This is a genomic window from Desulfovibrio sp. (genome assembly GCF_009712225.1).
Taxonomy (GTDB): domain Bacteria; phylum Desulfobacterota; class Desulfovibrionia; order Desulfovibrionales; family Desulfovibrionaceae; genus Desulfovibrio.
This window is the reverse complement of the sequence record NZ_WASP01000006.1, coordinates 702,944-760,614: the sequence shown is the minus strand read 5'-3', so window position 1 is coordinate 760,614 and position 57,671 is coordinate 702,944. Positions and strand designations below refer to the sequence as shown.

Genomic DNA, 57,671 nt, shown 5'->3' with positions numbered 1-57,671 from the left:
GGCCACCAGCCAGCGCGCAATCTTACCTGTTTTCATGGTGAGGCCCCATTTGGGCATCTGCACTTCGTAGGCCATCCGCTACCTCCTTGCGCCAGAGTGGCGCACGCGTTTGTGTCTACTAGATTGCAACTCTGATACCACTTTATAACAGGCGATAATAAATGAATAATTTAAAAAATACTGTATGTGTGTATTTGATAGTGTTCGATAATCGAACATAATGATGTTCCGTAAGGCCAGTTATGATACACTACAATATATAAAAAATTCATGGAGTTGTTTTTTAGAGCATAATATGAATGTAGCTATGCGCAAAGAGCTATTCCATTTTTTTACGGACAGTGCTATTGCTTTAAATAAAGCTGCGGGGTCGCATTATTCAGAAGTGGGGCAGATGGCCTTTTCGGAGTGGAAAAGGCCAGCGAACCGGCATGCTTGTTGAAAGGCCGTGCGCGTCCGGGAGATAAGTCATGTATGTTCTGCAAAGAAATGGCGATGTCTTTGAAATGCGGCAGGAACCCCTGATGGCGGAAGGCGTCAACCGTACAGGGTTTTTGTTCAACAGCTATAGCGGCGCACCAAGAGCGAACCGACGGGAAACGTGGGAATCCTTTATAAGAACCGGCAAGATTGTTGACGACAGCCTGCCCCGGCCCATAGCGGCTTCGTGGATGCGCTGCCGCGATCTGGGGGTGGATCCCCTGTTGCCCAAGTGCGCGGAATTTACGCCCATGAGCCAGATCAACGCGCAGGCCGAAATATATGCGGAACTTGCGGCTGGTGTGGAGCGGCAGGTGTATGAGCAGATTAAGGAAAAAGGCCTGCTCATGACGGTCTCCGAGGCCAATGGCCGGTTGCTGCGCACCTGCGGCAACAAGGATGTATTGCTCCAGGCAGACCAGCTCTACTTTGGACCCGGCGCTGTATGGTCTGAAAAAAGCGTGGGCACCAACGCCATAAGTCTGGCTCTTTCTGACGGCATGCCCGCGCAGGTTATGGGCGAAGAGCATTTTTGCAGCAGCCATCAGGCTTGGGGCTGTTCTGCCGCGCCCATTTTCACGCCTTTTGGACAATTGTGGGGCTGTTTTGACATTTCCGGGCCAACCAGCGCCGACCACCGTCAGGCATTATGGCTGGCTGTTGGCGCAGCACGCGAGATAGAGCGCCTGCTACTCAACGCTTCGCTGAGCAGCATGGAGAACAAATCCCGCGCACTGCTCAGCACGCTCTTTAGTTCCATGCCCATTGGCGTGCTGATGGTGGATGAGAGCGGCATCATTACCTATGCCAACGCCCAGGCAGAGCGTCTGCTTGGCTTTAGCGGAGAGGTGCGGGGCGGTCGCGCCGAGGCCTTTTTTGATTACGGCCTGTATGCCCGCCAGCAGGTGGAAAACAGATGCCAGCCCGAGGGGGTGCCGCTGCGCTGCCTGACCAACTCTGCCCTCACAGCCTGCGCCATGCCTTTTATGACGGGCAGGTCAGACTCGCACTATGCCCTCGTGACCCTGCAAGCAGGGGTTGAGCCCCGCCCAGCGCCCATTGCCCCGGTGCCGCATGTTCCGCGCCGCGAAGGAACGCGCCCCTTTGGCGACATTGTTTATCGCAGCGAAAAAATGACCCGCACGGTGGAGCAGGCGCGGCATATGGCCCAAAGCCCCGCGGCTGTTTTGCTGCTTGGCGAAACAGGCACGGGCAAGGAGCTTTTTGCGCGGGCCATCCACATGGCCAGCCGATGTTCCGAAGGGCCATTTGTGGCGGTAAATTGCGGGGCCTTGCCACGCGAGCTTATCCAGAGTGAACTTTTTGGCTACGAGCGGGGGGCATTTACCGGAGCCGTGGAAAAGGGCCGCCCCGGCAAGTTTGAACTGGCCGACAAGGGAACCCTGTTTCTGGATGAAATCTCAGAAATGCCGCTGGAAATGCAGGTCAACCTGCTGCGGCCGCTGGAAGACCGCTGCGTTACGCGGGTGGGCGGAAAGCAGACCAGAATGGTCGATTTCAGGCTGGTCACCGCCACCAACCGCAACCTTGATGAACTGATGGCTTCGGGCGCATTTCGCGAAGACCTGTTTTACCGCATCCATGTACTTGCTCTGGAAATTCCCCCCCTGCGTGAACGGAGGGAGGATATTGCCGTTATTGCGGAATACCATTGCAGGCGTCTGTGCCGTACCTACGGGCATCCTTTTGGCGGATTTTCTGCCGAGGCTCTGCGCGTCATGGAAGATTACGACTGGCCTGGTAATGTGCGCCAGCTTGTGCACAGTGTGGAATTTGCCGTCAACATGGCCCAGGGTAACTGTATTTTGCCAGCACATCTGCCCATGCATATGCAATCCGCAGGCGTAAGAGAGGTGGTCGGCGGGCAGTCGGGTGGGGATGCCGTGGCGGCCTTGCCGGGAATGACCGATTTCAATCTGGACAATCAGGAGGCCAAGGTTATCCGCTGTGCCTTAAAGCATTATAACGGCAACATGTTGCAGGCCGCCAAGGCACTGGGCATAGGGCGTAATACCCTGTACGCCAAGCTGCGCAAGATTGTTCCCGAGGGCTAGTCGTTCAAGGCAATTTTTAGAACACGAACCACTTGGCCTGCTCTGAACCGTAAACCTCATCTGTGGGTGCACCGGTTTGGAGCAGGCTTTTTTGCGTCAGCCCATTTTGGCAGTCAGGTTCGTAGTCAGGCCCCTGTTTATACTGCCCAAGTGTGTTGGCTGATCCATCTGTTCGACTTCCGCCCAGCGAAACGGTGATTTGTTCCACTTCAGAACAGTAAAAGAGGTGTCGGTATACCTGTCTGTATGTGCAAATTTTCTCGAACAAGTGGGGCCAAGGCTTGCCGGGCATGTCCGCTCATCCGCTGCTGACGCGGATTTTACGGCATGACCTGTGCAAAGAGGAGGTATCGGGATTCAACATTTAACAAGCGAGGCAGTTATGGCGGAAACCATGCAGGCGGCGGTTTGGCACGGCAAAAAAGACATCCGCGTTGAGACTGTACCCGTTCCCCCCGCACCCGCCCCCGGCTGGGTTCAGATCAAGGTTGATTGGTGCGGCATTTGCGGCTCGGATCTGCACGAATACCTGGCTGGCCCCATATTCATTCCCACCGAGGCCCCGCATCCGCTCACGGGCAAGCAGGGGAGCGTCATTCTCGGGCATGAGTTCAGTGGCAAGGTTGTGGCGGTGGGCAGCGGCGTTACCAACGTAAAGGTGGGCGACATGGTTGCGCCCGATGCCTGCCAGCACTGCGGCGAGTGTCAGCCTTGCCGCGAAGGGCGCTACAATGTTTGCGAAAAGCTTGCCTTTACGGGCCTGCACAATGACGGCGCATTCGCCCCTTATGTTAATGTGCCTGCGGAGTTGTGCTTTATCATGCCCGAAGGTGTTTCGCCCGAGGCCGGAGCAGTCATGGAACCCCTTGCCACGGGCTTTAAGGCCGTGCGTATGGCAGGCAGTATTCTGGGCCTTAATGTGGTGGTGCTCGGCGCAGGAACAATCGGCCTCGGCACCATTATGGCTGCCAAAGCCGCTGGCGCGGGCAAGGTCATTGTGCTTGAAATGTCCCGTGCGCGCACTGCCAAAGCCAAGGAATGCGGGGCGGATATTGTGGTGAACCCCAAGGAATGCGACCCGGTTGCAAAGGTGAAAGAACTGACCGGCGGCTCGGGGGCGGATGTTTCCTTTGAGTGCATCGGCAACAAGCACACAGGGCCGCTGGCCATCGATGTGCTGCGCAACACCGGCACGGCCATTATTGTGGGCATTTTTGAAGAACCCAGTTCCTTCAACTTTTTTAGCCTCAGCGGAACAGATAAAAAGGTGATGGGTACGCTGGCCTACACCATTGGGGATTTCAAAGGGCTTGCCGCGCTCATGGCCAAGGGCGTCATCAAGGCAGAAAATCTCATTACCGGCAAAATCGAGCTGAAAGACATCATGGAAAAAGGTTTTCTTGAACTGATCAACAACAAGGACGAAAATATCAAGATTCTTGTGCGTCCTTAATCAGGTTAGTGGCCTGGATTGAGATCCATTGTCCGGTTACATGGCTATCTGCATGCGCAAGCATGAACTATGAAAAAGGGGTTGCAGTGTTGTCTGCAACCCCTGAGTTTTGCTAGTGCAATTCGCATTTTTATTTGATGATTCGATCACTGGGGAAAATATTACAACAATAAAAAGCGCTTTAGGTTATGTCTGATGGGTAAGATTTGCGAAATGTTTCTGGATAAGTACATAAAGCAGAATATACAATCTTTACATAATGTCCGCAGAATAGTTGTACCCTGCCGTCAAGTCTCAACCGCTCTAGGGCATTCACTGGGAAAGAAACACGTTCTGATTGAAACACTCATCCCGGAATTTTCCGTTAAAGCTTTCAATTAAATTCTGGGCCGTTATCAACCTTGATACGCTACGGCAACCTTCCTTGAAGGTTTGGTCAGGAAATAAAGGTTGCTCTGGTGGTCATACTGGCTTTGTTTATGCACATTTTTTGTTGTGGTTCTATGTCCCCGGCTTTGAGGTAGAGCCTTTTGGGGACGGGGGGCACTGCGTTGCAGGCAACCATTTTGTGTTTTTCAAAAATGCATAAAAAGGCATTTGCTGCGCTTAGTTTTATTCAGAAACAACGTGGATAAGTCTGAGAAATGTATCTATAGGCGGATTTGCGGTATTTTGTTGGCCTTGTGACGGCAATGGTCTTCAAGAACAACAATATAACCAACACAGGTGGTTGCTTGCGGAAGTAAATGAAATAAAAAACCGCTCCAATCTCAAGGACTGGAGCGGTTTTTTAAACTTAATGAATTTTGTGGAATTCATCAAAAGTGTTTTCATGGTGCCGAGGGCGGGATTTGTTTTTGACGAAAAAAGTCAAATATTCAAGCGTGTATTCGAATGTATGACGCTCCAGAACTAACATAAAGACCAACACAATACATCACTGGATTTAAGCTCAATTATTCTATTTAGATCAAATTATTTTAATTATATCATATTAGATGATACTGTAATCTGTGGGTCCGTGGAATATTTCTTTTGACCTTACCCTCACTACACATACCGTATGTACGCTAATGGTCCACCATAGATTGCAGGTAATGTTCACTGATCAAAATTCTATCAGTGCTAGCCTGCCCAATGAACTGTGAGGTGGCCGCTGGTTGTATGTAATATCGCCAAAGATCAACCGTATTGCTTGCATGTTACAGGTAAAAATTACGTTCAGATTTAAATACTAGTCCCGTAATTTTTCTTAAAATCTAGCAATGTCCACATTTTGGGGGGAATATACGATTCGTCAGGAATTAGTGTTAAGAATGTTGATTTTCATGTCTTAGAGGAAGGAAACATTTTCTTATGGGGAAAATCTGTTTCAGAGCTGAAAATTGGCCAGATGAAAATCATGTTACTTAGCTCAATAAAAAATGAAACGAATAGGATGATAGCCCGAGATGAACAACTATGAAGCGGACTAACCCGCGCGATTTACTATGATTACACCAAGCTTGCACATGTCTCTTTTTTTGTTATCAATAATATTACAAATAACTATATGCTAGTTAACGCAGAGCGTGATGCTACTTTTCACATTAAAAATGAATATGAAGCGCACATATAAAAAGATTATAAATGAGCGATGCCCTTTCGAGCCTAAAGGCTAATGAATTAAGAAAGTTGATGATCTTGCTATATTTTAAGGAAGGTGCACATGACGAATTCTCAGAAAACCACTACGCCAGAACTATTGATGAGGGATTCTGTTATTAGTATGGCGGTTGAGTCTTGGCGTTTTGGTCGTGTCTTTGACAGACTTCTTGCAAAGCTTGATGCTGGAGAACAGCACAGATACATAAGTCAGTTTCGCTGGTTCATTAAAAAAGTTGAAGAAGCTTTAGAACTGGCAGAAATGAGGATTGTCAATATTGAGGGGCAGCCTTTCGACCCTGGCATGGCCGCTACACCTCTGAATATTGATGAATTTGACGTGAAAGACACCTTGATCGTGGACCAAATGCTTGAACCGATCATTATGGGGCACGAAGGTTTGGTCAGGACAGGAACTGTCATTTTAAAGAAGGTCGAACTATGAAAAACTTTGTTGGTATTGACCTGGGCACAACAAATAGCGCGGTGTGTTCTTATGATGGTTCAGAGACCAGACTATGGAAAAGCCCTGAACAAAACGATGTTACCCCATCTGCGATCTATATTGACAAACGTGGAAATAGATATGTTGGAAAACGTGCTTATGATTCTGCTCCCCACAGCCCAGATAACTCTGCCTTGTTATTTAAACGCCTCATGGGGACAAGTACGCCGATTCATCTTTCTGCACTGAATATCACCAAAACACCAGAAGAATGCTCTGCAGAGATACTAAAAGTTCTTTTTGGGTACTTGCCAGAAGAAATTAGAAATGGTCAAGATACAGGAACTGTGATCACAGTTCCTGCTGCGTTTAATCAAATGCAGAAGAATGCCACCATGCAGGCCGCCGATTTAGCTGGCCTCGGCAAGGTTGCACTAATGCAGGAGCCAGTTGCAGCAGTAATGAGCGTTATGCGCGTTCGCAATACTGATGGTATGTTTTTGATCTATGACTTGGGAGGGGGCACCCTGGATATTGCCATAGCTGAAAGCCTTAACGGACAGGTTAATCTACTTGCTCACGGTGGTATTTCAATGTGTGGCGGTAGGGATTTTGACCGTTCTCTAGTAGATAGTATTGTGCGCCCCTGGTTATTAGAACACTTTGATCTTCCAGAAAACTTTTCTGTCAATCCAAATTATAAATCACTTATTAGGCTTGCCGCGTGGGCTACAGAACGGGCAAAAATAGAACTCTCAGCCCAAGAAGATGTGGTAATCACCCTTTCGGAAACTGAAACTCGAGTTCGGGATCTCAATGGCAATGAAATTTATCTCGATATTCCTTTGCACCGTGACACCTATAATAAACTTATCGCTGAGCGTGTTGATGAATCAATCGCGGCAGCCCGTGAAACCCTCTCAAAAGCCTGCCTTTCTCCTCACGACTTAGAACGCATTGTATTTATCGGAGGGCCGACAAATTACAAACCGTTGCGGGATAAGGTCGCCTTTGAGCTGGGAGTTCCGGGCAGCACCGATGTTAACCCTATGACGGCTGTGGCTGAAGGGGCAAGTTTGTTTGCAGAATCTATTGACTGGTCTTCCCAAAGCCGAACGCGCAAAAGTACCCGAGGCCAAATATCCTCTGGTGGATCCCTGGCCTTGTCTTTCAACTACATTGCCCGCACTCCGAATTCGAGGACAAAGATTGCAGTACAACTGATCGGTCAAGTGGCCGAAGGCTCAGAATTCCAGGTAGATTGCATTGACACTGGTTGGACTTCAGGACGTTTGCCTCTCAAGCATGGCACAATAATAGATGTCACATTAGCAAAAAATGGAGACAACTCATTTAAAGCTTTTGTTTTTGATCCCTCGGGTGGCCCAATTACTCTGGAACAACACAGTATAATCATTACCAGAACCACGGCATCTGTAGATGCAATTCCAGCCTCACACTCAGTTGGTGTTGAGGTGTTGGAGAAGCTTGGAGGTAAGCCCATACTCGCGTTTTTGATTCGTGCTGGTGAATCTCTACCAAAGAAGGGGCAAACTACTTTCAAGGCTGCGGAATCCCTAAAATCTGGTGCAACTAGCTCACTTAACCTGAATATTTGGGAAGGTGAGATTCCAGACCCCATTTCGGACAATCGCTATATAGGTGTATTGAAAATTTCTGGTTCTGATTTTGACGATGGAGTGATTCCTGCAGGCGCAGACTTGGTGTGCGAATATGAAATCCTAGATTCTGGCACTATCAATATTGAGGTGTCGGTGCCTAGCATTGGTGGCACATTCCACTCGGGAAAGAATTTTTATTCCCGCATAGAGGGCCAGCCAAACTACATTGCAGACGCTGCCGTAGTAATACAGGAAGGAGAAAGGACTCTGGATCGTATTGATGAAGTCAGCGCGGTAGTTAACGACCCCAAACTTGAACAAGCACGTCAAAAACTTGAGCCCGCAATCTCCCTTGCCCCAGATGAAACAGAAACAGAAAAATCCCAGGATGCAATGGAAAAGGTTCTTGAAGCAAGAAAACTCCTTTCAGAGGTCAGGAAAGAGCATTTGAAAGAAATCAGACAGATTGATCTCAGTGGAGTGGTATCCTTCTTTACCACGCACATACGCCAATTTGCACGCCCCGCAGAAGCAACTGCTTTTGATAATCTGGCAAAGACAGCTGAACGATCAATCGAGAATAACGACAATGCCTTTGAATATCACCTTGAAGCCCTGAAAGGCAAAAATTTTGAAATACTTTGGCGGCAAGATTGGTTTGTAGTCGAGCGCTTTAAATATCTGATTAAAACACCTTCACAATTTGCCGACAAACATCGCTTTGAAGAACTCGCCCAGATTGGCACGCAGTACATGCGTTCTGATGATATCGAAAAACTTCGAGCGGTTGTCGCCCAACTTTCAATGATCCAACAAGGCGGAGTTTCTGATAATGAGATGTTAGACATCGTCAATATTATTAGGGGATAGCCTATGCAGTGCAATATGTGGCTGCCGAAGGGTTATGAACTGCCGCATGGATCTAGAACCTGCGCTTTGCTCCACTTTAGTGAAGATTGGCAGATTGTAGATACCAGTGGAGTTGATAACATGCTAATTTCGCGCCCCCAGATAGTGCGAAGGTGGAATCAGATCGGCTTTCTTGCTGAATCTCTCTTCACAGAAATTGTGTATGAAGGTCAAACACTCCAGTACATGCTTAGCAATAAAAAATATCGCCTTGCACCTGTTGTGAATGACAATCCTCCCGGAAGTAAAGTTGACGCGCTTGCCTTTGCGCTTGCCCTAAAAGCTTCCCGAGAGTTATCTACAGATATCTCCCTTCACGATGCCATTTATGTAGAGCAGTACTCCCGTCTTCTACCAACGTGGACACCAACACCTCCTATTGAAGATGACGTCATTTTAGGCACATGGTTAACAGGTGGCGTAGCTATCTCGACCTGTTCATTTAGGCGCTTGGTAAGCCTCACAAGCCGAATATCGGCAGGCGATGTGTTAGATGTTATAAAGACCGCAGGGTTTAGTGCCCCTACGGACGCAAATATACTAACGTTGCGTAAGCCAGTGCCTCAAACTAGGGTTGAAACGGATGTTATTTCTAAAAGAATAGCCCATTCCTGCGATCAACTTCAAGACTCAGATAAATCGAATGAGGCTAAAATATTCCGACTCCCTGGGCGTCCCCAAATTGAAAATTTTTTTAATGAGCATGTCATTGACATTATTTTCAACACACCAAAATACCAGGCGTTAGGGATTAATTTTCCGTCTGCAATAGTTTTGCATGGACCACCAGGCTGTGGAAAAACTTTCGCAGTAGAGCGCCTTGTTGAGTTTATAGATTGGCCAAATTATTCTATTGATTCTAACAGCATTGGTAGTCCCTATATTCATGAAACCAGCAAAAAGATTTCAGAAATTTTTGACAAGGCAATTGATAATGCCCCGTCTGTCATCATCATCGATGAAATGGAATCTTTTCTATCAGACAGACGGTCTGGAAGCGCGACGGGGCTCCACCATGTTGAGGAAGTTGCCGAATTCCTTCGGCGTATTCCCGAAGCTATCAAAAGCAGAGTGTTAATTATTGCTATGACCAATATGATCGAGTCAATCGATCCAGCTATACTGCGTAGAGGACGTTTTGACCACATTATCGAAGTGGGCATGCCATCGCGACAAGAGGTCGCTTCGCTTATCGAATCACTTCTAAGCCAATTGCCAAAGGAGTGCGACCTCAATGTAGGCCTAATTATTGATGCCTTAACGGGAAAAGCTCTTTCTGATTCAGCATTTGTTATTAGAGAGGCTGCAAGGCTTTCGGCCAAAGCTAGAAAATCAGCAATCGACCAAGAAAGCTTAATTGAAGCTTTAAATAGCCTCCCAGATACCCCGAAAAAAAGAAGTAACCGGATAGGTTTTTTTTCGGAAGACTAGTAACCGGAGAATGATATGGATCTTTTGCAAAATCCTTTTCATATCCTGACTGCGAGTCCTCGCGATAACCGCATGAGGATCTTGGAGCTTGCTGAAGAGCGCAGTCTTTTACAAGACTCAAGTGAGTGTATAAACGCTCGTTCTGAATTAACCACACCAAGAAAAAGACTTTCCGCTGAAATTGCATGGTTGCCTGGTGTTGGGCCCAAAAAATCTGACGAGGTATTGTCACTCCTTACGTCCGCACCAACAGTGGTGCTCGCTATCGAAAATATACCTGCTACTGCACGGGCGAATCTGCTTGCAGCGGGGCTGATACGTTTGCCAGACTGCAATGCCGCTGATGTTGCAACGTGGATTCTTGAAATAGCGAAAGCATTTGAGCATATAAAATTTACTGAATTATGCGCAAGTATCAACGAAGAACGAGTCGCAGCTGGTTTTCCCAAAGTATCGGATACTTCCACGATTGAAGCTGAAATTCAGATTCGGCGTGCCCACTATCGCAACACAATCAAATCTGCCCTCGACAATCTTCCCCCAAAAGAACTTGTAAAAACTGTCACTAACGTTATTGACGTAGCCACTCATAGTGGCCTGGAACATGGCCCGACATTAATAGACGACCTTGTTGATCTGTATGAGGTTGGAGCACAGGAGTTTTTTGAAAAAGAAGAATCTAACATAAAAATTCTTGTGGAAAAATTGCGAGAAGCTGTTGATGCAAAATGCCCTGACTCCATGTTAGCACCATTGGTAGACCAGCTAATATGCGTTGTTAAAAATTGGGATATTGTTGCCCAGCCAATTCAAGTCAGCACGAAAAGCCGTGGACTTGGCCACGAAGCGAGCCAGCGCATCGCCTATCTTGTCCGAGGGTTGGCAATCCATATGTTTAATGAGCACGACAAACTCGATTTTTCGCAGCAACTTACAAATATGCTTCAAGAGGTATTTGCTGAAGTTGGTGAAATTGCCGAACGTACCGCGCAGGATGCATGCACATTAAGTGCGTTGGCGGATCAGCAAGTCCGCACGCGAGAAAGTGCGAAAGATAAGGCTGAAGAATGGCGGCAAGAAATTAGCTATGAAGCTGAAGTTGGGGCAATATTTAAAGATAAGCTGCTCATTTCTCCAGAAGGAATCGAATGGAAAGGCTACCGCTGGAGCCTCGACTCAATCACAAAGATTCGCTGGGGTGGGACACGGCATTCAATTAACGGCATCCCCACAGGGACAACGTATAGTGTAGTTTTTGGGAATAATTCTGGCAATTCCACAGTTTCACTACGGAATAAAAATATCTACTCCAACTTTACAGATCGCCTGTGGCGTGCTGTTGGTGTGCGATTACTGATAGAGCTTTTTGAAGGGTTAAGTGATGGTAAACAGTATAGGTTTGGATCCGCAGTATTGAGTGATCACGGGATGGAACTAGAACGGAAAAGTTTTTTTTCCAACACAGAGCATATTTTTTGCCGTTGGAGCGAGCTCGCAATTTGGAATGGTCCGGGAGTTTTTTGCATAGGAAAACGTGAGGATAAAGGATTGTCTATGGGGTTTTCTTACATCGAGGAAGATAATATCCACGTTTTAGAAGCAGCAATTCGAACGCTTTGGAAAAAAGGTGGGGACCGGCTGAGCTGTATCTTTACTAAATAGCTTGTTTTAATGAATGCATAGCTACACGGCACCTATGTATTGATTTGTCAAAAAGATATAATAACAATATAGTAAATTGTTTAGATAATCCATTTGCGTTAGTAATATTCGCATTGCGTTGAAGATTTACGCTCACATAAAAGGGGCGGCAGGATGGTTATAAGCAAAACTGAAGGAAGCAACATCCATGTCTGGTTCTAATGATACCCCTAAGGGATTTTCTGCTCTTTCAGGCTTGGCGTCTGAATTGCATGGTCTTGATGCGATCATAATACCAGAATCAAGAAATTCAACTCCTCCCCTAGCCACCACAGCAAGCCAAAACCAGGCTGAGACAGCATCTACAGCTGGTGCAAAACCTGGCAACGCTTCCCAATCAATTGCAGTAAGTTCTAGTACTGGCAATGAATGGACTGGTGGCAAATGGGTAGTTATTGCTATTGCTATTGTCCTTCTAATCTGTCTCTTAAACAGCAAGAGCAATAAGTCCCCCTCATACAGTCCGCAAACCCCTTCGCCAAGCTATAGCTCTCCTCAGCCGTCTCCGGCTCCCCCAGGCAAACCGCAAAATGCACCCTCAACCGCAGCACTAGAATATACTAAGCCATCATCAGGTACCAATAATGTGCTGTCCGTAACAGAAATCCGTTGGTGCATTAAGCACTCAATTCGTATTGAAGCAATGCGGAGTGGCATATCATCTAATGATGGAATTGAAAAATTTAATTCTATCGTGCAAGATTATAATAGCCGCTGTGGAAGCTACCAATATCGTAAGGAATCACGGTCGCAAGCAGAACGAGAAGTTGAAGTTTACCGAGCACAGATTGTTGCTGAGGCCATTCGTGAAGCTAGGCAGATGGATAGCCGTTCTAACCAATCCTCATCAGCAGGACAGTCCAACAATCTTACGCGAAATAAGGGCGCAGCCCAGCAGATTAAAGAGGCTCAACGGCTACTTACAGAATTAGGATATGATCCTGGGCCCGTGGATGGTGGTTATGGACGCAGGACAGCAGATGCCGTGAAGACATTCCAGCGCGACATAGGAAGTGTGCAAAATGGAGAAATTAACGAAGAACTGCTTATCCTTATGCGTAAAGCCAGCATCGCATACAGATCTCTGTTGGGATCGCAACCAAAAAGGCAATAGGACTAAAGACGAATGCGTTAAATACATTAGCCCTGATTTAGACCGAACACTTCTCTAACTAGTCCTAGTGGTGGCAGAGACATGGAATTGCCCATTTTAGACTTGCAGTTGACTAGTCCGCAAAAGTACCCCGCTTCTGTGGCAGCCTGCAGCACAAAACAAATCAATCCTGTATGTAAAGAATTTCTATATAATTAGGGCTTGGCGTATTCCGCTGCCCACTGGCAAGGTTGTCCGCCCTAAATTTTATCTTCGTACATATGGCGCTGAAAGCCCACAAAAAGGCCTTTGATCTGTTGCATGCTGCCAAGGTGGGGCAGGGCATCGGGTAGGCCGCCATAACGCAGACGAAGCAGAGCTGGCAGCTTTTCCAAATCCAGCTCGTCTACGCCTTCTTTTACATACTGCGAAAGCACAAATTCGAGAAATGCCTGCTGCCTGTCGCTATAGTGGGCCTTAATTTCTGGCTGAGCCTTGTCTGAGCGCTCCTGCCGGGTATAGCGGCGCAAGGCAAAGGCTACATAGGCCAGTACATCAAAAAGGTCGCTGCTTTCGGCGTCAATAACCTTTTGCATTTCAGCCAGTTCGCCCTTGCCAAAGCCCTTGTCGGCAAGGCCCAGCAGCAGCGTCTTGCGTGAATCGGGCTGGCTCCAAATGGCCCGCAGCTCGTCCTCGTCCTTAAAAAATTCTGGCAGAGCGCCGTACAGACTTTCCAGAAACTGCGCAGCAGACATGGGCTTGCCGTCTGGGCTCCAGAAGGTGGTGGCGGCCATGTACTGCAACTGGCGCTCCTTGCCGTCGGCCAGTTTTATTTTGAGGCGCACAGGGCGATCTGGGCCAGGATCGCCATCTGGGTTGGGGTTGCCATCTGGCTTGGTGGGCTTATCCCAGCCTGCATCCTCCGGTTTTGGCAGAGGTGCTACCGGTTCTTCTGGTTCGCCGTCCCATCCCGGATCGCTAAAATGGTGGTGGGCTTTCACAAAATCGTAAATGGTAAAGTAATCCTTGCCGTCAAAAAGCCGCGTGCCGCGCCCGATGATCTGCTTGAACTCGATCATGGAGTTGACCGGCCTCATCAGAATAATATTGCGCACGTTACGCGCATCCACGCCGGTAGAGAGCTTTTGCGAGGTGGTAAGTATGGTGGGAATGGTTTTGTCGTTATCCTGAAACTCACGCAAAAACTGGTCGCCCGCCGGGCCATCATTGGCGGTCACGCGCACACAGTAATCGGGATCTTTGCTGGTTTTTTTTTGGTTAACGAGGTCGCGCACCATGAGTGCGTGTTCCTGGGTGGCGCAGAACACCAGCGATTTTTCCTGCTGGTTGATGCTGTCCATAAAAAGCCCCACCCTGTAACGTTCGCGTTCGGGAATGATGATGCTCTTATTAAACTCGTTTTCGGTATAGCGCTTGCCTTCCACCACCTCGCCTTCAACAATCTGGTCGTCCGGGGTGTAGGTGTAGTCGTCAATGGTGGTGGCAATTTGCCTGACCTTGAAGGGCGTAAGGAAGCCATCGTTAATGCCTTCCTTAAGCGAATACACATACACGGGATCGCCAAAGTAGGCGTAAGTATCTGCATTGCCCTTGCGCTTGGGCGTGGCGGTAAGGCCAAGCTGAACGGCAGGGGCAAAGTAATTGAGTATGCTGCGCCACTGGCTTTCATCAGTCGCGCCGCCCCGGTGGCATTCGTCAATAATGATAAGATCAAAGAAATCTGGCGGATATTCGCCAAAATAGGGGCTGTCGTTTGGCCCGCACATGAATGTTTGAAAAATGGTAAAAAAGATGCTGCCGTTTTTTGGCACTTTGCCCTTTTTGCGAATGCTCTCTGGGTCGATGCGCAGCAACGCACCGGGGGTGGAATCCTCAAAGGCGGAAAAGGCATTGTAGGCTTGATCGGCCAGAATGTTGCGGTCGGCCAAAAACAGGATGCGCGGGCGGCGGGCGGGTTCGCCCTCGCTGTGCCAGTCCACAAGGTTCCAGCGGCTATGAAAAAGCTTCCACGCAAGCTGAAAGGCAATAAACGTTTTGCCCGTACCAGTGGCAAGTGTGAGCAATATGCGCCGGTTGTCCTCGCCAATGGCCTCCAGCACATGGTTGATGGCGATATCCTGGTAATAGCGCGCGCCAAAGTAGCCGCCTTTGTCCTCAAAAGGAATCTGGGCAAAGCGGTTGCGCCAGATATTTTGCCGGGCAAAGGTTTTGTTCCACAGTTCTTCCGGGCCGGGAAAGGCGGGCACATCACCCTCTTCCCCGGTTTCCATGTCCATGCCGTAAATGGCTTGCCCGTTGGTGGAGTAGGCAAAGCGCACTGCCAGCTTTTGCGCGTAGCGCTTGGCCTGGGCCACGCCCTCGGTGTAGGGCAGGCTCCATTTTTTGGCCTCTATGACCGCCAGCTTGCGGTTGCGGTAAAGCAGCACATAATCTGCAATTTCTGGTTTGGTGCGCATGCCCGCGCCCTGCAACCTGCCAGGCGTGATATTATGCTCGCGGTACACACGGCTGCCCTCAACCACGCCCCAGCCAGCGGCCTTGAGGGCAGGGTCTATATGCTCGGCGCGGGTTTCGGCTTCGTTCATGCGCAGGCTCCTATAATTCGCCAGAAAAGGCCTTGTGCAGCAGCGATTTTTTCAGTTCATCCAGCGCGGCGATCTTGCGCTGATAGATGGATTCGAGGCGCTGGGTTTCGGCGCTGAGCTCATCAAGCTGTCTCGCAATTATATTTTGTGCAGCAAGCTTAGGGAAAAAGAATATTTCATTCTCAAAAGTTCCAAGATTGATATTATCTTGAGCACTACCTTTTCCCTTGGCCTTCAAAACAGTTTTCGTAGCTTGTAGTAGATATTCTAAAAAAACATTATTGCTCTGATTTTCATCGACAATTATGCCAATTACACTGTCTGGAAAGCAAGCATCAAAATTTAAAATTCCAGTTTCAGCTATATTTGCTGCAATGGTTATGCAAAGTGTTCCTTTTGGCCAAAGCTTGCTTTGCGATAAGCCAACCTCACTGTATGTTTGGGTAAATTCTGTGATCATATGTTCAGAATTGCGAACATCTCCAGTTTGTATAAATGGATATGGGCCACCGTAAAGTCTGGGGTCATTGCGAGGTCTATGTTTTGATTTGCCGCGTCCAAAATCGACCGCAATTTGGCGAAGTGTTTTCCCTATCCACCCCTCGCCGCGCTGCGAAAACACTGCCTGCAAGTGGCTCTCGAACACTTCCCGCGCATTCTTGAGATTTTGCTCCGCGTTGGCCTTGGCCTTGGCAATGCCCTCAAAGGCTTCATCGAGGATGGCAACTATGCGCTGTTGTTCTGGTAGGGGGGGGAGGGGGACTTGAATGTCCTTGATTTTCGTAAGATTCAAATTTTTTTGACGAACCCCACGCCTCTGGCATAAAATGTAATCACGGTTGAGTGTGATTGCTTGCAGAACAAACAATAGATCAATATGTTTGCTCGGTTTAATGCCACATATTGCTTGGTTAAATGCTGCATCCCTATCAAGAATGGACATCTTCAACGCAGCAGTATCATACATGCCAATCAGGAGTGACCCTTTAGGAAAAAGTTTGGCGTTGGAGTTCTCTAATCCAGATTTTGTGATATATTTATTTGATTCATTCGTAAAAGTTGTGTTCAATTCTCCAGATGAATACCAGGGTATATCGCCCCCCCAGTACTGACTCTCTGTGACTTGCGGAGTTCCTCCACTCTGCACATCTGCCACATCCCCAAGTCTTACTGTCTGCCAATTCCTTTCTCTCACAGCAACCCCCGAATATTCGCCAGCACTTCCGCGCTTTCCGCATCCAGCGCGGCAATTTCGTCCATAATTTCCTGCGGGCTGCGCATCTGCACGGCATCATTGCTGTTGGGGTTTTTTACAGAGAGGTCAAAGCTGGTCTGGTCAATGCTTGTCGCATCCACAGACCACGATTGCGGGCTGTCGGCAAAGGTTAACTGTTGGGTTACAAAATCGGCAAGGTCGTCATCGTTCAGCGGGTTGGTCTTGCCCAGGTTGCGGCCAAGGTTGAGCTGATAATACCATATGTTGCGCGTGGGCGCGCCCTTCTCAAAAAAGAGCACCACGGTTTTTACGCCCGCACCCTGAAACGTGCCGCCCGGCATATCCAACACCGTGTGCAGGTTGCAGCTCTCTAGCAGCATCTTGCGCAGGCTTACCGAGGCATTGTCTGTATTGGACAGAAAGGTGTTTTTAATAACAATGCCAGCGCGGCCCCCGGCTTTAAGAATTTTGATAAAGTGCTGCAGAAACAGAAAGGCGGTTTCCTTGCTTTTGACGGGAAAATTCTGTTGCACCTCTTTGCGCTCGCCGCCGCCAAAGGGGGGATTGGCCAGCACAATGTTGTAGCGGTTCTTCTCCTGAATATCGGCAAGGTTTTCTGACAGGGTATTAGTGTGAATGATGTTGGGTGCTTCAATGCCGTGCAGAATCATGTTCATAATGCCAATAACGTAGGCGAGGCTCTTTTTCTCTTTGGCAAAAAAGGTGCGGCTTTGAAGTGTTTGCAGATCTGCCGCCTTGCTGGCCCGTGGGCGCAGATATTCGTAGGCCTCGCACAAAAAGCCCGCCGAACCCGCAGCGCCGTCATAGATGCTCTCGCCAATCTTGGGCTGCACAACCTTGATAATGGCGCGGATGAGCGGTCGCGGCGTGTAGTATTCGCCGCCGTTGCGCCCGGCATTGCCCGTGCGCTTGATTTTTTCTTCGTACAGTACGGAAAGTTCGTGCTTCTCTGCTTGAGAGCGAAAACGCAGGCCGTCAATTTCTTCCACCATTTCGCGCAGGTTGTAGCCGCTCTGTATCTTGTTTTTGATTTCGCTGAAAATTTCGCCAATCTTGTATTCAATGGTGTGCGGACCGCTGGCGCGCAGCTTGAAACCCCGCAGGTAGGGAAAAAGCTTGTGCTCTACAAAATCGCGCAGGTCATCGCCAGTCATGGCGGTGTTGTGGTCGATCTCGCCTGCGGCGTTTTTGGGCGAGGCCCATGCCTCCCAACGGTAGGGGGCATCAAGAATGAAACTGTAGGGTTTGCTGTACAGCTCGGCTTCCAGAGATTTTTCGTGTTCAAGGTCATCAAGGTATTTGAGAAAAAGCAGCCATGAGGTCTGCTCTGTGTAGTCCAGTTCTGTGGAGCATCCCGCCTCGTTGCGAAGCAGATTATCTATGTTATTAAAGGCTTGCTGAAACATTTTTGTGGTATCCTTTAGGCATATGCTTGCCCCGCATGCTATTGTGCGGGCAGCGTGAATCATATCTAGCTGTTGGGTGTGCTTCTGTCAAAACTGGAGGGGTTTGGCTTAGGGGATTCGCGATACTGTCTGGTAAGGAACCCCGCTATCTGGGGTAGTGGGTATATCGATTTTTCTTTACACGGGTTTGTGATTAAAATAAAAACCATAAATGTTTTGCAAATACTCAGTGTTTGAGAATTCTGGGGCCGCAAAATGCTTTTATGGCCTTGCTGGAAATATTAAGTAAGGGGCTGTCGAAATGAATGATTTTTCAGAGCAATATGCACTTTGGGATGAATTTCTTAGTATTTGGCCCATTTCGCGACTGGCAACCATGACGCTGGATGAGTACATCAAGGCAGGATCGACCGAGACTTTTACCTACTGGATTGAGGCCCGTCTGGATTAGATGGGCAGCATTTGGGGGGGAATGCATTCAAATTTGGCGTGTACTCCCGCAAAGACACCAAGGAAATCAAATCTGATGCAACGTATAGCTTCTCTGACGCCTATGGCTGGTACACGTCATTGGGTACAACGCCAGAGCAGGCCTTTGAAAAGGTGCGGGATTATGTTGTTCAGATTGCAACGTGGGCCGCTCTGGGCGATCTGGATTCCATAGACACCTACAAGCAGCCTCTCTGGGAATGCTTTAAGTGGAAAATTGCCTTTCATTATCAGGATCGACAGCAGCCTAAAATAGTAAATATTTTTAAAAAATCAATGTTGGCTGTCCATCTGGGTGAAAGTGAAAAGCTGAGCATGGGCGCACTGCAAAAGGCTACGCTTGCCAAAATGCCTGCTGGTATGGGTATTCTGGAATACGGATATAAGGTGTGGGAGGACTGGAGCCATAAGAATCTGGTGATCTGGAAGCTCTTGCATTCTGACTCAAGCATGACTGCTGATGAACTGCGTCTGTATCGAGATGAAAACTTGGCAGTGTTAGTCCGTGCTGGAACTGATGACCAAATCGAGGCTTTTAGCAATACTCCAAACGGAACATTATTTTTTCTTTGTCACGGCGATTACCCTGTGCGTATCGGGCAATTTACATCGGGTGCGTCGCCCCGCACCAATGAAAAAGAAGGTTGGCAGCGCCGTTACCGTGTTTTTAAGGAAGCTGTGAAAACTGAGCTCTATACTAAAAACAGCAAGAAGTGGATGCCAGGAGCCCAGTCTACCTTCAAGCAAGTGGGGGCTGGTGATCTGGCATTTTTTGAAGGAAACTTGCTCAAGCCTTATTTTGAAACGGATCTGGCGGAGCTGGCCGTGTGGGCTGACGAGTTTAACAAATCAGAGTGTGAAGAGGCAACGCCAACGCCTGCTGACAATGGAGCTGAGATAAACAAGAACAGCAAACCTACAGCACTCGGTTTTAACCGCATCTATTACGGCCCCCCAGGTACAGGCAAAACCTATACCTTGATGCGTCTGCTTGAGAGTGATTATGGGGCAGACGTGGTGTCTGCTCCTGCCGATGGAATCGCGCTTGTTGATGCTGGCCCAGCCGCTGACGCCACCGTGCAGCGGTACAGTATTGTGACCTTTCATCAGTCATACGGCTACGAAGAATTTGTTGAAGGCCTGCGCCCTGTATTGAACGGCGATGGCGAAACAGATGATGTTGCGTATGAAATTCGTGCCGGGGTGTTCAAGGAGCTGTGCCACAAGGCGCGGCAGGCCCCTGACCTGCGCTTTGCCATGGTGATTGACGAAATCAACCGGGGCAATATCAGCAAAATTTTCGGTGAACTTATCACGCTGATCGAGCCAGACAAGCGCGACCCCTTAAAGGGAAATGCGCCCCCGCTGGAGCTTGCCCTGGCCTATTCTGGCGAAAAATTTTCCGTTCCTGCAAACGTGGATATCATCGGCACAATGAACACCGCAGACCGGTCGCTGGCCCTGCTTGATACAGCCCTGCGCCGTCGATTTGAATTTGTGCCGCTGCTGCCCGATGTGCGTGCGGTGAAAGATGCTGGAGAATTAAATGATCCGCCGCTTGCGGGCCTGATTGTAAAGACAAGTGCAGGAGATATTGATGTGCGCCAGATGCTGATGCGCATTAATGAACGCATCGAAGTGCTCTACGACAGAGATCACTGCATTGGCCACGCATATTTTACACTGCTGAAAAAAGAGCAAAATGAGGATAAACACTTTGACATGCTGGCTGGTATATTCCGCAACCGTATTATGCCGCTGCTGGAAGAATATTTCTTTGAAGACTGGCGAAAAATTCGCCTTGTGCTGGGCGACAATCAAAAAAATGATGTGAATGCCCGGTTTATTGCTGAAAGTGATGCTCTCCAAGACCTGAGCTCCCTGTTTGGCAGCGATCATGGGCTGGAAAGCTACACCACAAAGAGGCGTTATACAGTGCAGCCCGCAGCTTTTGCCAATCCGCAGGCATATATCGGCATTTATAAGCCTTTGGCTTGACGGGCAGCGAATGACAAGATGCACGGTTTATGAATTTGACGCATTGGTAGCCGAGCGGCCCGGCGATGTTGCGATTGCCGGGCTGCAACCTGTGCCGGAAAAGGTGTTTGACTGGCTGGCAGGCGAGGCGTTGCGCTTTGCCGAGCTGGGCGGGGCTACTTGGCTGCGTCTTGCTCAGGCGCACGGGCGGCCTGCGGTAAAGGTCAACAGCTTTGTTGGCGTTGTTTGCGCCCCTTGCGGGTATCAGATTGAGGTGCTGCCCAAGGTCGCCAAGGCCATGGGCGGCGATGCCGAGGCCCGCACCCTGCTTATCGACATGCTGAGTTGCCTTGGGGAGTTTCGTCATATCCAGACTGCCAGCGCCCATCTGGCCCTCACCAACATGCCCCTGCTGGAGATATTTATTGGCGAATTTTTGCACGCTGTTGAGCGCATTGTAAAACGCGGTTTGCAGAGCGATTACAGGCAGGAGCAGGAGAACCGCTTTGCCTTGCGGGGCAAGCTGCAAATGGCTTCGCACTTGCGCCAGAATCTGTGTCGGCGCGACCGTTTTTTTACTGAGGCAGACGGATTTTCTTCCAACCGGCCTGAAAACCGCTTGCTGCATGCCGCGCTTCGGCGGGTTCTCGTCTGGACAACCTCGCAGAGTAATCATCAGCTGGCGCGGGAGCTGGGTTTTGTTTTTGCCGAAGTGCCAGCATCCGTTGATCCTGTGGTGGATTTTACCCTTGTGCGACACGATCGCTGCATGGTGCATTACGAGGCGGCTCTGGCCTGGGCGCGTTTGATCTTGCGCGAAGAATCCCCGCTTACGGGCGATGGTCAACATCGTGCACCGTCTTTGCTATTCCCCATGGAAAAGGTGTTTGAAGCATTTGTTGCCATGCATCTTGCCGTGCAGCTCAAGCCTGCCTTTCATTTGCGAGAACAGGTGCAGAATCAGCATCTGGTCAGGCATCTTGAACAGGGTTGGTTTCGGCTCAAACCTGATTTGCTCGTGCGGGAATCAAAGAAAAATCGTCTGGTTTTAGATACAAAGTGGAAGCTGATTGATTCTAGTCAGGGGAACAGTGATAAAAAATACGGTTTGGCTCAGTCTGATTTTTATCAGCCAAACGCCTATGGTCAGAATTATCTGGAAGGCCAGGGCAGTGTGGTGCTGATTTATCCAAAGACGGATGCGCTTGATCAGGCACTGCCAAAGTTTGAGTTTATCAATCCGACTGGCCTGTGCCTTTGGGTTTTGCCCTTTTGCCTGGAGAAGAAGCGCTTGCTGCTGCCTCCATGCGGCAGCCTTAATGAGTTCTTTTCACTAGGCACACTGGAGGAGTGACACTCCTGAAAAGTTGTTCTCTTGTGTGAATCATCGAAATTTCAGTTTATGTGTCAATGTAAATACAACTTCTGCGTGTCGGTCAGTTGAAGTGCTGACCGGCCTTCATTTTGATCGTGTTCTTTGTATCAATCATGCCCATTGCTCTTTTTTTCCTACATGAAGATGACCCCCTTGCCTCTGGCCTTACCCCAATACGTTTGTTACATCCGTCAAACAATCGAAAGTGGGCTATTCGACAAAATGCCTCTGCGGAGGCAAGAGTAAGTTTGCCTTCATTAATTAAGGCTTTGAGGTCATTTTCTGTTTCGATCCATTGTTGATCAAGTTGTCCTTCTTTCCCCTTGCTTTTTTTAATACACGAACAGGTACGTGTTGTACTTTGTTTTATTCAGAAGGGATGTAGACAAGTCTGAAAAATGTGTCTTGGTGTTGTTTTGCGGTCTTTTGTTGGTCTTGTGTCAGTACTAGTGTCTCAAGACCAACAATATAACCAACACAGGTGGTTGCTTGCGGAAGTAAATGAAATAAAAAACCGCTCCAATCTCAAGGACTGGAGCGGTTTTTTAAACTTAATGAATTTTGTGGAATTCATCAAAAGTGTTTTCATGGTGCGAGGGCGGGACTCAATAATATAATTTAACTATCTGTAATATATTATTATTAAAATTTATTTTTTTATTTATACCCCCAATTATACCCCCAAAATAATTTGATGGACAATCTGGGTTGGTGAGGACTGATGTTACATGGTCTCCCTTAAAGCTTGTTAGGGCAGGTGGACGGCAGACGGGTCGATTTGGAATTCAGCAATGGGATAGCCTGTTGATTCGGAAAGTGCCGAAATCGTTGTTCCAGTCCACTTTGGCCCCCATGTTCCGGGTACGAAAGATACTTCCATATATTCATACCCCAAGTTTAAACCCAGTGACGCATTGTAGTGCTCAACCCAAATCAACTCCTTAACCTTTCGAAGCCGTGCTATTTGTGACTCCCGGTACTCGAGTGCGAGTTTGATCGACTCTAGTGTAAATATCGTATGCGTTTTGCTCTCTTTCAGGCGAGTGATCAGATCGTCAAGGATTGTTGTGAGTTTCGATGTCTTGATGTAACGCTGGATGGCAGCGCACAACGGCAAACTGTCTTGTGCCAAGTACTCTTGGATCGATTTGGAAATAATTTCAGCCGCGTTTGTGACGGACGTGCCTGGCTTGTTTGCCATCTGAGAACAGATGACAACAAGGGGTTTATCTGCCTCATCAAGTATGCGAATCAGGCATCGGGATGGATATCCACCAAATCCACCGAAGCCATAAATAAAGTCTTGAGTAATTGCCATATGTCAATTACCAGCCCCGATGTGACGAGCTATTGTTAAATCCGCCGTGATTGTTCCCGCCAAGCTGATTGGTATTGCTGTTGTGGTTGAAGCTGTTTCCTGAATAGCTATTGTCAGGGTGGTGCGTCCCCTGCTGCCCGGTATACGGGTTTGTGTTTCCGTATGTGCTGTAATTATTGCTGGTAGTGTTGTCTGGGGCAGTTCTCATATGCGGTTGAACAAAGGTGCCATTGCTGCGAGTGTAGCCATTCACATGTACGTCATCGCCATACGCGAGGGCTGACACGGGGAAAAGAAGGAACGCGAGAATCAATAATTTCTTCATAGTCCACCTCCCATTTTCTCTGGCCTATCACTCCATAAATTCAGCTTCAACCCAGCACCGGAATAGGGGAAAGCCTCTACTCTGCGAACCTTAGTATACTCCTCGGCAAATTGCTCAATTGTGACATTTGAGCAAACATGATGGGAAAACGAGCTGTGAGGCAGTATGCGAGAAAAATTTATAATTGATGGTGCACGGTTTGACACCATTGAGGGCTTCTTCTGCGAGGTGGATGAGGTCTTCACAAAGGATCTTACTTTTAGGACAGGGCACAACTTGGATGCCTACAACGACATTCTGCGCGGTGGATTTGGTCGCCATGAACGGGGTGAGCCGATTGCAATCCTTTGGAAAAATGCAGCCAAAAGCCGCTCAGACTTCGGTTATCCAGCAACAGCAAAATACTGTGAAGATAAATTGAAGCGTTGCCATCCGTTGAATCGAGATATCGTAAAAAAGCAAATAATTGACGCACTGAATGAGATTGGCCCTACGCTCATGGACGAAATTATTGAAATTACCCTTTACGATAAAAGGTCAGGCCACGACTGCACTTTGGAATTCGAGGAATAATGGCTTTGTACATAAAAATTGGAGGAGTGTTATTGCTATGCACGAAGAAATTGAAAAAATAATGACCAACTATGCCAACCATTCTACTCGTTTTTTATTTGAAATATATAACAGTGACATGCTCCTTCCTGTTGGCAAAGAGGCTGTTGAAAAAATCCTCACTATCAGGGGCGTATCCATCGCATACCCCAACTATAAAACACTTGCATTTGGGGATGGAGAAATTGAGTTATTGGACGAGATGTTCAATGGCCCCAAACTTAATTTTCAACAAGATAAATATGAGAAAGAAAAAACACTCAATATCAACAATATATTTCGCTATGTCATACTAGCCGGAGATATAATAACTTTTATATTATTTAATTTTAACTTATTTGATAGACATACATCAGTTCATAATGATGAAATATTGTTAATAATTCTTGCCTGGATCCTTCTCGCTGGTAACATCTATATCCTTGGATTTGGAAATATAAACAAGCTATCCTTTCATTACCTATCTGACGTGTGGCCGTTTATTACAATAAAAAGAAAAACGCTCGAAGAGCGAGAAAGAATAAAAAGGATTACAAGCGGACAATGAACCACAAGGCGTAGCAAGCTGGCTGCTGTTATTTCTCAAAAATATTATCATACAAACTCGCCATCTGCCGCGTCGGGTCCAACCGCCGTCGTCTCGGACGTATGGCAGGGGGCGAGTTCGCAAGCATGGAATTAAAAAAGCCGCCCATTACTGAGCGGCCCGGCCTGACAAGTTCGCAGCAGGAACCTACGGATTCTTCGTTCCCTTCTTCCCGGTGTAGGGGTTAGTATTCCCTTTGGTCGAGTAGTTGTCGCTCTTCGTCTTGTTCGCAGCCGTGCGCTTGTGCGGGGCCACATAGGTGCCGCTCTTTTTGGTGTAGCCCTTTACGCTTGTTGACCCCTTGGCGCTGGCGTCAGTGGCAATCAGGCACGGGGCAAAGGCCAGAGAAAATGCAATCAGAGCAAAAATGATCCTTTTCATACTCCCTCCCATTAGCTTATTGATTGTCGAACATGCACTTCGTAAGTGATGTTTTCAACCTAGCATTGGGATAGAAAAGGATATGTTATGGATCTGAAAAAAATCGCACTCTCCCTTAGCTTGCTACTCCTTCTCCCGGCCCTCTCTCTTGCCGGGGGCAATACGACTAACGACAGTTTCTCGCACTCAAAGAAGATGTTGTCGCAGGTCTACGCCGACCACCGCGTTACATTTTATTGCGGCGCGACATACGACGCCCAGGGCAACGTGACGCTGCCGGACGGGTTCGTGACGCCCAAACATGAAAAGCGTGCGGACAAAATCGAATGGGAACACGCCCTACCAGCCGAAAATTTCGGTCAGACCTTTGCGGAATGGCGCGATGGCTCTCCCCAATGCGTGGACAACCGGGGCAAAGAGTTTCGTGGCCGCAAGTGCGCCGAAAAGGTCAACCCAGAATACCGCCTGATGCAGGCTGATATGTACAACCTGTATCCGGCCATTGGCGCCGTCAACGCCATGCGGTCAAATTTCAACTACGCCATGCTTGCCGGGGAGAAACCTACATTCGGGGCGTGCGACATGAAGATTAGCGGCAACAAGGCCGAGCCCCCGGCGCGCGCCCGTGGACAGATCGCCAGAACATATTTCTACATGCAGGATTCCTATTCGCGCTACCACATGAGCCGCCAGCAAGAGCAGCTAATGCAGGCATGGGATCGTCAGTACCCGGTGGACGCCTGGGAATGTACCCGCGTGAAACGCATTGAGAAGCTTCAGGGGAACGAGAACAAGTTTGTGAAGGGGCCCTGCCAGGCGGCGGGGCTGTGGTGATCTTGCCTAGCATGGCCACGGAGATGCACAGACACCGCTGCTTTTTGCGCGCACTATGAAGGAAAACAAATGCCACTTAAGGACTTGTTTACATTTATCAACGTGAGAAAAGAATTGAGGTTTTTTATACACAGATTGTTAATTGGAATAATTTTATCTTTCACATTTTCCGCAGATATTCAACGCATTACAAATGAAATTGAAGCAAAAAAGCTAGAACTTACGTTAATACTACTCGCAATCTGCATACCACTATTTGTAATACATCGGTTCAAACCGCGAAATAATACTTTAAAAAAAATCCACTCAGAAGGAATTTTAATTTGCCAATATTTAACTTCATTAATAAGAGGAATTTTAATATTCGGAATTTCTGCCCTTATATACAATATTATAATATGGGATAGTCCACTTACTGCTGTTGCTTACATACTTAATTTTCTTCTAGCCTTGGAAATTATTACTAGCGCACACTTTGGGCTTAAAGACTTTGAATATAGCAATGAAGAAATACATGATTGGATCACAATCATTGCAACGAATAAAAACAGCAATATTTTTACTACTAAAGATAAATAGCTACCGCATAAAAGACATCTAAAATTTTGAATATTCACAATCACGATCTTGCTGCTTTCTGGAAATACCACATGAAATGAAGTTGAAGCCAGTAGGAGAATGACCACGGATTGTCAAAGTACCCTGCTAAACGACAGGGATGTGGTAGAGTGAAGCCTAGTGACAATCGGATCGTTTTGATCCTCTATTGGATATCCTGCCTTGGCGCTGCAAACCACACAATGCCCATGGCCTTGCAAGGCTCAACCACCTTTCCCCACCTCGGCCAAAGCCCTTGCGTTTTGGGTGAACCCCACCGAAAAGCCTTATCGCGCCCCCCTTTTGGGAACTTATGCCCTTGCATTTGGTCTTGCGTTCCCTGCCATGAAACAGCAAAAGCCCCAGCCGTTGAAGATGGCCAGGGCTTTTCTTTAGTGCGCCAGATGTGCGCCTATTTCTGGGGGGGGATGCCCGTTTCTGAAATGTCGTTCAGGTAGTCCAGTAGGGCGGCGGCAGCGTAGTGAATCAAGTTGAAGCTCCCCGTGGCTGCCTTGCCTTCAACCGTATCCGAATCGGCTACTAAAAACTCTCCTGCGCCGAGGGCCATGTCCTTGATGCTTTGGGCCAAGGTGATGGCCCCGACATGGTCAAGAGCTGCATAGCCGGTGTTACTCATGACTTGCCCCCTTGCCGGGCTTCTGTGCCGCCTTCTCAAGCTCATTCTGGCACTGCTCCACATAATTGCCCAAGGTGTGCGCGGCATGGGCAATGAGGTTCAGCCCGGCGTACAACGCATGTTCGGCGGTTTTGTCGTTAACCATCTCCCCTTGGTCAAGAAACTCTTCCCGCAAGCTGAGCGCCATGAGCTCAATGGATTCAGACAGCATGATTGCATTGCCATGGTCTTTGATGGTCAGGGGCGCGCTATTCATGCTCGGCCTCCTTCGGCTTGGCACTAGGCGCAAGCCCTATGGCGTCAATGGTGATCTGTGAACAGTGCAGGAGAATGCGGCCAAGGCCTTTGCGGGCGCTGTCGTCCATGTTGAGGTCAATGTCGCTGCCGTTGCTGTGCTGCACAAGCGCGCTGAGGCAAGCAAGCACCTCGTGAGATTCCCACAGCAAATCTTTGAAGGTCGGCTCATTGCCGCCGGGCTGGTAGCCAGAAAGGGCGCGTTGGTTACTCATGGCCTTCACCCTCCAGCAGTGCATTCACAGTTTCAGGATCGCCATCAGCAGCAAGTACAAGCATGCGAGCAATATCCACCAGATACGTATCAACGGCTTGCAGACTGCATGCTGCTGCGTCTGTCATTGTTTGGAAGCTGCGCTTCTGGTTGAGGAAAACAACGCCCCATGCGCGTTCATTTCGTGCTGCGGGCATCTTACGGTACAAGGCGCTTAACTGAACGCTTGCTTCGCGCATAATGCCGTTGATTTCTGCAATGGACTTTTGGAGGGATTGGCGCAGCCCGTCCAGGGGCAGAATGAAGTTCATATCGACGCTGGAAACCGTTTCCGGCTTGGGGGCTGGCAGGGGCAACAGCTTGTCGTTGAGTTCGCCCAGCAGGGCAAGAATCTGTTCCTGGGTAGCGGGCTGGGCAACGGACTGAGTAGAATCCTGCTGTGATGATTTCGCGGTCATGATTGCCCCCTACCAGTTCGCCACGCGGGCGGTCATAGTTGCGGAGAAGTCCACGCCAGCGGTCACGCCGTTGTATTCGGCCCAATCTTCAACCACGGCTCCCACATGGCGGGAAACAACCTGAACCACAATGCAGGCCCCGCCGTCCTCGGTATAGTCGGGAATAGCCTTCTCCACGTCGCGCATGGTGGGGCAAGGACCGTTGAAGTCGCCTTCGTCGGTCAGGATGTAAAGGCCGGGGGTAAGTTCGGAAATTTGCAGTTCGCGGCACTTAAGCGCAAGGCGCAGGCGGCGGTTTTCTTTTTCAAGCTGCTCGATGCGCTCACTCTCTTCAGATCGGGGAGCGGTGGTTGACTGGTCAGATGAAGTGTGGTTGGTTCGGTTATCCATACTCGCGCCCTCCAGTGGCGCTTGGTGGTTAGGCCCGGTTCGGAAGGTGCAACTTCCTGCCGGGCTGTTCTTTTTTGGTATTGCCCTTAACGTGACTTTGTTTTAGCATCGTGAGTCAAAGAGGTCAATAAAAAACTCGCGTTACTAAAACATTATTTCGAGGTAAAAACCAATGTTTAAAAGCAATATCAAGAAGATAATGAATGAAAAGAAGGTTACAATAAGGGATGCAGTTGAAGTATCTGGCCTTTCAAGCGCAACCATCCATAAACTTCGGGATGATGAAGGAATCGCGGAGTGCCGCCTTTCGACCCTGGCCAAGATCGGTTCAGCCCTAGGCGTGAAGACCAAACGGCTTTATGACGAGGTTGAAGATCGCATGGTCGAAAAGGAGTGAGCAACATGCAGGATAAAGCACAGCAAGAAAGCTCTGGTGTCAAAGATATGAATGATTCGAGATGTGAAAATGGCACACCGGGGCGGATAGAAGGGAAGCAAGTTAAAACAAAGTATGCGAAGCCTGCATTTTTTTATAAAAATTCATCCGCATATACCAATCTTGAAATTATGCTGTTTGTTTCATTCCCGCTATTATCTATGCTGTTTGTTGCCTCTGGTGTAGTTAACGATCCTTTTTTTTGGCGAATGATTGACATATTTATACAAATACTAGTCGGGTTTATTGTTAGCTTTATTTTTTACTACTTGAATATCGCTCAAGAAAAAATGCGTATTGACAATGAATCACTATATCTACTGTCAAAATTTTATGTATTCTTAGACAATTTTAAACATTGCATGAATGATGATATAGAAAGAGTGTCTAAAAGGGCATCCCGTTGTAAAAGTATAAAAATTGATCCTGGTGACGTTATTCTTTGTATTGAGATTGTTACAATAAATACACACATATACAACATGAAAAATTACATTGAATCATTATTGTTTTCCTTGCAAAATATTTTACCTAACTCTAATTTTATATTAAGTTTATTTATTTCTGATCTAAAACTTGAGCTAAAAGAATTAGATAATTTGAAGATAAATGACAAATGTATAATAAATTTTGTTCAAATAAAATATACAAAATATGAAAAATTAATTGATAAACTTATCAGTAGAATTGACGAATTTGCGGCTTCTTTTGAAGATGCTGAAATGGTAAAACAAAAAATGCGTGCAAATCGCGATTGGTTTGAACATACGTATAAAAGTAAAATCGCAAAGACCGGTAATGGTAAGCACTCTCCTCTGAACGCTAAATAGCTTTTGTTGAACAGCCCTCAGGGTTGTGAATCGTCTTCCACCTCTTTGCAATCCGCATCCCTTGGTATACATTCTCTCCAGTTGGCCTTCGACAGCAGAAAGTCGCCGCTGCTGCGAACTGGGCACTCCGGCTGAAAGAGCGCCGTGCAACCCAGATATGGAGGAAGGGCGCTCTCCCGAAGGCCACCCAACTCATCTTGCAAGAAAAATACAGCCCCCTTGGATTGCTCCTTGGGGGCCGTATTTGCTTTCTGGGCCTGCTACTGAATCACACTGTAAGGGGTGCGGAATTGTCGTACTCCTGGCACGTATCTTTAGTGGGGGGGGATCGGCTTATGGTCAGGCCTGAAAAAGACTCTTCGCGCTCCATCTACGTCAACCCGCTGAAATCATTCCGACCAACGATTTTAAGGGGGGTTGCTTTTGGGGTATGTCTGGAAGGTGGGCAACTGATAAACGGTGGGGGACTGAACAGAATAGACCCACTTCAGTCATAGGGGGGGGCAACCGATGCACACCCCTGAATACCGTCACCAATAATGATGGTATTCCGCTATTGCTCTTGCTTCGCTCTTGTTTCAACGGTCGTTTGACTGTCGTCGGGCGGTCGTCAAGGGTGTCAATAATAGCTACACACTGCAACGCAATTACAGGCCAACAGGGGCACACGAACAAAGGACGAACAAAGGAAAATTTCAGATTGAAGCACGGACGAAGCACGGAAGATTTTTCATTTGCCGGGGCATCTGAAGCGAGAAGGAAGCGAGAAGGAAGGGGTGCTGGTGGGCTTCCGAAGCAAAGGCGAAGCAAAGAAAGTGCGATGAAAACTGTCAAAAGGCCACACCCAAGGCCACACATAAAAAGGGCGTCCACAGTATGGACATCCCTACGCGGCAAGGCGGGGTGATGGCAGCGAAAGCGACCCCCTTGGCGCACGCCATGCTTTGGCATATCCAGCCAGGGTAGCAATCGGATTGCTACCCCTGCAAACAGTGCCAACGGCGCAAGGTGGCCGGATGTGCGAAGGTCGTGAAGGAAGGTGTCTGCGCAGGATACCCAACAGAGGAAGAAAACGATCCGTTTTGCCGCCAGACCGTGGGGGAATTGAATTAATTCAGGAGCGTGTTCACGGCATCTTCATAGTGCTTAACGCGCTCCGCCGGGGTCATGGGGGCTGCTGGCTTTTGTATCTGGGCTTCTGGGCTGCCTGGAGAGTAGGGCGTCAGCTTCCCTTCTGCTATTAGCTCGCGGGCAATGCTATCCAAAAAGGCTTGCTCTTGTGGTCCAATGCGGCTTGCTCTGCGCGCTGCCTGCTCCGTGGGCGTGGTGGGCGGCGGAGTGGTTGCCCTGGATAGGAAGACGAACACGACAACACAGACGATGGCAAGGCCCAAAAGAAGGGCGGCCTTCCAGCCAAAGGGGCTGCGTAATTTGGTCGGCACAGTTTGGAAGGTTGTCCCATGCTGGCCTGATAGTGTCGTTTCTTCCATGGTTCCACGCTATCCTCAATCCGACAAGAAAGAGCCGCCCGTGATAATCCACTAAATCCATCGATTAGAACTATCTGATTTAAAAAAGGATTCATTCTCTGAATTATTAACATACCCAAAAGCTTCGCGCACCATTTCTGCGTAATCTTCGCTATTATTATATTTGAGTGCCACTTTTCGTGCAATTATAAAATCAGATGTATAATCTGCGCGCTCTTCTTTTTTTGTGTCATTATAATATTTTTTTATTAATTCAGATCCCATAGTAACACTTTCTTTGTCTGAAAGTGGCCTGCCTGATGTTATTTGCATTATGCCAGTTGTTTTGCAAATAAACGGGAACTTTCTTTCAATAATGCGCACAGCATTTGGTCTATTGAAATCTTCTACAATCATTATAGATATGATAATTTTAATAATAGTAATGTCTGTAGTAACTTTTACAATATCACATTTGTACAAATCAATATATCTACAAATTTTCATCTTTATATATTTTTCTAGCCTCTCCTTTTTTTGTGTTGAACTGTTTCCACGAATTCGCATATTATCAAAAATTTTATATGAAAATAATATTACCATAATCCAAAACTGTGAAACCAAGTCATTTTTTTGTGGTATAAAAAAATTGTTATCGGAACTAGATATTTCAAAAACAAAAGATGATATTAATACCGTAGTTATAGATGTAAATAGAATGTATTTGAAATTTGCTAATTCAGATCTATCCATCACATATATAAATATGAATTTCAACACGCAAAAATATATTGGGATAAGCCATAGATGCGGTAGAAAATAACCAAAATAACTAAATGCTGATCCCATTATAAATACTGCTACAACGGGAAATAATATTCTGTATACGGCGTTGAATGCTGGGTATTCTTCCTTCATTGAAAAAGATGAAACTTTTTCATACTCTCCAATGAATTTCCCAACAAATCCAGATAGTTTTAGAATAATTATAGCTACAATTGGGTAGAAAAAAATTTCTTTCATGTGCTTTTCCCTCTGCAGATTAATGTGACACAAGATTAGTAGTCACTCAACATGGGAAGCGAGTAGGAGCGTTGAGCTGCAAAATAGCTGACGGGCTTGCATTGCTTTTCAAACTTTGCTGAAAATATTAAAGGCCGGGTTTCCCCGGCCTTCAGTCTGTCTACTTCCCAGGACTCGGCATCACCAGCGAGAGCGGTGTGCCCTCACCTCGCTGCCACTGGTCATAACCACGCATGCCGCTGCGCACCACACGGGAAACGGGTATCTTGGTCAGGAAACTGAGCGCATCGGCCATAGCCCCCACCATCTTTTCCTCACTTCCCTTGAGCACGGCACCGGCAAGGCGCTGGCCCATCCTGACGGGCTGTTCAAACACGGTGGACATGCCGCGCCATGTTTCGTTGGTCATGAGGCCAGAGATAACCCCACCAGCCACCGGCAGGCGCATAGCAGCGGCGTCGAGGTAAGCCGAACCAATGTTCTTTGCCCACTTGTCGGGATCATCAGACCCACCGGCCAGCGATTGCAGCAGGCCCATTGCCACGGCAGGGAGCAGGAAGTCATAAGCCTCATACCGGGCATAGCTGCCCACGGCGGAGAGTCTGGTCGCTTTGTCCTTCCCTGCCCGGTGCCATGCCTGTTTCAGTGCTTGGGCATTGTAGGCCCGGCGCTGGGCGAACAGCACAACAGCACTGCTGAACATATTCAGCAACCGCACAACGCCTCGATCACGCAGGAAGGCGCTACGGCTGGACGGGTTGAAGTCGGGGTTCACGGCCTTCACGGCCATGTCAGCCGCCAGCACTGCCGCCTTGTGGTATTCGCTGGAAGGATCTATGCCGCCTTTCCCGGCAGGCCCATCCATGAGGCTGCCCATTTCCTTGTTGTAGGCTGCCAGCCAGATTGCCGCGCTTGTGGCCATGTCCACGGTGAGCAAAGGCAACATGCCAGCTTCCACCACTTTATCCCATGTCACCTCAGCGCCCAGCAGCTTGACGGCCTTCTGGCGGGTGCGCTCGTCAATGCCCCTGACCGCCTGCCGCAAGTCCTGGTCAATATTGCTGGCACGGCTTTTCATGTATGGTGAATTCTCCCATATCTCCTTCACAAGGGCATACCTGCCAATGCCAAGGGCAGACACGCCGCGCTTGACGTTGGCCGCGCCAAGGTCGTTCATGGCCGGGAACAGGGCTGTGGATTGCAACAGGGCCGTCTTGAAGTTCCAGCCAAGGCCCCAGGGGATAAGGTGGGCGCGCGCCTTCTCCGCTGCAATGCTGAAGGCGTCCATGGGCGGGCGGTCTTCCAGCACGATATTCTTCAGGTTGGGCCGGATGGCGTCATACTGCGCCTTGCCAAAAGCTGCCGTATAAGCCTGCGCCCACTGCGGCGACTGCGTAACCCTGTCGGCAAAGCGCACAGTTTCCGCCAACTCAATGAAGCGGGTCACGTCGTTGAGGTGGCTCATGACCACGCCCGTTGAGAGCATCAGGGGGAGACCTCCGCCACTGTTTGCGCGCCCCTGGGTGAAACCTTTTCTTGCCGCCGGAACCGCATACATTGCTTCACCACGGGCAAGGGCATCCTGCTTTTCATTTCTGCCGGCCACTTCTTTGGAAAGCTGCGGGTCATACACGGCAGGATAATAGCCACCGGGCAAAGTGATGGCCTTGCCGCCGATGGAAAGGGAGATCTCCCGCGCCTCGACGCCACGGGGCTTGAAGCCGTATAGCCGTTCATGAGTTGCCCGAATGTCCGACCACTGCGTATGCAGGGTGTCCCAAATCTTCTGAATGTCCCGCCAGTCCTTTACCGACAAAAGGCCTTCGTTCCCCTTACCCGTCCAGTTCTTGAAGACAAGGCGAGCGGCATCGTCGCCCAGCAGTTGGGCCAGCACTTCCGGCTTCAGGTCGGGGAACCTCGTGAACCAGCCAACGCTTGAACGCTTTGGCATCTGGCTTGCGAGAGCGAAGGATCAGCGAATACAGGCCGGGTTCTGAGATGATGAGCGTTTGCTGTGCACCGCCAAGGGATACGATACTTTCGTACCCCTTTTCGTCTTCATCCAAACTGTTGGCGGCATCGTTTGTGCGGATATCAAGGCAGTCGCACACGTCTTTGGCTACAAACCAGGGTTGCCCGCCGCGATCAACTGCCCGGACGTTACCGAATGTTGCGTGGTTGAAAATTTTGAGGGCGTTCATTAAGCAACCCTCTCATTTTGCCCAAGGCGTTCTATTAAGGCAGTGATGTCTTGGACTCGATATGCAGCAGTGCGCGGGCCTAGCTTAACCGGTTGAGGAAAGCGGCCCTCCTTTACACCGGCATACCAAAGAGTCTTGCCAACAGGGATTATCTTGAGGACTTGGCTTAGGCGCATGAAGCCAACACTGGGGACATTCAAGGCAGGGGGTGATTGAGACATAAAAAATCCTCCTAGGTGTTTTGCGAACCTAGGAGGAGTAAATCACTGGAGTAAGGGAAAAAACGGGAATGAGACCGGGAAATAGCGGGAAATTTCGCAACTTTTATTGGGTGCAGTATCGCCCCTCAGCCATGTTTAAAAGATTGCTAACGGCCTTGCGTTTCGCGCTGTCACTGATATCTTTATTGCGCATAATAGAATCAATCTCAGTCTTATTTTGTATGCCGCACCATGTATAGAGCGTATATGCAATTGCGTCTTCTGGAAATCCACCAGCTCGCATGTCTGCAACAACCTCAAGTGGAGATTTATTAGCCCAAATACTTTTTGGAATGATAATAAATTCTGCTGACAGCGAAATTTGATCATTGTTAACGCCGGAATTTATAATTACTCCATTAGCTTTTGCCCATTCATGTAAATCTTCAAACCTAATGTAGTATGTGCTTTCCTGAGTGCACTTCAATTTTTCAGCATGGATTGCACGTTTAACACGTTCATGCATGTCCATAACAGCATTATTTATCTCAAGAAACCATGTTTCAACAAGTGTTACTAATCTTATATCGTATATTTTTGACCGTTCTCCTCCAAGTAAAATATCGACAGCCCCATCAACGCAAGTTGAAAAGTTCTTCCATCCTATTGCTACAGAATCTATATCTAAGTCTAACAGGAGGTATACGGCCTCATTGATAGAAAAGATATTTTCACAACAAGCTTCTTTTGAGGGCTCAATCAAACACCCAACAATGCAGCGTGCAACTTCTTTACACAAATCATTGTAGTAAAAATCGGTAGAATTTTTTGCATCACGCTTGAATATTTCTACAATGTCATTGTAAATGTCTTCAATTTTTTCACTTTCGTCTTTTTCATTTTTGTCTTCAATGTAGCTATCTAAATTATCTACAGTTTTATTTGACAACTTTTCTATTTCAGCATTGATATCGAACTGCTTCCCACATCCCTTTGCCAACTTTTCTGTACAAATATTTTGCAAAATTTTGTGAATCAAAATTGCTCGATATGTTTGCGATTTACTATTCTCTAACGTGTTTTTGCTATCCATTTCAGCACCTCTTCATTGCTGCTCCTCAATATATATCCCCGGCAGATGGTAGAGGTTCCACTTTTCAGCACGGTTAATTACTCCGCGCCTAGCCGGGGAAAATCGTGATCAATCTTTGTTTGTCTTCAACCCGTCCAGATAATCTGCCCATTCCTGCATCATGCGGCGGCGCTCCGGCAAATACTCGGCATGATTGTATGCGGCCCGAATGGCGTTTTTCTCGCCGTGGGCAAGCTGGGCTTCGATTACGTCTGCTCTGTATCCTTGCTCGTTGAGTAGGGTAGAGGCCATGCTCCTGAATCCGTGGATTGTCATAACGCCCTTGGCATAGCCCATACGGCGCAGCGCGTTCAGAAGTCCCATGTCGGAAATTGGGCGGCTGGCACTGAACAGGCTTGGGAAGAGAAACCGTCCGCTTCCAGTCGTGTTGCGCAGGTCATTCAACAAAGAGATAACCTGGCGGGCCAAGGGTACAGTGTGTGGGCGCTTCATTTTCATCCGCTCTGCCGGGATAACCCACGTTGCGGCTTCAAAATCAAACTCACTCCATTCAGCACCGCGCATCTCCACAGAACGCACAAAGACGAAAGGAAGCACTTTCAACGCAAAGCAAATTGAAGGCTCCCCGGTATATTCATCTATGGCTCTAAGAAGGTGTCCTACCTCTGCCGGGTCTGTTATGGTTGCGTAATGGTTGGTTTGCACGGGAGTGAGTGCTTCTGTCAGGCCTGCGGCAACATCATAGCGGGTGTGCCCCACAATGCGGGCATAGCGGGAAACCTGCCCACAGAGTTGCGCGAGGCGGTGGGCAGTTTCTATGGCTCCACGCGATTCGGCTTTTTGAATGGCCGCAAGAAAGTCTCCCGGCTCAAGGGATGAAAATAGCTTGGCACCCAGAATAGGGAATAGCTGGTTCTCAAGGCGGGAGAGAATCTTTTTCTGATGGCCGGGCGTCCAGGCGTGTCTCTTTTTGGAGAACCATTCGCGTGCTACGGCCTCAAAAGTTGTTGCCATTTCGAGTTCAAGTGCTGCGGCCGTGGCCTTCGCTTCTTTTTTTACTTCAGCGGGATCAATGTCTTTTGCCAAAAGTTCTTTGGCCTCGTCCCGTTTTTTGCGGGCGTCTTTCAGAGAAATATCTGGGTATGCGCCCAATGCGAGAAGCTTTTCTTTGTTTTGGAAACGATACTTGAGCCGCCATAGCTTGCCACCAGCAGGGGAAACAAACAGGAACAGGCCACCCCCATCAAAAAGCTTGAGGGCTTTGTCTTGCGCTTTGGCATTCCGAACACTGGTATCAGAAAGAGGCATGGGGGTATTGCTCCGCCGCTGGGGGTATCCAGAAATTTGGGCAGGGCAGGGGAGAGAAATAATTGTGGGAATATCAGCCAGGAACAAGGCTTTCGCGTGTTGGGGGTATCGCGGAAGGCAATGTTTTTTTCTCTGCCTTGCTACCCCCAAAAATACCCCCAGAAGTGGGGTATGTCAACGAACCCTAGCGAATTGAAACGGAAGCTTAGAAAACAAAAAATCCGCTTGGCTATTGGCCTTGCGGACTTTTGCGAACTTCTTTGGAAGTCTTTATGGTGCCGAGGGCGGGACTCGAACCCGCACGAGAATCCTCACTACCCCCTCAAGATAGCGTGTCTACCAATTCCACCACCTCGGCGCGAGAAGATGTACTACGGCAAACCGTGATGCTTGGCAAGCTTTTTTTTAAAAAAAGTTTTGAAGACTTGCGCTTGGAGGTTGATGCAGGTAGATTTTTTCGTTCCTGAGAGGTGAAAATGGACGAGATCGTACAGAAGTTTTTGCGCGGCACAGGCCCTGTGCTGTGCGTAGATATAGGCAGTGGCACGCAGGATGCCCTTCTTGCCCGCCCCGGGCTTGAATGTGAAAACTGGCCACGCTTTGTTTTGCCAGCTCCTGCCCGTCTGGTGGCCCAGCGTATTCGTGAGCTTGCCCTGCTCAAGCGCAATATATGGCTGTATGGCAACAATATGGGGGGCGGCTTTACCCAGGCCATCAAGGAACACCTTGCGGCGGGGCTTAAAGTAAGCGCCACGCCAGCGGCCACGCGCGGCATCCATGATAATGAAGATGTGGTGCGGGGCATTGGCGTGGAAATTTGCGCCGTGTGTCCCACGGGCAGTGTGCCGGTGTTTCTGACCGACTATTCGCCGGAATTCTGGGGCGGCCTGTTGCGGCACGCCGGTTTGCCCCTGCCGCATCTGGTGCTTGCTGCAGCCCAGGACCACGGTTTTCATGCTCACGGCAACCGTCAGGCCCGCATGCGCGCCTGGACAGAGCTGCTTGCCACGTCTTCCAACCCGGCACGCTGGATATATGAAACACCGCCGCCCGCACTTACCCGCCTTGTGCCCCTGCGCGAAAAAACAGGCGGCCCCGTAGCGGATACCGGTGCCAGTGCCCTGCTAGGGGCACTGTGCGACAAGGAAGTTATGGACCGCAGCTTTAAGCAGGGCATAACCGTTATTAACGTGGGCAACGGGCACACCGTGGCCGCCCTTGTGTATCGCGGTCAGGTGCGCGGTATTTACGAGCACCATACAGGCATGCGTACGCTTGAGCAGCTGCTGGGTGATCTGGAGCAGTTCCGCAAACACTGGCTGCCAGCAGAAGAAGTGCAGGCCTCTGGCGGGCACGGCACGGCCTTTGGCCCCTACTGTGAAGAAGCGGGCGGCTATGAAGCCACATACATTACTGGTCCCAAACGCGCGTTGCTGCAAGGTCACGGGCGTTTTCTGGCCCCGCACGGCGATATGATGATCGCTGGCTGCTTTGGGCTTATCTGGGGTTGGGCGCACGCCCGTTCCGGCGAATAAATTTTTTGTTCCCGCTACGGCGGGTGGATTGCACCACTGCCGGTGCGCCATGGGGCGTTGCGGCATGAATCTGAGGAGGCGGCATGGAATTTTTTGATGAGGCGGAGAGTTGGAGCAGGGACCAGATCGAGAATGCCCAGCTTGCCAGGCTGAAGAGCACTGTGGCGCAAACGCGCAAGTGCGATTTTTACCGTCAGCGTCTGGACGAGGCGGGCATTGGCCCCGACACCCTACGAAGCCTCGATGATTTGCGGCGTATTCCCTTCACCACAAAGCAGGATCTGCGTTCGCAGTATCCCACGGGGCTTTTGTGCGTTCCGCAGTCCGAGATTGTCCGCATGCACTGCTCCAGCGGTACCACCGGCTCGCCGGTGGCCATCTGCCACACGCAGAACGACATCAATTCCTGGGCCGACCTTATGGCGCGCAGTATCCACATGGTGGGTGTACGCCGCGACGACGTGTTTCAAAACATGTCTGGCTATGGGCTGTTTACGGGTGGCCTTGGCATCCACTTTGGTGCAGAACGCCTGGGCTGCATGACCATTCCCGCCGGTGCGGGCAACTCACGCCGTCAGATCAAGCTTGCCAAGGATTTCCGCACCACGGTGGCCCACATTCTGCCCTCGTACGCGCTGATTCTTGGTGAGCACCTGCGCAACATGGGCGAAGACCCGCGTGATTTTCCCCTGCGCATTGCTCTGGTGGGTGCCGAGCCCTACACCGAGGAATTCCGTCGCCGTATCGAAGACCTCTTTGACATGAAGGCCTACAACTCTTACGGCCTGTCTGAAATGAACGGCCCCGGCGTGGGCTTTGAATGCACGCATCAGGCGGGCATGCACCTGTGGGAAGACGCCTATATTCCTGAAATTGTCGATCCTGAAACCGGCGAGCCCATGCCCGAAGGCGAAGTGGGCGAGCTTGTAATGACCTGCCTGTGCCGTCAGGGCATGCCCATTTTGCGCTACCGCACGCGCGACCTTACCCGGTTCATACCCGGCGAATGCGCCTGTGGCCGCAAACACCGCCGTATCGACCGTATTCTTGGCCGTGCGGATGACATGTTCATCATCAAGGGCGTCAATATCTACCCCATGCAGATCGAACAGGTCATCATGACCTTTGCCGAAGTGGGGCAGAGCTATCTGATCCTGCTCGAAAACGACGGCCTGGGCGATGTGATGCGCGTACAGATTGAAATTCGCGACGAGCACTTTGTGGAAGACATGCGCGTTCTGCAAAATCTGCAAAAGGCCATTGCCTCGCGTCTGCGCGATGAAATTCTCATCACGCCCCGGGTTGAGCTTGTGGAAAGCAACAGCCTGCCCCGCACCGAGGGCAAGGCCGTGCGCCTGCAAGACCTGCGCAACAAAAACTAACCGCTAACGGAGACCGCATGGATTTTCTGCCTTTTCCCCTGGCTTCAATGCTGGCCGGGGCGTTCATAACGCTGCTGTGCTTTGTGCTGCTGCTCAACATTTTTGGGCTGCCCGCCAACTGGGTGCTGCTGGGGCTTGTGGCGTTGTGGAAGGTGGTACATCCGGGCGCAACCTCCATGGATATGTGGTTCTGGATCATGATGGTGGGCATTGCCCTTGTGGGCGAAGCTCTGGAAATGGGTATGCAGATACTCAAGGCCAAACGCTATGGCTCCAGCTCTTCCGGCACGTTTGCGGGAATGGTTGGGGCCATAGCGGGGGCCATACTGCTCGCCCCGTTATTTTTTGGACTCGGCGCGCTTGTGGGCGCGCTTGTGGGCGCGTGGCTGGGTTGCTTTGTGGTGGAACGCCTCAAGGGCCGCCCCCTGCGTGAAGCTCTCGACGCCGCCTTTGGTGCCATGATGGGCCGTTTTTTGGGCACAGTGTGCAAGTGCGGCGCAGGTGGGGCCATGCTTGCCCTGGCCGCAGGGCATATCTGGCCCAAATTGCCGCCCGCGCTGCCCCCGGCCCTTTCTCCTGATGCCCCCACGCAGGTTTTTATGAGCCTGCTACAGGGCCTGTGCTGAGGTTCTAATGTTGCTTCAAGGCTTTGAAATTGTATTGGTAAAAACGCGTTTTCCCGAAAATATCGGCATGGCGGCCCGCGCGTGTGTCAATATGGGCTGCCCCACCTTGCGTCTGGTTGATCCGGAACGCTGGGACAGGGAAAAAGCCCGCCCGCTGGCCACGCCCAAGGGGCAGGATCTGCTGGATGCCGTGGAAGTGCACGAGGACGTGGCACAGGCCGTAGCCGAGAGCGCTCTGGTATTTGGCACCACCGCGCGCGTTGGCGGCTGGCGGCAGGCCTTGCTTTCGCCAGAGCAGGCCGCGCGCGAGGCCGCAGTGGCGCTTGCCAGCGGGCAGCGTGTTTCCATGGTTTTTGGGCCGGAAGACCGTGGCCTCAACAATGATGAAATCATGCACTGCCACCGGCTGGTAACTATCCCCACCGATCCTGCGGCCAGTTCGCTCAATCTTGCCCAGGCTGTGCTGCTGCTCAGCTACGCCTGCGCCAATGCTGTGCGCGCCCTGCAACACGGCGAAAGACAGATAGATGTGCCGCGTGGTGGGAAGGCGGCGACTGCGGCAGAGCAGGAACGCCTGATGGAATCACTCAAGGATATGCTGTTGCGTCTTGATTATCTGCACGGCGACAATCCTGATTATTTCCTCATGCCGTGGCGCAGGCTCTTCAGTCGTGCAGGATTGTTGCGGCACGAATATGATGCCCTCATGGGGCTTTGCCGTCAGGTACGGCACAAGCTGCCGGATTGATTTTTTTTATCTTTTGGTCGTGTTGGCCTGTTTCTGCTCTGATTGTGCCGGTAGGTGCGGTTTTAGTGCAGAAACAGGCTTTTTATTTTGCCTTTTTGGTTATATCATAAAATATGGTTGTTTTTTTGCATGAATTATGGGCGTTTTCGCGAATGGCGAGATCTGGAGAGTTGAAAAAAAAATCACAATCTAATATTTTTTTAATTATCATTAACCATATAGATTGATACAATAAAATCCTAATGTACCCGTGTTGATAGAATAAACGACATTGACCCTACTGGCGTATTTGGTATTATTTGTATATGTTAGATAATATAGCATTTTGATATTGAAAATTACTGTCCTGTAATTAAATGTGTGAATTGGCCTATTATTATTTTAATTCTGGCCGTTTAGTGAGTATGCGAAGTCGTTTGGGTTTCCGAAAATTTGTGTAATACGTTGTAATGGAAGAAATACTTCCGTGGTCAGAGGAATGTTTGGAGTAGCTGGGTGTCTGGTTTCCCATACGTTTTTTTGATCAGATACAAAACTTGTGTGTCAGACGTTTTGGCAAGGAGTAAGGCATGCGTTGGACTATTGCACACACATATGTCGGATCGCTATTTGGCGCGCTGATCACATGCTGTGGCGTTGTACTGTTTGTCTCAATCCATTTCATGAAAATTCCGATTGAAGACGAGCTGAACAAAGGCATTAGAAGGATGCAGCAGGTTATCAGCGCTGCCAACCAGACCACTGAGCAAAAGTTTTTGCAAAGTGCCGACCTCATTGCTGAGGACGAAGATTTCAGCAAGGCTGTTGCAGAGAAAAACAACGAGGCTGCCACCAAGCTTGGTACCGTTCTGATGAAAAAGGCCGGGTCGGATTTTATGACCATCACCGATGAAAAAGGTGTGGTTATAGCTCGCGGTCATTCCAAAAAATTTGGCGACAGTGTTACCAACCAGGAAACAGTGGTCATGGCCCTCAAGGGTACGCCTGCTGTGGCCGTGGTAGCTGGTACCGAGGTGCCATTTACCATACGCGCAAGCCATCCTGTCATGCACGATGGCAAGCTTGTTGGCACCGTTTCCATTGGTACATCGCTGGTTGCTCCCGCCTACCTCGACTGGCTCAAGAAACTTTCTGGCGTGAATGTTACCATATTCAAGGGTGACACCCGCGCCATGACCACCATTGAAAAAGAAGGCAAACGTGCGGTTGGCACCAAGCTTCAGTCACCCGAAATTCTTTCTGCCGTGCTTGAGCGTGGCGAAACCATTTTCGCCCACAATAATATTCTTGGCGTGGACTATAATTCGGCATACTGGCCGGTAAAGGACGCCAACGGTAAAAACGTGGGTATGTGGTTTGTGGGTATGCCTATTGACGAACTGCAACGGCTCGAAAGGCAAGGCATAAGCAATTCCATCTGGATTGGCGTTGGCCTGCTGGCTTTTCAGCTGATCCTGTCATTTATTCTTGGCCTCAAGGTAAGCGCGCCCGTACGTAAAATTACGGACTATGCCCAGGCCGTGGCCGAGGGCAAGAGTGACGCCACCCTTGAAGTATACAGTCGTGACGACATGGGGCATCTGGCCGATTCGTTGCGCACCATGGAAAACAACCTGCGCAAACTGGTGCAAGAGGCCAGCGAAAAGGCTGAAGAAGCCCGCAAAATGGGTGAAGAAGCCAATGCTGCCATGGAAGAAGCCCGCGCCGCGCAAGCCATGGCTGAGCAGGCCAAGCGAGAGGGCATGATCAGCGCCGCCGGCCAGATTGAAGAGGTTGTTGAACAGCTCAATGCCTCCATCAACGATATCGCCGAGCAGGTCGAAAACACCAGTGGTGCCCTCGACCATGCTGCAAGCCGCCTTGCCGAAACCGCCACCGCAATGGAAGAAATGAACTCCACGGTGCTTGAGGTAGCCAAGAATGCTGGCGGAGCCTCTGATATTTCCAATGCCGCCAAACGTAAGGCTGAGGCCGGTTCTGAAATTGTTTCCAGGGCTGTTGTGGGCATTCAGGAAGTGCAGCGGCAATCGCAGGCGCTCAAGGACGGCATGACCCAGCTTGATGAACACGCCAAGGCCATCAACCAGATCATGGGCGTTATTTCTGATATCGCCGACCAGACCAACCTGCTGGCCCTCAACGCCGCCATTGAGGCAGCCCGTGCGGGCGAGGCGGGCAGGGGCTTTGCCGTGGTGGCCGACGAGGTTCGTAAGCTGGCTGAAAAAACCATGTCTTCCACCTCTGATGTGGGCAACGCCATTGCGGCCATCCAGCAGAGTGCGGGGCAGAGCATACAGCAGGTGGAAAAGGCCGTTGGCAATATCGCTACGGCTACCGAATACTCCAACAAATCTGGCGAGGCCCTTTCGGAAATCGTCGGCATGGTCGAGCAAACCGCTGACGAAGTGAGGGCCATTGCAGCCGCCAGTGAGCAGCAGTCTGCCACCAGCGAAGAAATCAACCGCTCGGTTGCCGATGTAAACCATATTGCTGCCAGTACCACGCAATCCATGCAGGTAGCCATGAAGGAACTGGGAACCCTGCGTGCGCAGGCTCAGAGCCTTGTTGACCTGATCGAGCATATGAAAAGGGCATAGGACAAAACGGTACAGCCCGGGGCAGCCGGGCAACCGCAGGTGCAGAAAAGACAAGTGGCTCCGTTCCAGCAGGAACGGAGCCACTTTTATTGGGCATGAGTGTCAGATATGTGCGTATCAGGCTGGTTGGTCTGTACAACCGTTTCGAATTTACCTGCGCAGAATGATGCGCAGCGTTTCGGCCTCTGCTCCTGTGGCACCTTGCAGAAACTGCTCAACGCGGTTTTTTACGGCAACATGACGGGGTGAAAACTCGTACAGTGATGCCGCTGCGGCAGCGCATACAGAAAAGCCATCCTCATTGCGCAACCCTTCTGCATTCAGGCGTGCATAGCGCAGCGCGGCGCGAATGATAACATCGAGAAAATCATTGTTTCCTGTGGCCATAAAGGCCGCCCAGTACATCTGCAACACCGATTTTTCCGAATAGATATCCCATGTTGTCAGTGAGGCGGGACTGTTGCGAATCTGGTCTAGCAGCAGACTGTCAGAAGGTTGCAGCAGGCTGGTGAGCAGAGCGGGTTCGTCGGGCAGCTGCGCAAAGTGCACGGCCCAGGCGAGGGTACGACGGCCATCACGGCTCAGTGTTGCGGGTGGGGGCAGCAGGCGTTGCCTGGCTTCGGGGTTGCGCAGCACCTGCCCTAAAAAAGCGGCCAGCATTATCTGTTTCAGACTGTCGTGCAGCACTCCCTGCGAGTCGAAGGTACGCAAAATACCGGGCAGGGATTCTACCCGTTGGTGCTGATAATAAAATTCCATATCCTGCGCATAAAAAGGCAGTCCTTTGGAAATAGCCAGAGCCGCACAGGGGCGCGGGGTGGCAACAATCAGGCAGATCATGGCTGCTGTCACAAGCAGCAGGTGTGTTCTTACGGTAGGGCGAAATGTTTTCATGGTAATGGTAGGGTTAGTCAAAGTCGGCAAGAAGGGCATCAAGGCCCAGGCCCGCAGGCGAGTGCTCGCGCAACCGTGTTTGCAGGCGCACGCATGCTTCAAGCAGGTGTGGTGAAGAAACGCCATTACGAATGGAGCTGTGGGCTTCAAGAAAGGCTGCCAGATTGTCGCATACCTTTATGAGCTGGCCGTCCTTGGGGTCAAGGGCATCGTAGTTGCAGGCCGCAAGACCCTGAAAGCCCTCAACTGCACGCACCACGCCGTTTTCTTGCACGCATTCCTGAAATTCAGAGCCAACAGCCGCACCAAGGTAATATTCAATGCGCTCAACCAGCGAGGTAAAGCCCTCGCCCTTCAGAGGGCCGAAAACGCGCCGCTCAAGTTCTTTGTCCTCGTATTCCTTGATGATTTTTGGCAGGTCTGAAATGGATTGCTTGACCGGCGAAATAATGTCGCGGGTGAGCACCTCGGGCAGATCGTGAAACAGCCCGCAGAAAAAGTTGTTGTTGGCGCGCGCGGGGCAGGCCTCTACCGCAAGGCTGAAAAAATAGGCATAGCTTGCAACAATAAACATATGGCCCAGCACCGAAGTGGCGGGAATACGGGGCGCCTGCGTCCATCGAACCTGAAAGCGCAGCTGACCGCACAGGTTGGCCAGACGTGCCAGGGCGGTGCCGGGGGTGCGCATGGCTGCGAGCCCACTCAGGTCGGTAAAGGTGTCCAGCCGGTCGGGAAAGGACTGGCCAATGTCGCCCATTTCGTCGTCAAAGGGAGAATTGAGCGGCTCTATGAGCTTGAACTCCCACTGCGAGGCAAACAGGTGGGCGGCGGTGAGTATGCGGCGTGCAGGAGTGTCGTCGTCCGGGCTTGCGTGCCATTGCCGCATGCGTTCCCAAAAGGGGCCGAGCGGGGCGAGAGCAGGCTCGAGCTTGTCGAGCACGTGTTCTGTAAGCTGACGGAACTGCTCTGGATTTTCCTTGATTTTATAGTAGATGGGGGGCTTAACGTCGGTAATGATGAGACGGTAAAAATAGTCAAACAACCCGCCTTCTATTACCTCTGTTGCAAGAGCCACACGCTCTGCATCGGGCAGGTGGCGCGAGTTTTCGTGCCACAGTACGCAGGCCAGCAGCATTTTATGGGCCTGTTTGTCGGTTTCAAGCAGTTCCACGGGGCGCAGCTTGTCGTTCCAGCGCAGCAGGTACGCACCAGAAAAGATGAGTTGAAGCAGATTTTTGCGAATTACGGGCATTGTATCCCTCCCAGAAAATGGCAGCGCAAAAAACAGTTTGCACTATAGAGGGGGATGGGGTAAAGCTCAAGAGCTTCAACGCCGTTACCGGGAAAGCGCCGCGCGTTCTAGTGCACGTCAGGCGGTTCCCCGATTTTTTGGACATGCGGTTACGCCTGTAACCAGCCATGTTCCTGCTGCGGTGTATCGCCGAAATGGCCAGTTTTTCTCCCCCATATGGGGCGAAAGCTTGACAGCCTTTGGCGTTTATAGTATTGAGGCTGCCTTTACTGCGATATTGTCGTCATCCCCGTTCGACGGCACATCGCGCAATGGATCTTTTTGCTGCCTTGATGGCCGCTGATATTTGCAGATGTGAGGAGTCACTCCGATGAAGACGTTCAGCCCCACCCCCAAAGACATCAACCGTGAATGGTTCGTGGTTGACGCTCAGGATCAGGTGCTCGGCCGTCTGGCCAGCCAGATCGCCCACCGCCTGCGCGGCAAGCACAAGCCCGAATTCGCTCCCCATATGGATAACGGTGATTTTATCGTGGTTGTGAACTGCGAAAAAATTAAGGTCACCGGCAAGAAAATGACCGACAAAAAGTACTACCGGCATTCTGGCTGGGTGGGCGGCCTCAAGACCACCCAACTCGGCGACATGCTGGCTGACAAGCCCGCCCGCGTGCTCACCGCTGCGGTGCGTGGCATGCTGCCCAAGAATCGTCTGGGCCGCGCCATGCTGAAGAAACTGAAGATTTACGCCGGGTCCGAACATCCGCATACGGCCCAGAATCCCCAGCCGCTGACGCTGCCGCATTAAGGAGTAAAGAGCCATGAGCGAGAAATTTGAATACGGCACCGGCCGCCGCAAGACCGCAACGGCCCGTACCCGCATTTACGCCGGTTCCGGCGGCATCACGGTTAACGGTCGCTCCTTTGAGGATTATTTTCCTCGTAAGACGCTGCAAATGATCATCCGTCAGCCCCTGGTTCTTGCCAAGCTGGCCGACAAATTTGACATTCGCGTTAACGTTGCCGGTGGCGGCGTTACCGGCCAGGCCGAAGCCGTGCGCCACGGTATTTCCCGTGCGCTGCTGCTGGTTGATCCGGCTCTGCGCCCCATTCTCAAAAAAGCTGGCTTCCTTACCCGCGACGCCCGCAAGAAAGAACGTAAAAAGTACGGTCTGCGCGCTGCCCGCGCCCGGTACCAGTACTCCAAGCGTTAATATGCCTTTACGGGAAGCCCTCTCTTGGGAGGGCTTCCCTTTTTTATGGCGGGTCGCATGTCGGCCCGCTTTTTTTTGGCGGCGTTCCTGAGTAGTTTTGTATGAAAGTAGCCGCTTGCCCTGACCGGGGGTTTCCCGGCAAAATCTGGTCGGCAAACTTTGCAATGAAAACCGCCTCGGCCAAACCCACACTATTGGGGTTGTTATGAAGGACAATGATTCAGTTCCGCCAGCCAGCCAGACCTCTGAACTGCCTGTGCTGGATTATGCCTACACTCACGAACAAACGCAGGCCACTACAGGCTATTTTTCGTGTGTTCCTCCCCAGAGCCTGAGTTTTGAGCAGGCATTGGCCCGGCTTGAAGCTGTGCCCATGGATGATTTTCTGCATCTGCACCTGTTGCGCCTTCTGGCGGGCATGCCGCAGAGCGAACTGCGCGCCCTTGCCGCAGCCAGTTACAACGTAGGCAGTGACACCTTTACGCGACCGGTTTTGGCCGCCTTGCTTGCCGAATGCGCGCTGCTTGGCAGCGACCTGTTGCAGGGCGACGGCGTGCAGACGGTCTTACCTGTAGACGCAGCCATTCGGCTGGTTGAGTACAGCCCCGCCGTATACCTGCGGGCGGCCAGTTTGCCCGACCACGCCACGGCTGCTGCCTGGAGCGCTCTTTTCCGCTCCAATATCTGCGATCACCACACTCTGCCGCGCCCTGATGAAACGGGAGTGGCGCCACTTTTCAGCGCCGAGGCCATCAATGCCGTTGCCCGCCGCATGGCGGCACACGCCGACGAACTGGCGCAGCAACACACAAGGCTCAAGGCCGAAGAATGGGAGCCATGGCAGCGGCCGCCAGCGCAGGAAACCTACCTGCGCGCCCTTGATGCCCTGATGGAAAACGGTGTTGTTGATGGCCCGGAAATGCGCCACGAGGCTTCACTTTCGCCCATCGCGCTAATGCGCGGATGGCAGGTGGATGTTGCCGTTGACAGCGGTTCTGTGCGGCATACGCTCAAGGGTAAGGCCACGGCCTATGGTCGCGGACTTTCGCTTGCCGGGGCCCGGGCTTCATACGCCATGGAAATTGTAGAGCGCGCCAGCACCTATGTGAGCGTTGGGCGTGGCAATTCTGGGAATGACAATGCGGGCATGATTCTGAACCGCAAGACAGACCTACCCCTGACGCTGGCACGCCTTTCCGAGCTGGTGGAGCAGGGCAGGGCTGCTCTTGATCCCAACCTGCTGCCCCTTGAGGCCCCGTATCTGGATGCTCCCCTGCACTGGTTGCCTGCCAGCGACACGGCCGGGGCAACAGTTCTGGTTCCGGCTCAGGCGGTGTTTCTTTTCTGCAATCTTGACGAGCATGCGCTGTTTCTGGCTGGCGGTTCCACCGGGCTTGCCTCGGGCAACATCATGGATGAAGCCGTGGTGGCGGCCCTGACGGAAATTGCCGAACGCGACGCGGAGGCAACCACGCCCTACAGCCGTACCCGCTGTTTTGCGCTGCGCAGCCACGATAAAATGGTGCAGTCGCTGCTTGATGATTATGCCGCCTGCGGCATACGTGTGCAGTTTCAGGACCTGACCACCGAGCTTGGCCTGCCCGTGTACCAGTGTTTTGTTACCGGGCGCGATGGCAGGGTGGCGCGGGCCACCGGCGCAAACCTGTGCGGTGCGCGTGCGGCGCTGGCGGCGCTTACAGAAACGCCGTGGCCGTATTCGACCTCACAAACAAAACCCCCGGTTCCCTCAGGATCAGGACTAGCCGGACTGCCCATTCGTGTGTTAGAGGACTTGCCGGATTACAGCCTGCCCTCCCCCCGCGCCAACCGTCGCCTGCTTGAGGCGGTGCTTGCGGCGCACGGCAGAAGTCCATTGTATGTGGATCTGACCAGAAAGGATTTTGATATTCCCGTTGTACGGGCCATTGTTCCAGGACTGGCTCTTACGGCAGAGTGGGACAGGTTCTCGAGGCCAGACGCGCGCCTTTTTGCGCGTTATGCCGCGTGTTGTCTATGAGTTGCTGAAAGGTCAGCTAATTACAATTGCAGCCTGAAGGCAACTCGGCTATAGTAGGGAGTGACCGGCCTACTTATGGAAAGGCCGCTCTGAACGCACAACCTCTGGAGGGTTAGGATGAAAATGGGTAAATTTCTTGCCGCGCTGGCTGGTCTGGCGCTGACCTTCGGCGTTGCCGGGCAGGCGCTTGCCGCTGATGCCGGCCCCATCAAAATTGGTGTGTACCTTCCCCTGACCGGGCAGAACGCCTTTGGCGGCCAGCTCGAACTTGAGGGCGTGCGTCTCGCCCAGAAGGAAATGCCCAAGGTGCTCGATCGCCCCGTTGAACTGGTGGTGGTTGACAACAAGTCCGACAAGGTCGAATCGGCCAACGCCGTCAAGCGCCTTGTGGAACGCGACAAAGTCGTGGCCCTGATCGGTACCTACGGTTCCTCGCTGGCCATGGCCGGCGCTGAAGTGGCCGAAAAGGCCGCCGTGCCCGGCGTGGGCACCTCGTGCACCAACCCCCTCGTGACCCAGGGCAAGAAGTACTACTTCCGCGCCTGCTTCATCGATCCCTACCAGGGCGCCGCTGCCGCTACCTATGCCTATGAAACCCTCGGCTTCCGCAAGGCCGCCGTGCTCATGGACATGACCAGCGACTACGCTGTGGGCCTCTCCAGCTTCTTCACCCGCGACTTCAAGAAGCTTGGTGGCGAAATTGTTGCTACCCTCAAGTACAGCTCCGGCGACCAGGACTTCACCGCCCAGCTCACCGAACTGATCGCCAAAAAGCCTGACATCGTCTTCATGCCCGCGTACTTCGCCGAAGGCGCCATCATCATGAAGCAGGCCCGCGAACTGGGCGCCAAGTTCCGCCTCATGGGCGCTGACGCCATGGACAACCCCGACACCCTCAAGCTGGGTGGCAAGGCTGCCGAAGGCTTCCTGCACACCACCTTCCCTTACGACCCGGCCATGCCCAACATGAGCCCCGCCGCCAAGCGCTTCACCGAAGCCTGGAAGGCCGCCTATCCTGACAAGGAAACCAACGTTAACGGTGCCCTCGGCTACAACACCTACTTCCTGATCCTCGACGCCATCAAGCGCGCCAATTCCGCTGATCCCAAGGCTATTGCCAAGGCCCTGGCGGAAACCAAGGATCTGCCCACTGCTCTGGGCCTGCTGACCATCAACAAGACCCATGACGCAGAAATGCCCGTGGGCATCATTGAATACAAAGATGGCAAGCGCGTTTACGTGGGTGAAGTAACCCCCAAATAAGTTTGCATCTGATCAGCCCCGCGGTGGCATTCGCCGCGGGGCGCTTTTTTCATTTTTTTGCCGCTGTTCGGGCGGAGGGGGCCTGTGTGGCCTTTTGTCCGTTGCGAGGCGCTGAGGTGGCCCATGAGCCTTGACATGTTTTTGCAGCACTGTTTCAACGCCCTGACCCTTGGTTCGCTGTATGCGCTTATTGCCATCGGCTACACCATGGTTTACGGCATTCTTCGCCTGATCAACTTCGCCCACGGCGATATTTTGATGCTGGGCGCGTATTTTGTATTTTTCGGTACATTCGCCTTTGGCTGGCCTTGGGGTGTAGCCGCTGTGGTCGCCGTTTTAGGCGCCAGCATGCTCGGTATCCTTGTGGAAAGGATCGCCTATAGGCCCCTGCGCGATGCCCCCCGTATTTCGGCGCTTATCAGCGCCATTGCGGTGTCATTTTTTATTGAAAGCCTCGCCGTGGTTATTTTTACCGGCCAGCCTCGCCCCGTGTTGCAGCCCGAATGGCTGGTTTCCGAATGGCAGCTCGGCGGCATACGTATTTTGCCCCTCACGGCCTTTGTGCCCGCTATGACCATAGTGCTTGTGGGCATTCTTTTGTATGTGGTCTACCGCACCAAGCCCGGTCTGGCCATGCGCGCCATCTCAAAAGACATTGAAACAACTCGGCTTTTGGGCGTGCGAGTAGACAACATTATCGCCCTTACCTTTGGTATCGGCTCCGCGCTTGCGGCGGCATCGGGCATTATGTGGGCCCTGCGCTACCCGCAGGTGCACCCCTACATGGGCATCATGCCTGGTCTCAAGGCCTTTATCGCCGCCGTTTTTGGCGGTATCGGTTCCATCCAGGGCGCTGTTATCGGCGGTGTTGCCCTGGGCTTTGTGGAAATCATGACCGTGGCCTTCATGCCTGAGCTTTCTGGGTATCGCGACGCCTTTGCCTTTGTGCTGCTGGTGCTCGTGCTGCTGTTCAAGCCCACGGGTCTGCTGGGCGAGCGAATGGAGGAGAAAATCTAATGCGCCTGAACAGAAGCACACTTCTGAGCATCATGGTCATGCTGCTGTTTGGCCTTGTGCTCTCCCAGGCAGATAGTTTTCTCGGCGACTATCAGATTTACATCGCCAAGCTCATTTTCATCAACGCCATTCTGGCGCTCTCACTCAATCTCATTTATGGTTTTACCGGTCTGTTTTCTCTTGGACATGCGGGTTTTATCGCCATTGGCGCATATGTTTCGGCCCTGTGCATTCTGACCCCAGAGCAAAAAGAGATGATGTGGATTCTCGAACCCATCATCTGGCCTTTCTCCGACCTGTTTACGCCTTTCTGGGTTTCTGTTCTGGCGGGCGGGTTTGTAGCCACCATCTTCGCCTTCATCATAGCCGTGCCCGTGCTGCGGCTCGGTGACGACTATCTGGGCATTGCCACCCTGGGCTTTGCCGAAATCATCCGCGTTATCATTGTCAACGCCACCTCGGTGACCAACGGTTCGCTGGGCATCAAGGGCATACCTGGTCACGCGAGCCTGCTCTCGTGCTACATATGGACGCTCTTTACGCTCATAGTGCTATGGCGGCTCCTGTTCAGCAACTACGGCAACGTGTTGCGCTGCATACGCGATAACGAAATTGCCGCCCGGGTCATGGGCATCAACGTGTTCCGCTACAAGGTACTTTCGTTCTGCATCGGCGCTTTTTTTGCCGGTGTGGGCGGTGCATTGCTGGGAACCCACCTTTCCACCATCGACCCCAAGATGTTCAACTTCCTGCTGACCTTCAACGTGCTGATGTTCGTTGTGGCCGGCGGTCTTGGTTCATTGTCGGGCAGTCTGCTGGGCGCCACGGTCATCACCATTCTGCTGGAGTGGCTGCGCGCCATTGAAGAACCCATCGATCTGGGATTTCTTGAAATACCTGGCATCCCCGGCATGCGCATGGTGGTGTTTTCGCTGGTGCTGCTGGCCATTATTCTTTACCGGCGTGAGGGCATCATGGGAACCAGGGAAGTAACCTGGAAGACTATTGGCGCGTTCTTGAGGAGGGGCAAGGCATGAGCGAATTTATTCTGCCCACAGCTCCCAATTACGAGGGCGCGCTGCTGCTGGCCAAGGACGTAACCATGCGTTTTGGCGGCGTTACGGCGGTGAGCGATCTTTCCATTGCCCTGCCCAAGGGTGCCATTGCGGGCATTATCGGTCCCAACGGCGCTGGTAAAACTACGGCATTCAATGTTCTGAGCGGTTTTTACACCCCGCAGGAAGGCGACGTGATTTTTGGCGGCAAGAGCGTAAAAGGCCTTGGCCCAGCCGAAATCTGTAATCTGGGCATGGCCCGCACCTTCCAGAATATCCGCCTTTCGCAGCAGATGACCGTGCTTGAAAACATCATGGTTGGCTGTCATGTGCGCAGGCGCTGCCCGTGGTGGATGGCTCCGCTGGGTATTCCTGCCTTCTACAAAGAAGAAGCGGCTATCATTGAAAAGAGCAAGCAGCTGGCTGAAAGGGTGAACCTGAGCGCCAACTTGGACGACCAGGCTGGCAGCCTGCCCTATGGCGCGCAGCGCAGGCTTGAAATTGCCCGCGCTCTTGCCACCGAGCCCAAACTTTTGCTGCTCGACGAGCCGGCTGCAGGCATGAACCCGCAGGAAAGCCTTGATCTCATGCACTTTATCGGCCATATACGCGATGAATTCGACCTCACCATCCTGCTCATCGAGCACGATATGAAGGTTGTCATGGGCGTGTGCCAGTATATCTGGGTTATGGAGTATGGCGCGCTGATCGCCGAGGGCGGCCCCGAAGCCATTCGCAACAACCCCGTGGTTATCCGCGCCTATCTGGGCGAAGACGCCACGCTTGAAAAAGTAGTATAGCCGTGGGCCGGGCGACGGGGTGCGCAGCCTCGTATGCCCGCTATCGGCTGCGTCTGAGCGCGGATCAGCGCGGTAAAGCCTGATCGGGCGGCAATGCGCAGCGAAAAAGACATGCAGCGGAAACTGATTCCGCAGCAGACCGACAGATATGGACAGGGTGCATCATGCTTGAAATTCGTAATCTCCATGTGCGCTACGGCGGCATTCAGGCCGTCCAGGGCATAAGCCTGAATATCCCGCGCGGCAGCATTGTTACGCTTATCGGGGCCAACGGCGCGGGCAAGAGCAGTATCATCCGCTCCATTGCCGGCCTGAACAAGACCATCAGCGGCGATATTCTGCTCACCCGTCATGAGGGCGATGCTCCAGTTTCGCTCATGGGGCTCAAGCCCGAAGACATGGTGCGCAGGGGCATTTCGCTTTCTCCGGAAGGGCGGCGCATTCTGCCCCACCTGACGGTTGAGGAAAACCTGCATCTGGGCGCGTACTCGCGTAGCAACAGGGACGAAATCGCCCACGATATCGAATGGGTTTACAGCCTCTTTCCCCGGCTGAAGGAACGCAGCTGGCAGAAGGGCGGCACGCTTTCGGGCGGTGAGCAGCAAATGCTGGCCGTGGGTCGCGCTCTTATGAGCCGTCCTGACCTGCTCATGCTTGACGAACCCTCGCTGGGCCTCGCGCCCTTGCTAGTGCGTGAAATCTTCGACATCGTCAAGCGCATCAACGAAGAAGGCAAAACCGTGCTTCTGGTTGAACAGAACGCCTTTGCGGCCCTTTCTGTAGCGCACTATGCCTATATTCTTGAAGTGGGCCGGGTTGTGCTTGAAGGCCCTGGCCGCGAACTGCTCGAAGACCCCAAGGTCAAGGAAGCGTACCTCGGCGGCTAGTGTATCTGCCTTTGCAGAGCCCACGAGCTTTTGCTTTATGAACACAACCGGCAGTCTCAGGGCTGCCGGTTTTTTATGGTTCAGCGCCGGGACTGTGCAGGTTTGGGGTCGCACGGTACTGGGGCAGGGCAAAAGTGTTTTGAGCATAAGCGAAGCAGAGTAGGGCCCTGCAAAAAACTCGCCCGGAGGCGGCTTGCATAGCTGTGCCGACGGTATTAGTATTCATGTTGATTTAAAAGCAATCCGGTCCACGCCTGGTGGCGGTATTTCCGCCTTTTCTGCTGGCCGTGGGGCCGTGATTGGCAATCTCTTTTCAGGAGCGAACATGCAACGCATTCTATTGTTATTGCCCCTGCTGATGGCTTTGCTGGCTGGTGCGGCCTCTGCCGCGCCCGGCGATCAGCGGGTTTTGACGCGTCTGCCCAACGGGCTTTCGGTGTATATCATCAAGGATAGCCGTTTTCCGCTTGTGGCCACACGTCTTTATGTGCGCACCGGTTCGGTGAACGAAGACCCAAAACAGGCTGGTATCAGCCATCTGCTTGAGCACATGGTTTTCAAAGGCACGGAGCACCGCCCCAAGGGGCAGGTGGCGCGTGATGTGGAGGCCCTTGGCGGTTACCTTAACGCCGCAACCAGCTTTGACAAAACCTGGTACATGACAGACATGCCTGCCGCCCACTGGCGCATGGGCATGGATGTTGTGAAGGAAATGGCCTTCCAGGCTTCGCTGGATCCCAAGGAGCTGGAATCGGAAAAGGAAGTGGTGATATCTGAGCTTGAACGCGACCAGGATTCGCCCATGAGCAGGCTGTTTGAAAGCCTGCAGGTCTCCACCCTTCAGAATACCGTGTACGGACGCCCCATTATCGGTTTCAAGGACACCGTGCGGGCCATCACCGCAGACGACCTGCGCGCCTATGTGCAGCGCTGGTACCAGCCGCAGAACATGCTGTTGCTGGTGGCGGGCGACATTGATCCGCAGGCCGTGATGCAGCACGCGCAGGAACTTTTTGGCGGTATGACCAATACCAACGATGTTGTCGCGCCTCCTGCGGTCGATCTGCGCGACGCCCCTGGTGGCCCCCGCGTGGAAGTGGTGCGCGGCCCGTGGAACAAGATTTATCTTGGTCTTGCCTTTCCCGCGCCTGCGTTGCGAGACCTGCGCTCGGTTGATCTTGATGTGCTGAGCTACCTGCTTGGCGGCGACGGCACCTCGTTGCTGACCCGCAAGTACGAATATGACAAGCAGCTTGTTGACGGTCTGAGCGTGGGCAACATGAGCCTTGACCGTGCTGGCATGCTGTATATTACCGCCAATCTGGCCCCGGAAAAGCTCGATGCCTTCTGGCAGGGCCTGACCGCTGACCTTGCCAAGCTCAAGGCCGCAGATTTCAAGCCAGAAGCCCTCAAACGCGCCCGCTACAACCTCGAGGACAGCATGGACCGCTCGGCGGAAACGCTCAACGGTCTGGCCTCGTGGCTGGGGTCTGTGCAGTTTGAGCTGGGCGGCGACCAGGCGGAGCAGAACCTGCGTTTTACGCAGCGCAATGTGACGCTGGCGCAGGTGCAGCAGGCCATTGACCTCTGGCTTGATCCCAGCCGTGTTCGTGTGCGTGTGCTTGCGCCGCAAAACGCCAAACTGCCCGACCTCGAGGCTGTTTTGCAGAAAAACTGGTCCGTAAGCGCCGCTGCCAAGGCTGAAAAGCAGGCCTCTACCATGGCTGGTCAGCAGGAAGTGGTTGACCTTGGCCAGGGACGCACGCTTATTCTTATTCCCGACGCTACCGTCCCCTATGTTGCCATGGACATGATGCTGCCCGGTGGCAATTCCCTGCTCAAGCCAGAGCAGCAGGGGTTGGCCGAACTGACGGCAAGCACGCTTGGCGATGGCAGCGGCAAGCTGGATGCTCAGGCCGTGGAAAAGTTCTTTGCCGACCGCGCCGCAGCGCTCAGTGCCAAGGCGGGCCTGCAAACCTTCACCATTTCGCTGACCGGCCCGGCCCGTTTCAATGCCGATTATCTCTCCATGCTTGGTGATGTGCTTGGCAAGCCCCGTTTTGAGGCCAAGGAGATCAAGCGCGAGGCTGAAAACATGAAGGCGGCCATACGTCAGCGTGCGGACAGGCCCACCTCGTACCTGTTCTCGCGTCTGAATCCCTTCCTCTTCCCAGGCGGGCAGGCCTATGGCTACGATACGTTGGGGACAGAGGCCAACCTTGGCAAGTTTACGCCCAAGGATGTGCGCGGATTCTGGGAGCGCCAGATCGTGCAGCCCTGGGTGCTGGCGGTAGCCGGTGATTTTGACCGTGAGGCCGTGTTGGCTTTTGCCCGCAGCCTGCCCACGCCCGACAACAAGGGATTCTCTCTTGCTGCCCCCTCGTGGGGCGATGCGCGCAATCTTGACCTGCATCTGCCGGGCCGTAATCAGGCCCACGTACTGCAGGTGTTCAAGGCCGTGCCCTTCACCCATCCCGATGCTCCGGCGCTCATGCTTTTGCAGTCGGTGCTCTCTGGTCAGAGCGGGCTGCTTTTCAGCTCCATGCGTGATGAGCAGGGCCTTGGCTACACGGTTACTGCCTTTTATCGCGCCATGCCCCAGGCTGGCATGATGGCCTTTTACATTGGCACCACGCCTGACAAGGTTGCCCAGGCGCGCGAGGGCTTTGCCAAAATTATTGCCGATATCAAGGCCAAGCCTCTGCCCGCAGAACTATTGGAAACAGGCTCAAACCGTCTGCTGGGTGAATACTACCGCGACAAGCAAAGCCTCGACGCACGCGCGGGCGTGGCCGCCACAGATTCCGTGCTGGGCCTGCCGCGTGATTTCAGCAAGTCGCTTATCGACAAGGCTGCCAAGCTGACCCCGTCGGAAGTTCAGGCAGTGGCGCAGAAGTATCTGGACGAAAAGAACCTCTACAACATGACCCTGCTGCCCTAGGCGAAATATCTGGTTTATAAAAAGTCCGTATCGGTAGGCCGATCAATGCTTTCCGGGTTTTTGCCGGAAAGGCTGGCCGCGCCGATACGGACTTTTGCGCTATAGGTAGGGCAAATTTGCACAACCCCCGGTTTCTAATACAAAAAAAGTTTTTGCAGGTGAATTTTTCGGCAGTCGGCGGGCAAATAAAAATGTCAAGACTGACCTAAGTACACAAGCTGCATGGGGGCCATCTTGAAAAGCTGGCAGGGGTAGAGTAGGTTCTTCCCTGCGCTTATGGAGCTGCTCTCAGTTGAG

Annotated in this window: 51 protein-coding genes and 1 tRNA gene (1 of these 52 cut by a window edge); 30 read left to right on the top strand and 22 right to left on the bottom strand. The window is 51.4% G+C overall.

Annotation, left to right across the window (positions count from 1 at the left end):
- On the bottom strand, window positions 1-75 hold the start of the coding sequence (locus F8N36_RS08690; RefSeq protein ID WP_291332404.1) for a dihydrolipoamide acetyltransferase family protein. Its footprint begins 1,161 nt before the window's first position; 75 of the gene's 1,236 nt are visible here — the first part of the coding sequence; its start codon is at window positions 73-75; its stop codon lies off the left edge, out of view.
- Between the two features lie 395 nt (window positions 76-470).
- Here F8N36_RS08690 and F8N36_RS08685 point away from each other — a divergent pair, with 395 nt between their 5' ends.
- From F8N36_RS08685 to F8N36_RS08655, 7 genes are all read left to right on the top strand, one after another.
- Window positions 471-2,555, top strand: coding sequence for a sigma-54-dependent Fis family transcriptional regulator (locus F8N36_RS08685; protein WP_291332403.1), 2,085 nt, complete (start codon window positions 471-473; stop codon window positions 2,553-2,555).
- A gap of 382 nt (window positions 2,556-2,937) precedes the next feature.
- Window positions 2,938-4,008, top strand: a complete 1,071-nt coding sequence (locus F8N36_RS08680) for a 2,3-butanediol dehydrogenase (protein WP_291332402.1) — start codon at window positions 2,938-2,940, stop codon at window positions 4,006-4,008.
- A gap of 1,708 nt (window positions 4,009-5,716) precedes the next feature.
- A complete protein-coding gene (locus F8N36_RS08675) occupies window positions 5,717-6,097 on the top strand; it encodes a hypothetical protein (RefSeq protein ID WP_291332401.1) in 381 nt (126 codons plus the stop codon).
- Window positions 6,094-8,589, top strand: a complete 2,496-nt coding sequence (locus tag F8N36_RS08670) for an Hsp70 family protein (RefSeq protein ID WP_291332400.1) — start codon at window positions 6,094-6,096, stop codon at window positions 8,587-8,589. The genes F8N36_RS08675 and F8N36_RS08670 overlap by 4 nt, the downstream gene beginning before the upstream one ends.
- Window positions 8,590-8,592: 3 nt before the next feature.
- Complete coding sequence (locus F8N36_RS08665) at window positions 8,593-10,059, top strand: ATP-binding protein (RefSeq protein ID WP_291332399.1); 1,467 nt, start codon at window positions 8,593-8,595, stop codon at window positions 10,057-10,059.
- 15 nt (window positions 10,060-10,074) lie between these two features.
- On the top strand, window positions 10,075-11,721 hold the full coding sequence (locus F8N36_RS08660) for a hypothetical protein (protein WP_291332398.1): 1,647 nt from the start codon (window positions 10,075-10,077) through the stop codon (window positions 11,719-11,721).
- 187 nt (window positions 11,722-11,908) lie between these two features.
- Entirely contained in the window at window positions 11,909-12,874 is a 966-nt protein-coding gene (locus F8N36_RS08655; RefSeq protein WP_291332397.1) for a peptidoglycan-binding domain-containing protein, read from the top strand.
- 239 nt (window positions 12,875-13,113) lie between these two features.
- On the opposite strand, the gene hsdR is transcribed toward F8N36_RS08655, so the two are convergent.
- The 3 genes from hsdR to F8N36_RS08640 are packed head-to-tail and all read right to left on the bottom strand — an operon-like array spanning window position 13,114 to window position 18,102.
- Entirely contained in the window at window positions 13,114-15,459 is a 2,346-nt protein-coding gene (hsdR, locus tag F8N36_RS08650) for an EcoAI/FtnUII family type I restriction enzme subunit R (RefSeq protein ID WP_291332396.1), read from the bottom strand.
- 10 nt (window positions 15,460-15,469) lie between these two features.
- Window positions 15,470-16,654, bottom strand: a complete 1,185-nt coding sequence (locus tag F8N36_RS08645) for a restriction endonuclease subunit S (RefSeq protein ID WP_291332395.1) — start codon at window positions 16,652-16,654, stop codon at window positions 15,470-15,472.
- Window positions 16,651-18,102 carry an N-6 DNA methylase gene (locus tag F8N36_RS08640; RefSeq protein ID WP_291332394.1) on the bottom strand — a complete coding sequence of 484 codons (1,452 nt, stop codon included), beginning with the start codon at window positions 18,100-18,102 and terminating at the stop codon, window positions 16,651-16,653. The genes F8N36_RS08645 and F8N36_RS08640 overlap by 4 nt, the downstream gene beginning before the upstream one ends.
- 301 nt (window positions 18,103-18,403) lie before the next feature.
- Between F8N36_RS08640 and F8N36_RS08635 the strand changes: the two genes are divergently transcribed.
- Genes F8N36_RS08635 through F8N36_RS08625 form a run of 3 tightly spaced genes read left to right on the top strand, consistent with a single transcriptional unit; the run spans window position 18,404 to window position 21,922 of the window.
- Window positions 18,404-18,553: a hypothetical protein gene (locus F8N36_RS08635; RefSeq protein ID WP_291332393.1), complete on the top strand. Its 150-nt coding sequence runs from the start codon at window positions 18,404-18,406 to the stop codon at window positions 18,551-18,553.
- Window positions 18,554-18,591: 38 nt separating this feature from the next.
- Window positions 18,592-20,589, top strand: a complete 1,998-nt coding sequence (locus F8N36_RS08630; RefSeq protein WP_291332392.1) for an AAA family ATPase — start codon at window positions 18,592-18,594, stop codon at window positions 20,587-20,589.
- Window positions 20,590-20,599: 10 nt separating this feature from the next.
- Window positions 20,600-21,922 carry an McrC family protein gene (locus tag F8N36_RS08625; RefSeq protein WP_291332391.1) on the top strand — a complete coding sequence of 441 codons (1,323 nt, stop codon included), beginning with the start codon at window positions 20,600-20,602 and terminating at the stop codon, window positions 21,920-21,922.
- A gap of 769 nt (window positions 21,923-22,691) precedes the next feature.
- Here the strand turns inward: F8N36_RS08625 and F8N36_RS08620 are convergent.
- Both F8N36_RS08620 and F8N36_RS08615 read right to left on the bottom strand, forming a co-directional pair.
- Window positions 22,692-23,261: a hypothetical protein gene (locus F8N36_RS08620; RefSeq protein ID WP_291332390.1), complete on the bottom strand. Its 570-nt coding sequence runs from the start codon at window positions 23,259-23,261 to the stop codon at window positions 22,692-22,694.
- Between the two features lie 7 nt (window positions 23,262-23,268).
- A complete protein-coding gene (locus F8N36_RS08615) occupies window positions 23,269-23,586 on the bottom strand; it encodes a hypothetical protein (RefSeq protein ID WP_291332389.1) in 318 nt (105 codons plus the stop codon).
- Window positions 23,587-23,751: 165 nt separating this feature from the next.
- Here F8N36_RS08615 and F8N36_RS08610 point away from each other — a divergent pair, with 165 nt between their 5' ends.
- On the top strand, window positions 23,752-24,159 hold the full coding sequence (locus F8N36_RS08610; protein ID WP_291332388.1) for a barstar family protein: 408 nt from the start codon (window positions 23,752-23,754) through the stop codon (window positions 24,157-24,159).
- Between the two features lie 37 nt (window positions 24,160-24,196).
- Entirely contained in the window at window positions 24,197-24,745 is a 549-nt protein-coding gene (locus F8N36_RS08605; RefSeq protein WP_291332387.1) for a hypothetical protein, read from the top strand.
- A gap of 186 nt (window positions 24,746-24,931) precedes the next feature.
- Here F8N36_RS08605 and F8N36_RS08600 read toward each other — a convergent pair whose 3' ends face one another.
- A complete protein-coding gene (locus F8N36_RS08600) occupies window positions 24,932-25,165 on the bottom strand; it encodes a hypothetical protein (RefSeq protein WP_291332386.1) in 234 nt (77 codons plus the stop codon).
- Window positions 25,166-25,252: 87 nt separating this feature from the next.
- Here F8N36_RS08600 and F8N36_RS08595 point away from each other — a divergent pair, with 87 nt between their 5' ends.
- Window positions 25,253-25,999 (top strand): endonuclease, encoded by a 747-nt coding sequence (locus tag F8N36_RS08595; RefSeq protein ID WP_291332385.1) that lies wholly within the window; start codon window positions 25,253-25,255, stop codon window positions 25,997-25,999.
- 69 nt (window positions 26,000-26,068) lie between these two features.
- Window positions 26,069-26,578 carry a hypothetical protein gene (locus F8N36_RS08590; RefSeq protein WP_291332384.1) on the top strand — a complete coding sequence of 170 codons (510 nt, stop codon included), beginning with the start codon at window positions 26,069-26,071 and terminating at the stop codon, window positions 26,576-26,578.
- Window positions 26,579-27,008: 430 nt separating this feature from the next.
- Here the strand turns inward: F8N36_RS08590 and F8N36_RS08585 are convergent, their stop codons facing one another.
- From F8N36_RS08585 to F8N36_RS08565, 5 genes are read right to left on the bottom strand one after another with little or no spacing between them, the layout of a single operon-like run.
- Entirely contained in the window at window positions 27,009-27,233 is a 225-nt protein-coding gene (locus tag F8N36_RS08585) for a hypothetical protein (RefSeq protein ID WP_291332383.1), read from the bottom strand.
- Complete coding sequence (locus F8N36_RS08580) at window positions 27,226-27,489, bottom strand: hypothetical protein (protein WP_291332382.1); 264 nt, start codon at window positions 27,487-27,489, stop codon at window positions 27,226-27,228. The genes F8N36_RS08585 and F8N36_RS08580 overlap by 8 nt, the downstream gene beginning before the upstream one ends.
- The gene (locus tag F8N36_RS08575) at window positions 27,482-27,742 is read right to left on the bottom strand and encodes a hypothetical protein (protein ID WP_291332381.1); all 261 of its coding nucleotides are present in this window, start codon (window positions 27,740-27,742) and stop codon (window positions 27,482-27,484) included. The genes F8N36_RS08580 and F8N36_RS08575 overlap by 8 nt, the downstream gene beginning before the upstream one ends.
- Window positions 27,735-28,199 carry a hypothetical protein gene (locus F8N36_RS08570; protein ID WP_291332380.1) on the bottom strand — a complete coding sequence of 155 codons (465 nt, stop codon included), beginning with the start codon at window positions 28,197-28,199 and terminating at the stop codon, window positions 27,735-27,737. The genes F8N36_RS08575 and F8N36_RS08570 overlap by 8 nt, the downstream gene beginning before the upstream one ends.
- Window positions 28,200-28,208: 9 nt before the next feature.
- Window positions 28,209-28,589: a hypothetical protein gene (locus F8N36_RS08565; protein ID WP_291332379.1), complete on the bottom strand. Its 381-nt coding sequence runs from the start codon at window positions 28,587-28,589 to the stop codon at window positions 28,209-28,211.
- 172 nt (window positions 28,590-28,761) lie between these two features.
- Between F8N36_RS08565 and F8N36_RS08560 the strand changes: the two genes are divergently transcribed.
- Both F8N36_RS08560 and F8N36_RS08555 read left to right on the top strand, forming a co-directional pair.
- On the top strand, window positions 28,762-28,986 hold the full coding sequence (locus F8N36_RS08560) for a helix-turn-helix transcriptional regulator (RefSeq protein ID WP_291332378.1): 225 nt from the start codon (window positions 28,762-28,764) through the stop codon (window positions 28,984-28,986).
- A gap of 5 nt (window positions 28,987-28,991) precedes the next feature.
- Window positions 28,992-29,855 (top strand): hypothetical protein, encoded by an 864-nt coding sequence (locus F8N36_RS08555; RefSeq protein WP_291332377.1) that lies wholly within the window; start codon window positions 28,992-28,994, stop codon window positions 29,853-29,855.
- 1,109 nt (window positions 29,856-30,964) lie between these two features.
- Here F8N36_RS08555 and F8N36_RS08550 read toward each other — a convergent pair.
- The 8 genes from F8N36_RS08550 to F8N36_RS08515 form a co-directional block, all read right to left on the bottom strand.
- The gene (locus F8N36_RS08550) at window positions 30,965-31,345 is read right to left on the bottom strand and encodes a hypothetical protein (protein WP_291332376.1); all 381 of its coding nucleotides are present in this window, start codon (window positions 31,343-31,345) and stop codon (window positions 30,965-30,967) included.
- A gap of 51 nt (window positions 31,346-31,396) precedes the next feature.
- The gene (locus F8N36_RS08545; protein WP_291332375.1) at window positions 31,397-32,347 is read right to left on the bottom strand and encodes a hypothetical protein; all 951 of its coding nucleotides are present in this window, start codon (window positions 32,345-32,347) and stop codon (window positions 31,397-31,399) included.
- A 160-nt stretch (window positions 32,348-32,507) separates the two neighbouring features.
- Entirely contained in the window at window positions 32,508-34,298 is a 1,791-nt protein-coding gene (locus F8N36_RS08540) for a hypothetical protein (protein WP_291332374.1), read from the bottom strand.
- Window positions 34,180-34,548 (bottom strand): Bro-N domain-containing protein, encoded by a 369-nt coding sequence (locus F8N36_RS08535; protein ID WP_291332373.1) that lies wholly within the window; start codon window positions 34,546-34,548, stop codon window positions 34,180-34,182. The genes F8N36_RS08540 and F8N36_RS08535 overlap by 119 nt, the downstream gene beginning before the upstream one ends.
- On the bottom strand, window positions 34,548-34,724 hold the full coding sequence (locus tag F8N36_RS08530; protein ID WP_366247044.1) for an AlpA family phage regulatory protein: 177 nt from the start codon (window positions 34,722-34,724) through the stop codon (window positions 34,548-34,550). The genes F8N36_RS08535 and F8N36_RS08530 overlap by 1 nt, the downstream gene beginning before the upstream one ends.
- 148 nt (window positions 34,725-34,872) lie before the next feature.
- Window positions 34,873-35,841 (bottom strand): hypothetical protein, encoded by a 969-nt coding sequence (locus F8N36_RS08525; protein WP_291332371.1) that lies wholly within the window; start codon window positions 35,839-35,841, stop codon window positions 34,873-34,875.
- A gap of 108 nt (window positions 35,842-35,949) precedes the next feature.
- The gene (locus F8N36_RS08520) at window positions 35,950-37,149 is read right to left on the bottom strand and encodes an integrase arm-type DNA-binding domain-containing protein (RefSeq protein WP_291332370.1); all 1,200 of its coding nucleotides are present in this window, start codon (window positions 37,147-37,149) and stop codon (window positions 35,950-35,952) included.
- A gap of 273 nt (window positions 37,150-37,422) precedes the next feature.
- Window positions 37,423-37,507 (bottom strand) — tRNA-Leu (locus F8N36_RS08515).
- 118 nt (window positions 37,508-37,625) lie between these two features.
- Here F8N36_RS08515 and F8N36_RS08510 point away from each other — a divergent pair.
- The 5 genes from F8N36_RS08510 to F8N36_RS08490 all read left to right on the top strand — a co-directional run bounded on the left by F8N36_RS08510 (window position 37,626) and on the right by F8N36_RS08490 (window position 44,037).
- A complete protein-coding gene (locus F8N36_RS08510; protein WP_291332369.1) occupies window positions 37,626-38,684 on the top strand; it encodes a DUF1786 domain-containing protein in 1,059 nt (352 codons plus the stop codon).
- Window positions 38,685-38,767: 83 nt separating this feature from the next.
- Window positions 38,768-40,066 (top strand): phenylacetate--CoA ligase, encoded by a 1,299-nt coding sequence (locus tag F8N36_RS08505; RefSeq protein WP_291332368.1) that lies wholly within the window; start codon window positions 38,768-38,770, stop codon window positions 40,064-40,066.
- Window positions 40,067-40,083: 17 nt separating this feature from the next.
- Window positions 40,084-40,692, top strand: a complete 609-nt coding sequence (locus tag F8N36_RS08500; RefSeq protein WP_291332367.1) for a DUF456 domain-containing protein — start codon at window positions 40,084-40,086, stop codon at window positions 40,690-40,692.
- Window positions 40,693-40,699: 7 nt separating this feature from the next.
- Window positions 40,700-41,440 carry an RNA methyltransferase gene (locus F8N36_RS08495; RefSeq protein ID WP_291332366.1) on the top strand — a complete coding sequence of 247 codons (741 nt, stop codon included), beginning with the start codon at window positions 40,700-40,702 and terminating at the stop codon, window positions 41,438-41,440.
- A 662-nt stretch (window positions 41,441-42,102) separates the two neighbouring features.
- On the top strand, window positions 42,103-44,037 hold the full coding sequence (locus tag F8N36_RS08490) for a methyl-accepting chemotaxis protein (RefSeq protein ID WP_291332365.1): 1,935 nt from the start codon (window positions 42,103-42,105) through the stop codon (window positions 44,035-44,037).
- A 150-nt stretch (window positions 44,038-44,187) separates the two neighbouring features.
- Here F8N36_RS08490 and F8N36_RS08485 read toward each other — a convergent pair whose 3' ends face one another.
- Window positions 44,188-44,931, bottom strand: a complete 744-nt coding sequence (locus F8N36_RS08485) for a translation initiation factor 2 (RefSeq protein WP_291332364.1) — start codon at window positions 44,929-44,931, stop codon at window positions 44,188-44,190.
- Window positions 44,932-44,944: 13 nt separating this feature from the next.
- The gene (locus tag F8N36_RS08480; protein WP_291332363.1) at window positions 44,945-46,183 is read right to left on the bottom strand and encodes an HD domain-containing protein; all 1,239 of its coding nucleotides are present in this window, start codon (window positions 46,181-46,183) and stop codon (window positions 44,945-44,947) included.
- A 370-nt stretch (window positions 46,184-46,553) separates the two neighbouring features.
- Between F8N36_RS08480 and rplM the strand changes: the two genes are divergently transcribed.
- The 9 genes from rplM to F8N36_RS08435 all read left to right on the top strand — a co-directional run bounded on the left by rplM (window position 46,554) and on the right by F8N36_RS08435 (window position 57,374).
- Window positions 46,554-46,988: a 50S ribosomal protein L13 gene (gene rplM, locus F8N36_RS08475; RefSeq protein ID WP_291332362.1), complete on the top strand. Its 435-nt coding sequence runs from the start codon at window positions 46,554-46,556 to the stop codon at window positions 46,986-46,988.
- Window positions 46,989-47,001: 13 nt separating this feature from the next.
- Window positions 47,002-47,394 (top strand): 30S ribosomal protein S9, encoded by a 393-nt coding sequence (rpsI, locus tag F8N36_RS08470; RefSeq protein ID WP_291332361.1) that lies wholly within the window; start codon window positions 47,002-47,004, stop codon window positions 47,392-47,394.
- Between the two features lie 205 nt (window positions 47,395-47,599).
- Window positions 47,600-49,411 (top strand): YcaO-like family protein, encoded by a 1,812-nt coding sequence (locus F8N36_RS08465; protein WP_291332360.1) that lies wholly within the window; start codon window positions 47,600-47,602, stop codon window positions 49,409-49,411.
- 117 nt (window positions 49,412-49,528) lie between these two features.
- Entirely contained in the window at window positions 49,529-50,674 is a 1,146-nt protein-coding gene (locus F8N36_RS08460; RefSeq protein WP_291332359.1) for an ABC transporter substrate-binding protein, read from the top strand.
- A gap of 123 nt (window positions 50,675-50,797) precedes the next feature.
- Entirely contained in the window at window positions 50,798-51,691 is an 894-nt protein-coding gene (locus F8N36_RS08455; protein WP_291332358.1) for a branched-chain amino acid ABC transporter permease, read from the top strand.
- Window positions 51,691-52,728 carry a branched-chain amino acid ABC transporter permease gene (locus tag F8N36_RS08450; RefSeq protein WP_291332357.1) on the top strand — a complete coding sequence of 346 codons (1,038 nt, stop codon included), beginning with the start codon at window positions 51,691-51,693 and terminating at the stop codon, window positions 52,726-52,728. The genes F8N36_RS08455 and F8N36_RS08450 overlap by 1 nt, the downstream gene beginning before the upstream one ends.
- Window positions 52,725-53,546 (top strand): ABC transporter ATP-binding protein, encoded by an 822-nt coding sequence (locus tag F8N36_RS08445; RefSeq protein WP_291332356.1) that lies wholly within the window; start codon window positions 52,725-52,727, stop codon window positions 53,544-53,546. The genes F8N36_RS08450 and F8N36_RS08445 overlap by 4 nt, the downstream gene beginning before the upstream one ends.
- A 164-nt stretch (window positions 53,547-53,710) precedes the next feature.
- Complete coding sequence (locus F8N36_RS08440; protein WP_291332355.1) at window positions 53,711-54,433, top strand: ABC transporter ATP-binding protein; 723 nt, start codon at window positions 53,711-53,713, stop codon at window positions 54,431-54,433.
- A 325-nt stretch (window positions 54,434-54,758) separates the two neighbouring features.
- Window positions 54,759-57,374 (top strand): pitrilysin family protein, encoded by a 2,616-nt coding sequence (locus F8N36_RS08435; RefSeq protein WP_291332354.1) that lies wholly within the window; start codon window positions 54,759-54,761, stop codon window positions 57,372-57,374.
- Window positions 57,375-57,671 lie beyond the last annotated feature (297 nt).

Excerpts from the sequence above, each read along its gene's own strand:
- F8N36_RS08655 (WP_291332397.1), top strand. The coding sequence starts at position 11,909 with ATGTCTGGTTCTAATGATACCCCTAAGGGATTTTCTGCTCTTTCAGGC.
- F8N36_RS08495 (WP_291332366.1), top strand. The coding sequence starts at position 40,700 with ATGTTGCTTCAAGGCTTTGAAATTGTATTGGTAAAAACGCGTTTTCCC.
- F8N36_RS08505 (WP_291332368.1), top strand. The coding sequence starts at position 38,768 with ATGGAATTTTTTGATGAGGCGGAGAGTTGGAGCAGGGACCAGATCGAG.
- F8N36_RS08460 (WP_291332359.1), top strand. The coding sequence starts at position 49,529 with ATGAAAATGGGTAAATTTCTTGCCGCGCTGGCTGGTCTGGCGCTGACC.
- F8N36_RS08670 (WP_291332400.1), top strand. The coding sequence starts at position 6,094 with ATGAAAAACTTTGTTGGTATTGACCTGGGCACAACAAATAGCGCGGTG.
- F8N36_RS08605 (WP_291332387.1), top strand. The coding sequence starts at position 24,197 with ATGCACGAAGAAATTGAAAAAATAATGACCAACTATGCCAACCATTCT.
- F8N36_RS08435 (WP_291332354.1), top strand. The coding sequence starts at position 54,759 with ATGCAACGCATTCTATTGTTATTGCCCCTGCTGATGGCTTTGCTGGCT.
- F8N36_RS08510 (WP_291332369.1), top strand. The coding sequence starts at position 37,626 with ATGGACGAGATCGTACAGAAGTTTTTGCGCGGCACAGGCCCTGTGCTG.
- F8N36_RS08445 (WP_291332356.1), top strand. The coding sequence starts at position 52,725 with ATGAGCGAATTTATTCTGCCCACAGCTCCCAATTACGAGGGCGCGCTG.
- F8N36_RS08490 (WP_291332365.1), top strand. The coding sequence starts at position 42,103 with ATGAAAATTCCGATTGAAGACGAGCTGAACAAAGGCATTAGAAGGATG.
- F8N36_RS08525 (WP_291332371.1), bottom strand. The coding sequence starts at position 35,841 with ATGGATAGCAAAAACACGTTAGAGAATAGTAAATCGCAAACATATCGA.
- F8N36_RS08590 (WP_291332384.1), top strand. The coding sequence starts at position 26,069 with ATGCCACTTAAGGACTTGTTTACATTTATCAACGTGAGAAAAGAATTG.
- F8N36_RS08530 (WP_366247044.1), bottom strand. The coding sequence starts at position 34,724 with ATGCGCCTAAGCCAAGTCCTCAAGATAATCCCTGTTGGCAAGACTCTT.
- F8N36_RS08455 (WP_291332358.1), top strand. The coding sequence starts at position 50,798 with ATGAGCCTTGACATGTTTTTGCAGCACTGTTTCAACGCCCTGACCCTT.
- F8N36_RS08535 (WP_291332373.1), bottom strand. The coding sequence starts at position 34,548 with ATGAACGCCCTCAAAATTTTCAACCACGCAACATTCGGTAACGTCCGG.
- F8N36_RS08685 (WP_291332403.1), top strand. The coding sequence starts at position 471 with ATGTATGTTCTGCAAAGAAATGGCGATGTCTTTGAAATGCGGCAGGAA.
- F8N36_RS08580 (WP_291332382.1), bottom strand. The coding sequence starts at position 27,489 with ATGAATAGCGCGCCCCTGACCATCAAAGACCATGGCAATGCAATCATG.
- F8N36_RS08465 (WP_291332360.1), top strand. The coding sequence starts at position 47,600 with ATGAAGGACAATGATTCAGTTCCGCCAGCCAGCCAGACCTCTGAACTG.
- F8N36_RS08560 (WP_291332378.1), top strand. The coding sequence starts at position 28,762 with ATGTTTAAAAGCAATATCAAGAAGATAATGAATGAAAAGAAGGTTACA.
- rpsI (WP_291332361.1), top strand. The coding sequence starts at position 47,002 with ATGAGCGAGAAATTTGAATACGGCACCGGCCGCCGCAAGACCGCAACG.
- hsdR (WP_291332396.1), bottom strand. The coding sequence starts at position 15,459 with ATGAACGAAGCCGAAACCCGCGCCGAGCATATAGACCCTGCCCTCAAG.
- F8N36_RS08450 (WP_291332357.1), top strand. The coding sequence starts at position 51,691 with ATGCGCCTGAACAGAAGCACACTTCTGAGCATCATGGTCATGCTGCTG.
- F8N36_RS08610 (WP_291332388.1), top strand. The coding sequence starts at position 23,752 with ATGCGAGAAAAATTTATAATTGATGGTGCACGGTTTGACACCATTGAG.
- F8N36_RS08440 (WP_291332355.1), top strand. The coding sequence starts at position 53,711 with ATGCTTGAAATTCGTAATCTCCATGTGCGCTACGGCGGCATTCAGGCC.
- rplM (WP_291332362.1), top strand. The coding sequence starts at position 46,554 with ATGAAGACGTTCAGCCCCACCCCCAAAGACATCAACCGTGAATGGTTC.
- F8N36_RS08570 (WP_291332380.1), bottom strand. The coding sequence starts at position 28,199 with ATGACCGCGAAATCATCACAGCAGGATTCTACTCAGTCCGTTGCCCAG.
- F8N36_RS08585 (WP_291332383.1), bottom strand. The coding sequence starts at position 27,233 with ATGAGTAACACCGGCTATGCAGCTCTTGACCATGTCGGGGCCATCACC.
- F8N36_RS08640 (WP_291332394.1), bottom strand. The coding sequence starts at position 18,102 with ATGTTTCAGCAAGCCTTTAATAACATAGATAATCTGCTTCGCAACGAG.
- F8N36_RS08575 (WP_291332381.1), bottom strand. The coding sequence starts at position 27,742 with ATGAGTAACCAACGCGCCCTTTCTGGCTACCAGCCCGGCGGCAATGAG.
- F8N36_RS08620 (WP_291332390.1), bottom strand. The coding sequence starts at position 23,261 with ATGGCAATTACTCAAGACTTTATTTATGGCTTCGGTGGATTTGGTGGA.
- F8N36_RS08595 (WP_291332385.1), top strand. The coding sequence starts at position 25,253 with ATGGATCTGAAAAAAATCGCACTCTCCCTTAGCTTGCTACTCCTTCTC.
- F8N36_RS08485 (WP_291332364.1), bottom strand. The coding sequence starts at position 44,931 with ATGAAAACATTTCGCCCTACCGTAAGAACACACCTGCTGCTTGTGACA.
- F8N36_RS08500 (WP_291332367.1), top strand. The coding sequence starts at position 40,084 with ATGGATTTTCTGCCTTTTCCCCTGGCTTCAATGCTGGCCGGGGCGTTC.
- F8N36_RS08540 (WP_291332374.1), bottom strand. The coding sequence starts at position 34,298 with ATGCCAAAGCGTTCAAGCGTTGGCTGGTTCACGAGGTTCCCCGACCTG.
- F8N36_RS08625 (WP_291332391.1), top strand. The coding sequence starts at position 20,600 with ATGACAAGATGCACGGTTTATGAATTTGACGCATTGGTAGCCGAGCGG.
- F8N36_RS08615 (WP_291332389.1), bottom strand. The coding sequence starts at position 23,586 with ATGAAGAAATTATTGATTCTCGCGTTCCTTCTTTTCCCCGTGTCAGCC.
- F8N36_RS08480 (WP_291332363.1), bottom strand. The coding sequence starts at position 46,183 with ATGCCCGTAATTCGCAAAAATCTGCTTCAACTCATCTTTTCTGGTGCG.
- F8N36_RS08665 (WP_291332399.1), top strand. The coding sequence starts at position 8,593 with ATGCAGTGCAATATGTGGCTGCCGAAGGGTTATGAACTGCCGCATGGA.
- F8N36_RS08635 (WP_291332393.1), top strand. The coding sequence starts at position 18,404 with ATGAATGATTTTTCAGAGCAATATGCACTTTGGGATGAATTTCTTAGT.
- F8N36_RS08680 (WP_291332402.1), top strand. The coding sequence starts at position 2,938 with ATGGCGGAAACCATGCAGGCGGCGGTTTGGCACGGCAAAAAAGACATC.
- F8N36_RS08565 (WP_291332379.1), bottom strand. The coding sequence starts at position 28,589 with ATGGATAACCGAACCAACCACACTTCATCTGACCAGTCAACCACCGCT.
- F8N36_RS08675 (WP_291332401.1), top strand. The coding sequence starts at position 5,717 with ATGACGAATTCTCAGAAAACCACTACGCCAGAACTATTGATGAGGGAT.
- F8N36_RS08600 (WP_291332386.1), bottom strand. The coding sequence starts at position 25,165 with ATGAAAAGGATCATTTTTGCTCTGATTGCATTTTCTCTGGCCTTTGCC.
- F8N36_RS08550 (WP_291332376.1), bottom strand. The coding sequence starts at position 31,345 with ATGGAAGAAACGACACTATCAGGCCAGCATGGGACAACCTTCCAAACT.
- F8N36_RS08545 (WP_291332375.1), bottom strand. The coding sequence starts at position 32,347 with ATGAAAGAAATTTTTTTCTACCCAATTGTAGCTATAATTATTCTAAAA.
- F8N36_RS08520 (WP_291332370.1), bottom strand. The coding sequence starts at position 37,149 with ATGCCTCTTTCTGATACCAGTGTTCGGAATGCCAAAGCGCAAGACAAA.
- F8N36_RS08660 (WP_291332398.1), top strand. The coding sequence starts at position 10,075 with ATGGATCTTTTGCAAAATCCTTTTCATATCCTGACTGCGAGTCCTCGC.
- F8N36_RS08555 (WP_291332377.1), top strand. The coding sequence starts at position 28,992 with ATGCAGGATAAAGCACAGCAAGAAAGCTCTGGTGTCAAAGATATGAAT.